General features: G+C 34.0%; 54 protein-coding genes and 4 pseudogenes (2 of these 58 running past the window's edge). 10 read left to right on the top strand and 48 right to left on the bottom strand.

Annotation, left to right across the window (positions count from 1 at the left end):
* The 25 genes and pseudogenes from BM211_RS06735 to BM211_RS06615 form a co-directional block, all read right to left on the bottom strand.
* Positions 1-168, bottom strand: partial view of a hypothetical protein gene (locus BM211_RS06735; protein WP_035430109.1) — the 5' portion only. The gene continues 33 nt to the left of window position 1, outside the view; 168 of the gene's 201 nt are visible here — the first part of the coding sequence; the start codon lies at positions 166-168; its stop codon lies beyond the left edge, outside the window.
* Positions 169-220: 52 nt separating this feature from the next.
* Positions 221-853, bottom strand: a complete 633-nt coding sequence (locus BM211_RS06730) for a hypothetical protein (protein WP_035430415.1) — start codon at positions 851-853, stop codon at positions 221-223.
* Between the two features lie 355 nt (positions 854-1,208).
* On the bottom strand, positions 1,209-2,477 hold the full coding sequence (locus BM211_RS06725; RefSeq protein ID WP_090995953.1) for a helix-turn-helix domain-containing protein: 1,269 nt from the start codon (positions 2,475-2,477) through the stop codon (positions 1,209-1,211).
* 227 nt (positions 2,478-2,704) lie between these two features.
* Positions 2,705-3,985, bottom strand: a complete 1,281-nt coding sequence (locus BM211_RS06720) for a helix-turn-helix domain-containing protein (RefSeq protein ID WP_090995951.1) — start codon at positions 3,983-3,985, stop codon at positions 2,705-2,707.
* 683 nt (positions 3,986-4,668) lie between these two features.
* Positions 4,669-4,848 carry a small acid-soluble spore protein H gene (locus BM211_RS06710; protein ID WP_035430116.1) on the bottom strand — a complete coding sequence of 60 codons (180 nt, stop codon included), beginning with the start codon at positions 4,846-4,848 and terminating at the stop codon, positions 4,669-4,671.
* A gap of 181 nt (positions 4,849-5,029) precedes the next feature.
* A pseudogene (locus tag BM211_RS27475) lies at positions 5,030-7,582 on the bottom strand (ABC transporter permease).
* Complete coding sequence (locus tag BM211_RS06700; RefSeq protein WP_035430120.1) at positions 7,573-8,313, bottom strand: ABC transporter ATP-binding protein; 741 nt, start codon at positions 8,311-8,313, stop codon at positions 7,573-7,575. Before BM211_RS06700 ends, BM211_RS27475 begins: the two are co-directional and overlap by 10 nt.
* A 281-nt stretch (positions 8,314-8,594) precedes the next feature.
* On the bottom strand, positions 8,595-10,538 hold the full coding sequence (locus tag BM211_RS06695; protein ID WP_035430121.1) for an AMP-binding protein: 1,944 nt from the start codon (positions 10,536-10,538) through the stop codon (positions 8,595-8,597).
* A gap of 233 nt (positions 10,539-10,771) precedes the next feature.
* Positions 10,772-12,313 (bottom strand): acyl-CoA carboxylase subunit beta, encoded by a 1,542-nt coding sequence (locus BM211_RS06690; RefSeq protein WP_090995948.1) that lies wholly within the window; start codon positions 12,311-12,313, stop codon positions 10,772-10,774.
* A 2-nt stretch (positions 12,314-12,315) separates the two neighbouring features.
* On the bottom strand, positions 12,316-13,104 hold the full coding sequence (locus BM211_RS06685; RefSeq protein ID WP_090995946.1) for an enoyl-CoA hydratase: 789 nt from the start codon (positions 13,102-13,104) through the stop codon (positions 12,316-12,318).
* A gap of 4 nt (positions 13,105-13,108) precedes the next feature.
* Positions 13,109-14,020: a hydroxymethylglutaryl-CoA lyase gene (locus tag BM211_RS06680; RefSeq protein ID WP_090995943.1), complete on the bottom strand. Its 912-nt coding sequence runs from the start codon at positions 14,018-14,020 to the stop codon at positions 13,109-13,111.
* A 21-nt stretch (positions 14,021-14,041) separates the two neighbouring features.
* Entirely contained in the window at positions 14,042-14,257 is a 216-nt protein-coding gene (locus BM211_RS06675; RefSeq protein ID WP_090995940.1) for an acetyl-CoA carboxylase biotin carboxyl carrier protein subunit, read from the bottom strand.
* Positions 14,258-14,285: 28 nt separating this feature from the next.
* Entirely contained in the window at positions 14,286-15,623 is a 1,338-nt protein-coding gene (locus BM211_RS06670) for an acetyl-CoA carboxylase biotin carboxylase subunit (RefSeq protein ID WP_090995938.1), read from the bottom strand.
* A 14-nt stretch (positions 15,624-15,637) separates the two neighbouring features.
* A complete protein-coding gene (locus BM211_RS06665) occupies positions 15,638-16,783 on the bottom strand; it encodes an acyl-CoA dehydrogenase (RefSeq protein ID WP_035430131.1) in 1,146 nt (381 codons plus the stop codon).
* A 213-nt stretch (positions 16,784-16,996) separates the two neighbouring features.
* Positions 16,997-17,965: a YbgA family protein gene (locus BM211_RS06660; protein WP_090995935.1), complete on the bottom strand. Its 969-nt coding sequence runs from the start codon at positions 17,963-17,965 to the stop codon at positions 16,997-16,999.
* A gap of 4 nt (positions 17,966-17,969) precedes the next feature.
* The gene (locus BM211_RS06655; protein WP_090995932.1) at positions 17,970-18,623 is read right to left on the bottom strand and encodes a TetR/AcrR family transcriptional regulator; all 654 of its coding nucleotides are present in this window, start codon (positions 18,621-18,623) and stop codon (positions 17,970-17,972) included.
* A 25-nt stretch (positions 18,624-18,648) separates the two neighbouring features.
* Positions 18,649-19,668: an ABC transporter permease gene (locus BM211_RS06650; RefSeq protein ID WP_090996069.1), complete on the bottom strand. Its 1,020-nt coding sequence runs from the start codon at positions 19,666-19,668 to the stop codon at positions 18,649-18,651.
* Positions 19,668-20,396, bottom strand: coding sequence for an ABC transporter ATP-binding protein (locus BM211_RS06645; RefSeq protein ID WP_035430136.1), 729 nt, complete (start codon positions 20,394-20,396; stop codon positions 19,668-19,670). The genes BM211_RS06650 and BM211_RS06645 overlap by 1 nt, the downstream gene beginning before the upstream one ends.
* A 375-nt stretch (positions 20,397-20,771) precedes the next feature.
* On the bottom strand, positions 20,772-21,053 hold the full coding sequence (locus tag BM211_RS06640) for a hypothetical protein (protein ID WP_090995929.1): 282 nt from the start codon (positions 21,051-21,053) through the stop codon (positions 20,772-20,774).
* Between the two features lie 157 nt (positions 21,054-21,210).
* Positions 21,211-21,420: a hypothetical protein gene (locus tag BM211_RS06635; RefSeq protein ID WP_035430139.1), complete on the bottom strand. Its 210-nt coding sequence runs from the start codon at positions 21,418-21,420 to the stop codon at positions 21,211-21,213.
* A gap of 20 nt (positions 21,421-21,440) precedes the next feature.
* Positions 21,441-21,632, bottom strand: a complete 192-nt coding sequence (locus BM211_RS06630) for a hypothetical protein (RefSeq protein WP_035430140.1) — start codon at positions 21,630-21,632, stop codon at positions 21,441-21,443.
* Positions 21,633-21,814: 182 nt separating this feature from the next.
* Positions 21,815-21,991, bottom strand: coding sequence for a hypothetical protein (locus tag BM211_RS26690; RefSeq protein ID WP_218160787.1), 177 nt, complete (start codon positions 21,989-21,991; stop codon positions 21,815-21,817).
* 23 nt (positions 21,992-22,014) lie between these two features.
* Positions 22,015-22,464: a DUF6376 family protein gene (locus BM211_RS06625; protein ID WP_141771598.1), complete on the bottom strand. Its 450-nt coding sequence runs from the start codon at positions 22,462-22,464 to the stop codon at positions 22,015-22,017.
* Between the two features lie 232 nt (positions 22,465-22,696).
* The gene (locus BM211_RS06620; RefSeq protein ID WP_035430145.1) at positions 22,697-23,089 is read right to left on the bottom strand and encodes a GtrA family protein; all 393 of its coding nucleotides are present in this window, start codon (positions 23,087-23,089) and stop codon (positions 22,697-22,699) included.
* Positions 23,090-23,270: 181 nt separating this feature from the next.
* The gene (locus BM211_RS06615) at positions 23,271-24,119 is read right to left on the bottom strand and encodes a DUF2785 domain-containing protein (RefSeq protein WP_090995927.1); all 849 of its coding nucleotides are present in this window, start codon (positions 24,117-24,119) and stop codon (positions 23,271-23,273) included.
* 505 nt (positions 24,120-24,624) lie between these two features.
* Between BM211_RS06615 and BM211_RS06610 the strand changes: the two are divergent.
* Positions 24,625-24,831 (top strand): annotated as a pseudogene (locus tag BM211_RS06610) (YolD-like family protein); the annotation flags it as partial.
* A gap of 145 nt (positions 24,832-24,976) precedes the next feature.
* Here the strand turns inward: BM211_RS06610 and BM211_RS06605 are convergent.
* Complete coding sequence (locus BM211_RS06605) at positions 24,977-25,966, bottom strand: hypothetical protein (RefSeq protein ID WP_090995924.1); 990 nt, start codon at positions 25,964-25,966, stop codon at positions 24,977-24,979.
* Between the two features lie 265 nt (positions 25,967-26,231).
* Between BM211_RS06605 and BM211_RS06600 the strand changes: the two genes are divergently transcribed.
* Positions 26,232-26,426, top strand: coding sequence for a hypothetical protein (locus tag BM211_RS06600; protein ID WP_218160786.1), 195 nt, complete (start codon positions 26,232-26,234; stop codon positions 26,424-26,426).
* A gap of 130 nt (positions 26,427-26,556) precedes the next feature.
* Here BM211_RS06600 and BM211_RS06595 read toward each other — a convergent pair whose 3' ends face one another.
* Positions 26,557-27,126 (bottom strand): dihydrofolate reductase family protein, encoded by a 570-nt coding sequence (locus BM211_RS06595; protein ID WP_090995920.1) that lies wholly within the window; start codon positions 27,124-27,126, stop codon positions 26,557-26,559.
* Positions 27,127-27,475: 349 nt separating this feature from the next.
* Positions 27,476-27,697 (bottom strand): annotated as a pseudogene (locus BM211_RS06590) (SDR family oxidoreductase); the annotation flags it as partial.
* A 113-nt stretch (positions 27,698-27,810) separates the two neighbouring features.
* On the opposite strand from BM211_RS06590, the gene BM211_RS06585 reads away from it, so the two are divergent.
* From BM211_RS06585 to BM211_RS26375, 4 genes and pseudogenes are all read left to right on the top strand, one after another.
* Positions 27,811-28,704, top strand: coding sequence for a hypothetical protein (locus BM211_RS06585; RefSeq protein WP_090995915.1), 894 nt, complete (start codon positions 27,811-27,813; stop codon positions 28,702-28,704).
* 33 nt (positions 28,705-28,737) lie between these two features.
* Complete coding sequence (locus tag BM211_RS06580; protein WP_090995912.1) at positions 28,738-29,175, top strand: ABA4-like family protein; 438 nt, start codon at positions 28,738-28,740, stop codon at positions 29,173-29,175.
* A gap of 158 nt (positions 29,176-29,333) precedes the next feature.
* Positions 29,334-29,447: pseudogene (locus BM211_RS26975) on the top strand (damage-inducible protein DinB); the annotation flags it as partial.
* Between the two features lie 119 nt (positions 29,448-29,566).
* The gene (locus tag BM211_RS26375; RefSeq protein WP_020061318.1) at positions 29,567-29,731 is read left to right on the top strand and encodes a hypothetical protein; all 165 of its coding nucleotides are present in this window, start codon (positions 29,567-29,569) and stop codon (positions 29,729-29,731) included.
* A gap of 132 nt (positions 29,732-29,863) precedes the next feature.
* On the opposite strand, the gene BM211_RS06570 is transcribed toward BM211_RS26375, so the two are convergent.
* The 4 genes from BM211_RS06570 to BM211_RS06555 form a co-directional block, all read right to left on the bottom strand.
* Positions 29,864-30,181 carry a (2Fe-2S)-binding protein gene (locus tag BM211_RS06570; protein WP_141771597.1) on the bottom strand — a complete coding sequence of 106 codons (318 nt, stop codon included), beginning with the start codon at positions 30,179-30,181 and terminating at the stop codon, positions 29,864-29,866.
* A 129-nt stretch (positions 30,182-30,310) separates the two neighbouring features.
* The gene (locus BM211_RS06565; protein ID WP_090995906.1) at positions 30,311-32,386 is read right to left on the bottom strand and encodes a M56 family metallopeptidase; all 2,076 of its coding nucleotides are present in this window, start codon (positions 32,384-32,386) and stop codon (positions 30,311-30,313) included.
* 88 nt (positions 32,387-32,474) lie between these two features.
* On the bottom strand, positions 32,475-32,879 hold the full coding sequence (locus BM211_RS06560; RefSeq protein WP_256216974.1) for a BlaI/MecI/CopY family transcriptional regulator: 405 nt from the start codon (positions 32,877-32,879) through the stop codon (positions 32,475-32,477).
* A 169-nt stretch (positions 32,880-33,048) separates the two neighbouring features.
* Positions 33,049-33,183, bottom strand: a complete 135-nt coding sequence (locus BM211_RS06555; protein WP_090995901.1) for a YuzL family protein — start codon at positions 33,181-33,183, stop codon at positions 33,049-33,051.
* A gap of 190 nt (positions 33,184-33,373) precedes the next feature.
* Here BM211_RS06555 and BM211_RS06550 point away from each other — a divergent pair, with 190 nt between their 5' ends.
* On the top strand, positions 33,374-33,898 hold the full coding sequence (locus BM211_RS06550; RefSeq protein ID WP_090995898.1) for a DinB family protein: 525 nt from the start codon (positions 33,374-33,376) through the stop codon (positions 33,896-33,898).
* 167 nt (positions 33,899-34,065) lie between these two features.
* On the opposite strand, the gene BM211_RS06545 is transcribed toward BM211_RS06550, so the two are convergent.
* The 7 genes from BM211_RS06545 to BM211_RS06515 form a co-directional block, all read right to left on the bottom strand.
* The gene (locus tag BM211_RS06545) at positions 34,066-34,773 is read right to left on the bottom strand and encodes an SDR family oxidoreductase (protein ID WP_090995895.1); all 708 of its coding nucleotides are present in this window, start codon (positions 34,771-34,773) and stop codon (positions 34,066-34,068) included.
* 446 nt (positions 34,774-35,219) lie between these two features.
* On the bottom strand, positions 35,220-35,444 hold the full coding sequence (locus BM211_RS26970) for a hypothetical protein (protein WP_035430164.1): 225 nt from the start codon (positions 35,442-35,444) through the stop codon (positions 35,220-35,222).
* 34 nt (positions 35,445-35,478) lie between these two features.
* Entirely contained in the window at positions 35,479-35,793 is a 315-nt protein-coding gene (locus BM211_RS06535; protein ID WP_371261859.1) for a DUF2085 domain-containing protein, read from the bottom strand.
* A gap of 90 nt (positions 35,794-35,883) precedes the next feature.
* Positions 35,884-36,498 (bottom strand): response regulator transcription factor, encoded by a 615-nt coding sequence (locus BM211_RS06530; RefSeq protein ID WP_090995889.1) that lies wholly within the window; start codon positions 36,496-36,498, stop codon positions 35,884-35,886.
* Positions 36,467-38,056 carry an ATP-binding protein gene (locus BM211_RS06525; RefSeq protein ID WP_090995886.1) on the bottom strand — a complete coding sequence of 530 codons (1,590 nt, stop codon included), beginning with the start codon at positions 38,054-38,056 and terminating at the stop codon, positions 36,467-36,469. Before BM211_RS06525 ends, BM211_RS06530 begins: the two co-directional genes overlap by 32 nt.
* A 265-nt stretch (positions 38,057-38,321) precedes the next feature.
* Positions 38,322-40,292 (bottom strand): FtsX-like permease family protein, encoded by a 1,971-nt coding sequence (locus BM211_RS06520; protein ID WP_090995882.1) that lies wholly within the window; start codon positions 40,290-40,292, stop codon positions 38,322-38,324.
* A 23-nt stretch (positions 40,293-40,315) separates the two neighbouring features.
* Positions 40,316-41,071: an ABC transporter ATP-binding protein gene (locus tag BM211_RS06515; RefSeq protein WP_090995879.1), complete on the bottom strand. Its 756-nt coding sequence runs from the start codon at positions 41,069-41,071 to the stop codon at positions 40,316-40,318.
* 827 nt (positions 41,072-41,898) lie between these two features.
* On the opposite strand from BM211_RS06515, the gene BM211_RS06510 reads away from it, so the two are divergent.
* On the top strand, positions 41,899-43,299 hold the full coding sequence (locus tag BM211_RS06510; protein WP_090995875.1) for a protoporphyrinogen oxidase: 1,401 nt from the start codon (positions 41,899-41,901) through the stop codon (positions 43,297-43,299).
* A gap of 898 nt (positions 43,300-44,197) precedes the next feature.
* Here the strand turns inward: BM211_RS06510 and BM211_RS06500 are convergent.
* Both BM211_RS06500 and BM211_RS06495 read right to left on the bottom strand, forming a co-directional pair.
* A complete protein-coding gene (locus BM211_RS06500; RefSeq protein WP_035430182.1) occupies positions 44,198-45,664 on the bottom strand; it encodes an aminoacyl-histidine dipeptidase in 1,467 nt (488 codons plus the stop codon).
* 300 nt (positions 45,665-45,964) lie between these two features.
* Positions 45,965-46,951 (bottom strand): HD domain-containing protein, encoded by a 987-nt coding sequence (locus BM211_RS06495; protein ID WP_081904774.1) that lies wholly within the window; start codon positions 46,949-46,951, stop codon positions 45,965-45,967.
* Positions 46,952-47,846: 895 nt separating this feature from the next.
* Here BM211_RS06495 and BM211_RS06490 point away from each other — a divergent pair.
* A complete protein-coding gene (locus tag BM211_RS06490) occupies positions 47,847-48,311 on the top strand; it encodes a hypothetical protein (RefSeq protein ID WP_035430185.1) in 465 nt (154 codons plus the stop codon).
* 166 nt (positions 48,312-48,477) lie between these two features.
* Here BM211_RS06490 and gpmA read toward each other — a convergent pair whose 3' ends face one another.
* The 5 genes from gpmA to BM211_RS06465 form a co-directional block, all read right to left on the bottom strand.
* Positions 48,478-49,215 carry a 2,3-diphosphoglycerate-dependent phosphoglycerate mutase gene (gene gpmA, locus BM211_RS06485; protein ID WP_035430186.1) on the bottom strand — a complete coding sequence of 246 codons (738 nt, stop codon included), beginning with the start codon at positions 49,213-49,215 and terminating at the stop codon, positions 48,478-48,480.
* Positions 49,216-49,266: 51 nt separating this feature from the next.
* The gene (locus BM211_RS06480; RefSeq protein ID WP_035430187.1) at positions 49,267-49,959 is read right to left on the bottom strand and encodes a DUF3888 domain-containing protein; all 693 of its coding nucleotides are present in this window, start codon (positions 49,957-49,959) and stop codon (positions 49,267-49,269) included.
* A 99-nt stretch (positions 49,960-50,058) separates the two neighbouring features.
* Positions 50,059-51,387: a DEAD/DEAH box helicase gene (locus BM211_RS06475; RefSeq protein WP_035430188.1), complete on the bottom strand. Its 1,329-nt coding sequence runs from the start codon at positions 51,385-51,387 to the stop codon at positions 50,059-50,061.
* Positions 51,388-51,542: 155 nt separating this feature from the next.
* Positions 51,543-53,447 carry an endonuclease MutS2 gene (locus tag BM211_RS06470; RefSeq protein WP_035430189.1) on the bottom strand — a complete coding sequence of 635 codons (1,905 nt, stop codon included), beginning with the start codon at positions 53,445-53,447 and terminating at the stop codon, positions 51,543-51,545.
* Between the two features lie 540 nt (positions 53,448-53,987).
* Positions 53,988-54,701: a class I SAM-dependent methyltransferase gene (locus tag BM211_RS06465; protein WP_035430190.1), complete on the bottom strand. Its 714-nt coding sequence runs from the start codon at positions 54,699-54,701 to the stop codon at positions 53,988-53,990.
* Between the two features lie 491 nt (positions 54,702-55,192).
* On the opposite strand from BM211_RS06465, the gene BM211_RS06460 reads away from it, so the two are divergent.
* Complete coding sequence (locus BM211_RS06460; protein ID WP_090995869.1) at positions 55,193-55,420, top strand: hypothetical protein; 228 nt, start codon at positions 55,193-55,195, stop codon at positions 55,418-55,420.
* Between the two features lie 231 nt (positions 55,421-55,651).
* Here the strand turns inward: BM211_RS06460 and BM211_RS06455 are convergent, their stop codons facing one another.
* Positions 55,652-56,518, bottom strand: a complete 867-nt coding sequence (locus BM211_RS06455; RefSeq protein ID WP_035430192.1) for an MBL fold metallo-hydrolase — start codon at positions 56,516-56,518, stop codon at positions 55,652-55,654.
* Positions 56,519-56,873: 355 nt separating this feature from the next.
* Positions 56,874-57,671, bottom strand: partial view of a DUF3974 domain-containing protein gene (locus tag BM211_RS06450; RefSeq protein WP_090995866.1) — the 3' portion only. The gene runs 33 nt beyond the window's last position; 798 of the gene's 831 nt are visible here — the last part of the coding sequence; its start codon lies beyond the right edge, outside the window — the gene reads right to left on this strand; its stop codon occupies positions 56,874-56,876.

Here is a 57,671-nt window from a genome sequence, read left to right as displayed (position 1 = left end):
ACTAGAAAGGAAAATTGCAACAATTAATGCAAGACTCAAGTTTTCAGTATTATCAATCACTAAACCGTTTTTCCATTGATATATAAAGGATATCAATATTATAAGTATAGCGATTCCAGCCGTATATCTTACTACTTTTTGCTTAGTTCTCGTTTCTTTTGTGTTCATATGTATCCCTCTTTCTTATTTATTAGGTAAAGTTTGCAGCATTGTTATTCCTTTAATGGAATGCTGTCTGTTTAATCCATTGTAAGACTATTAAAGGCATTACGATTTTTTTGAAATCAAATGACAACTGAACTTGTTCTTCTAATTCTCCGTGTATATGCAAATTCTTTTGTAAAGCTAACATACACTCTGTAGTTTGCTCTTTTAACCTTTGATACATAAATTCTTTTGAATGCTGGATACTTTCGTTTTGGTTTATCATATATCCGATAGCTATTGGTCCTTTTTGTTTACCTATTTTCGCTCTCAATTCTTGAATATTTATATCCTTTAAATGAACAAAATAATCATTATAAAAATCAATTGAATAAGCACCTGATGTCGATATACCAGTTACAATATTCGGTTGAAAAACTAATAGAATAGGTACTAAAGCTGTAAATGTTTGATTGTGAAATGATTCATATAGAATTTGAGCTAACGTATTCATATGAATCAATGGTTTAACTAGACTAACTATTTCTTTTTGTGATGCTTGTTTATTCAATGGGTGTTTATAAACATGATATGGCAATACTTCACATTCATTTGAACAGATTTTTAAATATTGATTATTTTCCTTACGCTGATTCAAATGATAGTTTATATTGTCCATCATATTTGCAGAACGTTTTGTCTCTAGTATCAGAATAACCACACCTCCTTGCTGTTTGACTTTCTGTACTTAAAATATACTTGTTAATTTATGTTAATAACAATTAGTAAAATTCCATTAAAATTTAGGCGAATAATCACTCGTTTTAAACTTGTTATTTTACTTATTTTAAAATAGTAGGAATCAATTAATTTCTAATCTATATAAATACAAATTAAAAAATCAACATAGAACCTTCTTTATTTTGAGTCGGGCGAGAGCATCTGGCTATGTATAGAAGTGGTTAGGGGCCTTGTCTGCCACATGCAAAGTTTAAAATAAAGGAGAATGCAAGGAAGCGGTTTTGCGTAGACGAATACATAAAAAATCCCACTTAAAGCGTGGCTTAAGTGGGAGAGAGTTGACTCAATATTTTAAGGTATTTTGCTGACATTTTATATGCACGATTATCATAAAAATAGTTTCCTAGTTCAGTAGCGAGTTCGCGAACTAAAGGATATTGTTTCTTTTCTAGGCCCATTTCAATTGCTTTTTGCATATTTTTCTCGTATCCATAATAATCTCCTCTTAGTTTAGATACTTTTCCTCTAAGTCCAAGGATATTAACATACGCGTGTGGCATATCAGCAATTGATAAAATTTCTAATGCATCATCCATCAGTTTATTAACAGTTTTCCAGTCTTTAGATTCTATATAAATCTCTATTAGGCTCCTTAATGCATATATTTTTTGAGCTTGATCTGGATAGAGGTTGCTAGTCTGTAAACTTTTTTCATAATATTTAATGGAGTTAGTATAATCTTTTAATCCTTGATAAATTTTTCCGTAATTATATGCAATCAAAGGTAAATACATAGGGCTATTGCTAGCCTCTGCTTTAGTTTCCGCTTGTTTTAAGGATTCAAGAGCTTTCTCGGATAGATTATCTTTTTGATATTGTAGTGCAATGATTATGAGAATGTTTATTAGTTGATTTTCTATATTTAATTTTTCATACAATCTGTACGCTTTTTTAGCATACAAGCGACTAATGCTTTGATCCTTATAAAGACTTTGGCTTGATAGACTTAGGTTATAATATATATCAGCGTGCTGCTTAGTTTCTTCTAGACCAAGTAAGCTCTCTGTCTTCATAGTAATTTCATGTGCAGCCATATAGTCTTGTTTATTATAAAAATAATGACTTCGAGCCATTAAATAATATATAAAATCTTCGGTATATTGAGGATTCACTTGATTTGGAATGACTTGTGAAGCCTCATTTACAATTGGTGCTACATGTAATAAGTTATTATTTCGAGAATGATAGTATATTAAAACACCATAAGCCTTTAATAATAAAAGAAGAGGGTCTATATCACGCACATACAGTTCTAAGAAAGATAAGTCTTTCTCGCTTATCACCTTATCGTTTTTATACCTATTACATATTTCAAGAATCTTAGGTTCCATATCGTCATTATTTCCATCGACAAGAAAATTGTATTCAACATCTAGCTTTTCAGCAATCTTTTCTAAAAAAGAAGTTGAAGGCTTAATCTGTCCATTTTCAATTCTACTTAAATAAGTTATAGAGCAGATCCCGGATACTAGTTCTCCTTGCGTAAATTCTTTATGTATACGTATTTGTCGAATACGTTCACCAATGTTCATATCTCCATCCCCTCCTTTGAATGGCCTGCTTTGATTATTTTAGGAGCAATATTATAAAATATTTTGTGTAAATGATTAAAGACGCAAAAAAGGAAGCCCTTTGCTTAATAGAACTGGGTTATATACAAAATCCACAGAAAAGAGGCCCTCCTATGAAGCCGCTTACATCAAAAATCATCGAAGCACTAGTCTAAAAACAAGATATTACAAAGGGTTCGTATATTTGACTATAGAGCTATTGAATCTACCGAATTTTCAATGGCTATTTTCAAATATTTTGCTGACATTTTATAAGCACGATTATCATAAAAATAGTTTCCTAGTTCAGTAGCGAGTTCATGAACTAAAGGATATTGTTTTTTTTCTAAGCCCATTTCAATTGCTTTTTGCATATTTTTCTCGTATCCATAATAATCTCCTCTAAATTTGGATATCTTCCCCTTAAATCCGTATAGTTGAACATGAGCGAAAGGTACATCAGAAATTGTTAAAAAATGAAATGCCTCATCCATAAATGTATTAACAGTTTTCCAATTTTTAAGTTCTATATGAATCTCTATTAAGCCTCGTAACATGTATATCTTTTGGTTTTTTTGAAAGAGAAACTCACTCAGTTGCAAACTTTCTTCATAGTATTTAATAGCATTAGTATAGTCTTTCAAGCCTTGATAAATTTTTCCGTAGTTATATGAAATTATAGGTAAATACATAGAATTATAATTATTTTTCACTCCAAGTTCTGCCTGCTGTAAGGTTTCGAGAGCTTTGTCATATAATTCATCTAACTGATACAGTATTACAAGCATTAAAAGAGTATCTATTACTTTATGCTCTATATTAAATTTTTTGTACAATCTGTATGCTTTTTTAGCATACAATCGGCCAATACTTTTATCTTTATAAAGCCCTTTATTTACGTGACATAGATTATAATATATATCAGCGTGCTGCTCAGTTTCTTCTTGGCCAAGTAGGCTCTCTACCTTCACATAAATTTCATGTGCAGCCATATTGTCTTGTTTATTATAAAAATAATGACCTCTAGCCCTTAAATAATATATATACTCTTCAGTATACTTAGGGTCTACTTGATTTGGAATGACTTGCGAAGCCTGATTTATAATTGGTGCTACGTGTAATAAGTTATCATTTCGAGAATGATAGTATATTAAAACACCATAAGCCTTTAATAATAAAAGTATAGAGTCTATATCACGCACATACAGTTCTAAGAAAGATAAGTCTTTCTCGCTTATCACCTTATCGTTTTTATACCTATTACATATTTCAATAATCTTAGGTTCCATATCGTCATTATTTCCATCGACAAGAAAATTGTAATCAACATCTAGCCTTTTTGCGATCTTTTCTAAAAAGGAAGCTGAAGGTTTAATTTGTCCATTTTCAATTCTACTTAAATAAGTTATAGAGCAGATCCCGGATACTAGTTCTCCTTGCGTAAATTCTTTATGTATACGTATTTGTCGAATACGTTCACCAATGTTCATATCTTCATCCCTTTCTTTGAAATTATTTTAGGGCGATATTATAAAAATAAAACCAACATTATCTATCATAATATTTGTATTGTTTTATATGTGGGCAATAAAAAACATTGTATATTTCCTTATATATATCAATACAACACAACTGTAACTAATTACTTTAATTATTAATAATTTATTTGGATGCATATGGAATTTGTATGCCTGATTTACTAAATCCGTTATCCTCTCTCTGCTACTTACATTACTATATTATACCAATTATCTGATGCTCACGCCTAACATAATTCACTTTTCGATATGATTCAGTTCAGCGGATCAACTACTTGCATGTCGAATATCATCGAAAGATATTTATAGCGTGTCGAATCGCCGATATATTGCAAAGAACGGTCGATAACGGAAATAAAAAGAGTGAAATCCTGCATAATCTCAATACTGGATTTCGCTCAATCTTTTCTATATATAATCAGAATGGATTCTAAAGCTATTGAAATTTTTCCTACAGCTGTTTTTATCCCGCATGAACGTGCAGTAAGACCCACCTCATGATGAAAAGAGAAGCGAGGAAGATACGTGGAGGATAACTGCTCATAAAAGCCAGATTGGGCTGGCATTCCATCAGTGAGGAATGCAATTAACTCCACTGATGGAAGTTTCACTTTAATAAGAAAACATGTAAGCAATTAATACTCCACTAAGCTGGATACAGGAACTTCTTGTTCATTATTTGGTTCATTAAGAGGGTAAATTCTAGCTGTTTCGTTCGTTTCATCTACATTTTGAATATAGATTTGCATTCCGTTGTAAGTTACATTCGCCATAACCGGTGAAGCGGCAATCTCTTGTGCACGTTGTTTATTCATGATGATAAACCTCCCTTTTCGTTTAACAATAATAATATGGGCTGCCGCTCCCTTAAATATTCTGGTGAATTCACATTAAGTAAACAAGAAGAGAACTTGAAAAGTATAGTTGCTTAATGAACAGAAAAAACGTAGTTTGATTTTTTTCATCAAACTACGTTTTTTCATTCGATTTATAGGTCTATTTACTTTGTAATAGATGAATTGGTTTAGCTGATAACGATTGTTTTGCTGCGATCCAAACAACAATTGCTGTTGTGATTACAGATAACAAGATGCCCAAAATAGACCAAGTTATATTAATTTTCATTGGCATTTGGAATAAGAATCGTAAAACAACACCAGAAAAAGCTAAAGCAACTCCAGCCCCAACGAATCCAGCTGACAAGGAAACAATCGTATTTTCTAATAAAATGGACTTCATTAAATTACCCGAAGACATACCAACTGTCTTCATAATCGCTACATCCCGAGTTTGTTGTAGTAAGCGAATGACCACTTGATTTCCAATTGTCAAAACAGCGGTTAAAAATGCAAATGACGCTACGATCGAAAAGAACGTACTTTGCATTTTAATGATATATTGTAGACTATCGATTGCTGTAGCGGAAATAGAGTAAGCCATTGCTGAATTAGGAAGTTTATTGTTTAACTCTGCTAGAATCGTATTCGTTTGTTTTGGATCACTATCTAATGAATAGGTAATGCGATTTGGCTTTCCATATGTAGCTAATGTTTTTGTTGGAATACGAATACCTACCGTTTTTACAATACCGGATTTAAAGAAACCGACAATTTCACAATTCACTAATTCGTTTCCTATTTGAATATCAACTGTATCACCTGTTTTTACCCCCAGCTTTTTATAACTATCCAACAGGATTGCTTTTTTCCCTCCTGCATCAGCCGATGTTAAATCGCGCCCTTCAGATATGGTATATGCTTTGGAAGTATGATCTGTATCTATGCCTTCTACTGAAATTTTAGTTGAACTAAAAAATTTATCTTCTTTTACTTTTTGAGAAAATTTAGTTACGGCTTCTTCACCGTTAATATTTTGAAATCTTCCATCTAGTTGGTAACCTTTTTTCCATACCTTAATTTCCTTCATCGATTGAATTTGTTTTTCTACTTTTTCTTCATCATTAACTGAACTTGTAATAAGGAGATTTCCCATTGCCTCTTTTTCTAATTGCCCTTGAACAGATTCAATTAAATTATCAGCAAATATGTGGCTAGAAACTACAGAAACGACGCCTATCGTTAAAGTAACTGCTAATAATCCATTTCTTTTATTGGTAGTAGCTATATTGTGTAAGGCAAGAAAAAGACTTTGTGGCACCTAGTTTTTCATAGCTCCAATCATTCGGAATAATAAAGTGTATATAAACCCAATCAAACGAACGAAAGCAACAATACATAACAAAGCTCCTGTTGTAAGCAGAAAAGCAAGGAGCCACTTAAACATCACACTACCATTTGTATTGGCTGTAAATGCTATTTTGTGAACATAAACTGAAAGAATACTACAAACTAATATAAATAGTTGAAGTTTTTTTCTAAAAGGTAACGAATAATTTACACTCGTATTCTCTGTATCTCGTAACATTTGAAGAGGTGACACGCGCATTCCACTTTTTACTGGTATCCATGATGCTAAAAGCGTCACGAGAAATCCTACGATGATTGCAGTACCAACAACAGACCATGACATTCCCCATGTAAGAGGTAGTGAAAGTACACTTGATAAATAAGAAGTGAGCCAAACACTAGCTAATAACCCAATTGCAATACCACCAATTGTACCTAGGATTGCAAGCCAGAATGCTTCTAGCAAGAAATATCGTACGATAGATCGCGTTTTCATTCCTACCGATTTCATGACAGTGATATCATGGGTGCGCGAGGCAATGATTACTTTCATTGTATTTGAAGTTGTGATTGCTGCGATTCCAAGGGCTAATATGCTAAATAATTGAAGAAATGGCAGTAACATATGCAAATCTTTTTGTTTTTCTAATTCTTTATCACGAATATCGATTACATTGCTTTGCGGTAATTGTTCTTGTACTTTACTTTTAATTGCAGATACGTTACCTTTATCATTCAATATAATTAAAGCTTCATTAATTGTATTTTCCGGTACATTTAAGAGCTTTTGTGCTTGATTTAAATGTAAATAAGCAGTTCCGAAGATAGAAGCATCGCCGTAAGATTCTTGAACACCTTCAACGAAACCAAGAATCTTATAAGAAGACATTTCTCCAGTAGAACGATTCGGAATCTCTACTTTATCTCCGATTTTCACTTGTAAACGATCTGCAGTACTCTTTGATAAAAGCACTTCATTTTCTTGTAAATTACGAACATTAGGAAACTGTGTTTCTCCATACAATGGGTATTGCTTTGGTTCTATTCCCTTTATTATTAAGCTTGTTGTTTTTTTATCAGACTTTACCATACTCTGCCCTAATAAAGAGGTTGTAAGTGCTTTTTGCTCTTCTTTAGGAACAGAAGAGATTAATGTATCACGGTTAACAGGGTTTAAATAGGATTGAATCGCTACGTCTCCTCCTAAAAGAATTTTAGAGGATTCGTGAATAGAACGAGGAACTAATTCTACTAACATTGACATTGAGAAAAAGCTAGCTACTCCAATTACAATACTGAACACTGTAAAGAGAGTTCTCAAACGATTTCGTATTAAACTACGTAATGCTGATTTTAGTAACATGATGTTGTTTCACCTTCTTTTGGAGTCGTATGCTTACTAACGTTATCTTGAATTAATAGTCCATCTTCTATTTGTAAAATCCGATCTGAAAGTTTTGCAACATAAGAATCATGTGTAGCAATAATAAAAGTCATGTTGAATTGATCACGTAGTTGAAAGATTAAATCCAATATTGTTTGTCCCGTTTTCGTATCTAAATTACCAGTAGGTTCATCTGCAATAACAATAGCAGGGTTGTTTACTAATGCTCTGGCAATTGCAACGCGCTGCTGCTGACCTCCTGATAGCTGACTCGGTAAATGATGATAACGTTCTTTCATCCCAACAAGATCAAGCATCTCTCTTGCCTTTTGTATCATTTCCTTTCGATCCTTTATCCCAGCGCACATAAGTGCCATCATTACATTTTCCTCGGCTGTCATTGTTGTTACTAAATTATAGGATTGAAAAACAAAACCAATTTTTTTCGCACGAAAATCTGCTAAATTTTCTTCAGACATGGCCGTAATATCTTCTTTTTCAATCAATATATGCCCTTCGCTAGCACTATCTAAAGAACCTAGTAAACCAAGCAATGTAGATTTTCCACTTCCACTAGGCCCTATAATACTAACCACTTCTCCGCGATAAATTTGTGTATCAATTCCTTTTAAAATAGGAATGATTCCTGCTTCTGTTTCATAATGTTTCTTTAGTCCCTGTGCTTGAAGAATAGGTTGTTTGGCTACCATACTTTTTTCCTCCATACTTTTTTTATTTCAACAAAAAGACAAATATATTTCTAATGAAAATAATTTTCTAACATTATCTTCTCAAGCTTACATCCAGCATAAAAACGCTGTTAAAATTCCATTTACCCCCTTCTTTAACAATATTTATAACCGATATTAATCTTGTCATAAATCGACTATTTTTTCTATATTAAGGAAATTATAATTTGTGAATTTTTTTATTACTTACAAACACAAACTAAAAAGCAAACTCCTTCATATTAGGAGTTTGCTTTTTAAACTTACGATTGTTTCTGAGACTGTATTCCTTGAATATATGGCACAACCTCAGGATTTACAAGTGAAGATAAATCTCCAAGTTCTCTTCCTAGAAACGCTGCTTTGATAACGCGACGCATTACTTTTGAATTACGTGTTTTTGGTAAATCTTCGACAACATGAATATCTTTCGGGCACAATGCTTTCCCAATATGAGAGTTTACTAGACTTAGCAACTCTTTTTTTAGTTCTGGTGTAAACGCAGTGCCTTCACGTAACACAACAAAGCAATGGCACACCTCGCCTTTCAATTCATCGGGAACCCCAATTGCTCCGGCTTCGACGACATCACAGTGCTTTACAAGAATAGACTCGTACTCCGCAGGTCCAATACGCTTTCCGGCAATATTTAACGTGTCATCAGAACGCCCTGTAATGATATATTGTTCCCCATCATATAATACCCAGTCACCATGCACCCATTTGTTTTCAAAACGAGACCAGTATGTGCTGACATAACGATCGTCTTCTTCCCAGAAGCTTTTTGTCATACCAACCCACGGCTTTTCTAGACATAATTCTCCGACTTCATTTTGAACTGGTGAACCATTTTCATCTAATACAACAGCGGCCATTCCTGGCAGCGATGCGTTAAAACTAATTGGGGCAATTGGTTTAATAAGGACGTTTCCAAATATACCACCAGAAATCTCAGTACCACCAGAGTAGTTGCAAATTGGTACTCTTTTTTTGCAAACTGTTTCAAAGAGCCACATCCATGGATCTGGATTCCACGGCTCACCTGTTGAACCGATTACTTCTAAACTTTGCAAAGAATGTTTCTCCAGCCATGAATCGCCTTTTGCCATTAATGAACGAATTAACGTTGGTGAAATGCCAAGATGCGTTACTTCATAACGATCAACCATTTCCCATAAACGATCTGGTTCTGGAAAATCAGGAACACCTTCATATATTACCATCGTCGCACCATTAAGAAGCGAACCAAATAGTAAAAACGGCCCCATCATCCAGCCCATATCCGTAATCCATAACACACGGTCTCCTTGTTTCACATTCATACCAAAACCAGCATCAAATGCTGCTTTTAACGGGAATCCTGCGTGCGTATGCACCGTTCCTTTCGGCTTCCCAGTTGTGCCAGATGTATAAATAAGCATAAGTGGATCATCGCTTTTCATTTCTTCTGCGTGCGTAAAAGGTTTATCTTTTTCAAGAACACTCCATGAAATATCATAATCATGCGGTGTATAATCATTCCCTGCATGACGAACAATTACGACCTTTTCAACACTTGGGCAATGCTCACATGCTTTATCTACTTCGTCTTTTAATGAAACTGTTTTACCGCGGCGAGCAAATCCATCTGCGGTAATAATCATTTTAGCTCCTGCTGCTTGTACGCGCGTCATCACTGCATCTGAAGCAAACCCTGAGAAAATAGGAGAAATGATTGCACCAATTTTCATAACAGCTAGCATAGCAACTACTGTTTCTGGAATCATTGGCATGTAAATGGTTACACGATCTCCTTTTTCAATTCCTAAATGCTTTAAACCATTTGCAACGCGGCTTACCAAAGTGTCTAACTCTTCATATGTAAACGATTTTGATGTACCATTTTCACCTTCCCAAATAAGAGCCTGCTTTGTTTTCGTATCATCTTCCGCAATCCAACGTGATAGCGCAGATTCTACAACATTACAAGTTCCATCTAAATACCATTTGGCAAACGGAATACCGTTTGCTAAATCTAATACCTCTGTATATGGACGCATCCATTGATAACCTACCGCACGCTCTGCTTCTTCCCAAAGCCACGCTGGATCTTCAATAGACTTTTCATAAAATGTTTCATAATCTTCATACCCAAGCGATTGCATCCATTGAAATAAGCGCGTATTTGCTTTATATTCCTCGTCCGGAAACCAAACTGCTTGCTTCACGATTTGTCCCTCCTTATTTTTTCGAAAAAGAAAGCCCTTTGGCAGGGCAATCTCATTCATGTATAAATCTATTTCGATGTTTCAACATATAAGTCACTGCTATATAAAGCACAAATGACCTGCACTCGTTTTCTATCTTTGTTTTCATATCTCACGTAGCAGAAAAAGGATCTGACCGCTTCTATGCACGGCCAGACGCTCTCACCCATCTAAAAAAAAGGTTTTTATGATTTTTATACCGGATAAACTGGATGTTTACGATCTGTAAATACTTGATATTTACTCATATACATTTCAAAACGTTGCTTCAACTCAGTGCGTAATTGGTTTGGATGAACAATACCATCAATAACCATTTCTGATGCAAGACGATAAATATCAATATCCTGCTTATACTCTTCACGTTTTTGCGCGATAAAGCTTGGTCTTTCTTCTTCTGGTAGTGCTGCAATTTTATTTGCATACACTGCGTTTACCGCTGCTTCTGGTCCCATTACCGCAATTGATGCCGTTGGAAGAGCAAGGCAGCAATCAGGTTCAAATGCAGGACCTGCCATCGCATATAAACCTGCACCGTATGCTTTTCGGACAACGATTGAAATTTTCGGCACAGTTGCTTCACTCATAGCGGAAATCATTTTCGCACCGTGACGAATAATACCAGCTCGCTCTACCTTCGTACCAATCATAAAACCTGGTACATCAGCTAAGAATAAAAGCGGAATATGATAAGCATCGCAAAGTGTAATAAATTTCGCTGCTTTATCAGCAGAGTCATGGAATAGTACGCCGCCTTTCATACGAGGCTGATTCGCAATAATTCCAATTGGCATACCATTCATACGTGCAAATCCAGTAATAAGCTCTTGTGCAAATAGCTTTTTCACTTCAAAGAAAGAGTCCTCATCAATTACACGTTTAATTAAATCGTGCATATTAAACGGTGCATTTTGATTTTCCGGGATAACTTGTTCTAACGTTTTTTCGAATGCTTTCGGTTCTTGAGGTTCTGTCATTGGAGCTTTTTCTAAGTAGTTGCTTGGGAAGTAAGAAATATATTGACGTGCTTTTGAAATGGCATCTTCCTCTGTTTTGCAAAGTACATCTCCGCAACCAGATACAGAGCAATGCATACGTGCTCCGCCCATTTCTTCTAATGTCACTTTTTCACCGATAACCATCTCAGCCATACGAGGCGAACCAAGATACATAGAGGCATTTCCTTCAACCATCATTACAACGTCGCAGAAAGCAGGAATATATGCACCGCCTGCAGCAGATGGGCCAAATAGTAAACAAATTTGCGGTACTTTTCCGGATAATTTCACTTGGTTATAAAAAATACGCCCTGCCCCGCGTCTACCTGGGAACATTTCAACTTGATCAGTAATACGTGCACCAGCAGAATCGACAAGATAAAAGAGTGGTACACGTAATTTTTCAGCTGTTTCTTGAATACGTAAAATTTTTTCTACTGTACGAGCCCCCCATGATCCTGCCTTTACAGTAGAATCATTTGCCATTACACAAACAGTGCGCCCATTTACTTTACCAGTTGCGGTAACTACTCCATCCGCAGGCAATCCATCTTGTTCACAGTTTGCAAATAATGCATCTTCGACGTACTCACCGTTATCAAACAAAAGCGCTAAACGCTCACGAACAAATAGTTTTCCTTTCGCTGCATTTTGCTCATGATATTTCGGTGCACCGCCTTGTTTTATTGTTTCTACACGCTCTTCTAATGTACGAGATTGTTGTTTTTGATCTAGCATATTCATTCCCCCTTATAAATCGGCTTCCGTTTTTCGCGAAATGCTTGTAGTCCTTCTAAACGGTCTTTCGTATGAATAACACCTTCATACGCCTGCTTTTCCATTTGTAAACCTGTCTGCAAGTCTACTTGCATCCCATTTGTAATCGCTTCTTTTGCACGGCGAACTGCAATTGGACCGTTCGCTGCAATTTTTTTAGCAATTTCAACTGCTTTTTTTTCTAATTGTTCAGCAGGAGTAACATATTCAACAAGTCCGTATTCCTTTGCTTCTTCAGCCGAAATACGTCTTGCCGTATAAATTAATTCTTTTGCACGCCCCATTCCAATTAAACGCGGAAGACGTTGCGTCCCACCTGCTCCTGGAATAATCGCAAGGGATGTTTCTGTTAAACCGAGACTTGCTGTTTCTGAAGCAATGCGAATATCACAAGCAAGACTTAATTCCGTTCCGCCGCCAAGCGCAATTCCATTGATAACTGCAAGAACAGGTTGTGATAATTGTTCTACCATATCCATCGTAGAGCGAATCATTCCAACCGCATCGCGCACTTGTTCTTCGTTCATATTGGCACGTTCTTTTAAATCTGCACCTGCACAAAATGCTTTTGTTCCAGCCCCTGTAATCATTACGACACGAATATCGTTTTCTTCATTAATGCGACTTAGTGTATCTTGTAGTTCTTCTAAAAGAGCAAGTGATAAAGCATTTGCTTTACCTTCACGATGTAATGTGATTTTCACAATATGAGGCGTTACATAATCAACTGAAATATTTTGCAGCTGTAACATCTGATCACCTACTCACTGTTTTATGTTGCAAAGCGCGGTATACGTGACTTGGAATCTGCATATCGAGCTTGCTTTCGATAAATTTTGTTGCTTGTAATAACTTTTCTTCGTTTATGTTCGTTTGTACACCCATTTTATGAAGCATATGAACTAAGTCATTTGTTGCGACATTTCCAGACGCACCCGGTGCATACGGACATCCACCAAGACCACCGCATGAACTATCAAAAGTTGTAATGCCGCATTCTAATGACTTTACAACATTAGCAAGTGCCATTCCGTACGTGTTATGAAAATGCATCGCAAACTTAAAAGAATCATATTTTCGGAGTAGGTGCTCTAGTACACGTTCTACTTGCACTGGATTTGCCACTCCGATTGTATCCCCAAGTGATACTTCATAAATGCCATATGAAAACAATTTGTTACAAAGTTCATCAACTTTATGAACGTCCACTTCTCCCTCATATGGGCAACCAAATACAGTCGATACATATCCGCGAACCATTTTTCCAGCAAATAATGATCGCTTTGTTACCTCTTCTATAACAGAAAGTGCTTCATCAATGGATTTATTTATATTTTTTTTATTATGTGTTTCACTAGCAGATAAAAAGACGTTCACCTCATCTACATTTTGCAGAAGCGCCCGTTCCAAACCATTTTGATTTGGAACGAGAGCTGCATATGTAACCTGTGGATTCCGCTCAAGCATAGCAAACACATCTTGTGCATCAGCTAAAGCAGGAATCCATTTAGGGTGAACGAAAGATGACACTTCAATATAAGAAAGACCTGCGTCTGCTAGCATATGAATCCATTTCACTTTATCTTTTGTACCAACAATTTTCTTTTCATTTTGCAAACCATCACGCGGTCCGACTTCTTTAATAGAAGCAAAAGAAGGTAATTTCAATCGATTGCACCCCATTTCTCACTATTCGATTTCTATTAATACATCTCCCTCATTCACAAAATCGCCTTCTTGCACAAGAATTTTCATAACAGTGCCACCTTCTTCTGCAGCGATTGGAATTTCCATTTTCATAGATTCTAAAATGACGACATCTTGATCTTCCTCTACTGTATCTCCTACACCTACTACAATTTTCCAAACGTTTCCTGCCATCGATGCGTATACTTTTGTCATCATTTATTTCCCCCTTTAAATTTCGTAAACTTTATTTTTTCACAAGTTGCTTCGTTACAAAGCTAGTTGTGTAAATACCGCTTTGGAATACTTCATCTTCTAAAACTTGCAGAAGCATTGGCGTATTTGTTTTAATCCCCTCTACTTTTAGTTCCTCTAGTGCTACTTGTAGCTTTTGAATTGCTTCTTCTCGCGTTTCTCCATGTGCAATTACTTTCGCAATCATCGGATCATAAAACGGAGTAATCGCTACACCATCTTCTAAGAAATGATCAATGCGCACTGATGTTGGAAGAGACAGAGAGGTAATTTTCCCTGGTGATGGGAAGAATGTTTTTGGATCTTCCGCATAAATGCGCGCTTCAATGGCATGACCACTACGCTTTACTTCATCCTGTGTAAACGAAAGGCTTTTGCCTGATGCAATTCGCAGTTGCTGCTCGACTAAATCAAGACCAGTTATCTCTTCTGTAACTGGATGTTCTACTTGTAATCTCGTATTCATTTCTAGGAAATAGAAATTCTTCTCATCATCAACTAGAAATTCAATCGTTCCTGCATTCGTATAACCGAGTGCTTTCGCAGCTTTCACTGCAACCTCTCCCATTTCTTTACGCGTTGCTTCATCTAAAAATGGAGACGGAGCTTCTTCAATCACCTTTTGATTACGGCGCTGCACCGAACATTCACGTTCCCACAAATACACCGTATTCCCTTGTTGATCAGCAAGCACTTGAATTTCAATATGGTGCGCATTTGTAATTAATTTTTCCATGTACATTTCTCCGTTGCCGAAGAAATTCTTGGCACGTGTTTGATTACTCTCAAACGCTTTAGTGAGCGCTTGTTCAGTTTCAATGACTTGCATACCGATGCCCCCGCCGCCAGCGGATGCTTTTAACATAAGTGGATAACCGATTTGACTTGCAATTTCTTTCGCTTCTAAAGCAGTTGGAATGCTAGATGAAATACCAGGCACTATAGGAACTTCAGCCGCTAGCATTGCCTTACGAGACTCAATTTTGCTTCCCATCTTTGCAATGACATCTTTGGAAGGTCCAATAAAGACAATGCCTTCTTCTTCACAACGAGCTGCAAATGTTGTGTTTTCTGACAACAAACCGTAACCTGGATGAATTGCCTCTGCTTTTGTTTCTTTTGCAATCCCAATAATCTTTTCAAGATTCAGATAACTATCTTGAACACGAGGCCCACCGACAAGATGCGCTTCGCTTGCCATCTTAACATGAAGAGCAGATTCATCAGCTTCTGAATAAATTGCTACAGTTTGAATACCAAGTTTTTCACACGTTTTTATAATACGAACAGCAATTTCACCGCGGTTGGCAATTAATATTTTTCGAAACATAGTGAACCCTCCCCTTAGCGACATCCTAAATGTCTTGAAATTACGAGACGTTGAATTTCAGAAGTACCTTCACCAATTTCTAATAGCTTTGCATCACGAATATGACGCTCTACTTCATACTCACGCATATATCCGTAACCACCATGAATTTGCACCGCTTGGTTAGATACACGGCTTGCTGTTTCAGATGCAAAAAGTTTTGCCATCGCAGCTTCTTTTCCAAATGGTTTATCATTGTCTTTTAACCAAGCAGCCTTATGTACCATATTGCGCGCCAATTCAATTTCTGTTGCCATATCTGCTAATTTAAATTGAATTGCTTGAAAGTTTGATAGAGAACGGCCAAATTGCTTGCGTTCTTTTGCATATTGCAGTGCGCGCTCAAATGCAGATTGAGCAATCCCTACTGCTAATGCAGCAATCGAAATACGACCACCATCTAACGTATATAAAAATTGTTTAAATCCTTTATTTACATCCCCAAGAATATTTTCCTTCGGTACACGAACGCCATCTAAAACAATTTCACATGTATTAGAAGCACGAACACCCATTTTGTCGTATGGACTAGAAATTGTTAATCCTTCGCTATTTGTTGGAACGATAAAAGCAGAAATACGTTTTTTGCCGTTTTCTTCAACACCGTTGATAGCGGTTACAATAATCGTATTTGCATACTCAGCATTTGTAATCCAGCACTTCTCGCCATTAATTACATATTCATCGCCATCCAATACTGCTTTCGTTTGTGTGCCGCCTGCATCAGACCCAGCATTTGGCTCCGTTAATCCAAATGCACCAAGTGTCTTACCCGATGCCATTGGAACTAAATATTTTTGTTTTTGTTCTTCTGTACCAAAATAATAAATTGGAGAAGCACCCAGTGAGATTGTTGCCGCATAACTTAATCCTGTGCCACCACAAGCACGGCCAATTTCTTCAACTGCTAGTGCATACGATAACGTATCGCCGCCAGAACCACCGTATTCTTCAGGGAATGGGATTCCTAACAAACCAAGTTCGCCCATTTTTTGAAACGTTTCGTATGGGAATTCTGCCGTTTTGTCGTAATACACAGCCTTCGGAGCGATTTCCTTTTCAGCAAAGTCGCGCACCATTTCTTTAATCATTTGTTTTTCTCTAGTAAGAGTAAATTCCATTTGTCACACCCCTTATCGAATTCGTTATTTCGACAGCGTGCGTGTATATAGTACAAACATTACTCTAGGAAAAGAACGAATAGTAGTAAGATAATTGCTACAATTCTGTCACAATTTAATTGTAAAACAGAATCTATACTGATGCACAAAAAAATTCCTACATTGTTCTACAACAACATAGGAATAAAAAAGACGAATTTTGTATTATTTTGTTTAATAATCTCGACCCTTTCCAGAATCTGTGATTTCCACTAACATTTCTGGATACGGTTCAAAATATGTTTGTCTCAATAAATATGTGTCTTCAAAACGTATTGCCCACGATTTTAAAATGGTAAGTAAACTGCTTAAAGGTATTTTCTTTTCTGCATACTTACTAAGTAAAGAAAGAAAATGATCCTTTTCTTCTTTCTTTAACTTATTTTTAAAATACCCAAAAATATGCTGACATACGTTAATATTTGATGTATACCGCGGTGTACGATTTAACAATACATACAATATTTCCTCATATTTCGCAAACACTTCATCAATCGATTGTTTTTCCTTATTCGCAATGACGCGACCTAATTCTTTTTGCTTCGTTTGATTGTACGCCATGAATAAGTACTTATGATCAGACTGAAATTCAACTAATGCTTTCATACTTTTATTTTTCTTCAATGTTTTAAAATGTGAAATTGTAAATAGCTGTGTCAAAAAATGTTCGCGGATGATAAAGTTCGACAATCTTCCTTCTTCCTCAATCGCTAAATGTGAAAATTTCGCTAAAACTGCACTACCAAATAACCCGGCGCCTTTGCCTTTTGTGGGTGCCTTTCCTAATCCAGCATATATTTTCACATCACGCGTTCCGCAGCTCGGTGACCTATTTTTCAAAATGAAACCATCCACATCTGGTAAAGAAGCTAAAAAGACATTTGAAAATTGTTGCATTTTCTCCGTTAAATCAGCACTTGTTGATGGCTGCACTAATTTTTTCATACCATCTTGTTCGACAATGCGAATTGTTTCTCTTGGAATTCCAAGTCCAATCTCCACTTCTGGACAAACTGGAATAAATTCTACATAAGGCTGTAGATTACGTACTGTTGCATCGGACAGCTTATCACCGTTATAACGGCATGCTTCAAATTCTAAACATTTACTTACGACAACTGTTGGTTTTACAAATTGCCTCATCTGCTTACCTCCGAGGTGTTAGCCCGTATAAAATGAATTGAACAGTAGATTCGATTTCTACCTCATCATCCCATTGTTCTTCTGGTAGTAATAAAAAACGAGTTAAGATTAAGCCAATAACAGCTGATAAGGTGAATCGTAGTACAGCTGGTGTTGGGAGTTCAATAATTTGTCCTTGTTTCTGAAAATGGTCAACAATGTTTTCAAAACGAGAGTAAATTTCCTTTGCAAGTAATTGCTGAATTTCATCTTTCAGTTCTGGTTGAAACGGTACTTCTTGCATTAAAATTTTCAGCATTGGAAAATGTTTTCTCGCAAACTCATAGCGATTTCGAATAACCGTGCGTAGGAAATTTTCATATGATTCATACGTATTTTTAAATATTTCTTTCGCAAAAGTTTGCACAAAAAACGGAGCAGCAAACTTCGTTAACGTTGGCATTACAACCGCAAACAACAAATCTTTTTTCGTTTTATAGTAACGGAAAATCGTTCCCTCTGCTACACCGGCACGCTTCGCTATTTCACTCGTTGAAGTTGCCGAATATCCTTTTTCACTAAACATGTCTACTGCCGCTTCTAAAATGCGCATTTGCCGTTCATTGCGCTTATCTGTCCCCGTGGCGGCAATTAATTCTTCTAGCCAATCCTCTTTCATTGACATACTCCTTTTTTTCTTTCCATTATATTCTTCTATGCTTCTTCAAAGCAAACACGTTACCGAATGTAAACACAATCGCAAATATTAATAAAACCCCGAGATCACCAGCAATTTCGCTAAACCCTTGATTTCGAATCATAACTTGCCGCATCGCATCTGCACCGTATGTTAATGGAAATAACTTTCCTAATAGCTGTAACCACCTATTCATAGACTCAATCGGAAATAAACCAGAAAAGAAAATTTGCGGTACAATAACCAATGGGATAAACTGTATCATTTGAAACTCGTTGTTTGCATATGCCGATAAAAACGTTCCCAGAGTTAACGCTGTTAATGAAAGCATACATGTAATCAATAACGTGAGCCAAGGTGAACCTGCAACATATAAATCTAAGACATACACAGAAAAACTAACAATGAGTACGGATTGAAAAAACGCAAAAATCCCAAATCCAATTATATAACCTACAACAATTTCCCAGCGCCGAATTGGAGTCGATAATAATCGTTCCAACGTACCGCTTAAACGCTCCCTAACAAATGAAACGCCTGATAAAATAAAGACGAAGAAGAATGTAAAGAAACCAATTAATACCGGGCCTAATCCATCAAACATCGTAAAATCAGCTGATCCATGTAAAAAAGAAACTTCAGGCTTCATAGTTGTCGTTTCTTTTTTCTCCATACCTTTTTGCAAAACTTGCATGACAGCACGATTTTTCGATGAATCACTGCCTTCTAACGTTACTTTCATCTTTCCATGATCTATAGTAATTATTGCATCAATTGCTTGATCTTCTAATTTCTTATGTGCCTTGTCTTTATCGTACTCATAAATAGAAGCATCTTGTTTTTTCATTGCATCTACAATTGGTGCCGGTACATCAACTAAAGCAATATGAGGCTTGTAGTCTTTTTGTGTAAATACAAGTGAAAGAAGCCAAAGCAGTAGCATCGGTGCTCCGAACATAAGTGCAAGCGACCGTTTATCTCGGAAAAATTGGCGAATAATACGGCTTACAACTCCAAATACTCTCATCATTCCATCGCTCCTTCCAATAAAAAGACATCCTCAATACGCCCAGATGTTGTTCGCTCTTTTAATTCTATCGGAGAACCAGTTGCGATTAACTTCCCTTCACGAATTAAGCCCAGACGTTCACAAAACTCTGCCTCATCCATAATGTGCGTTGTCACTATAATTGTTGTTCCTTGTTTTTTCAGTTCATAAAACTTATCCCAAATTGATTTTCGAAGAACAGGATCAATTCCAACTGTCGGTTCATCTAAAATCAGAAGCTTTGGTTCATGCAAAAGTGACATAGCAAGTGATAAGCGCTTCTTCATTCCACCAGAAAAATGCTGCACTTGCTTTTTGGCATCATCAGATAGCTGCACAAGCTCAAATACTTCATATATACGTTCTCTCTTTTGTTTTCCCTTTAACCCATACATTGTCGCAATAAAATCAGCATTTTCATAAGCAGATAACTCCTCATACAATGCATCTGCTTGCGCCATATATCCAATATGTTTCATGCCATTCAAATTCGGCATAACTGTTTGCAGTGCCGTTACATCCCCTGATGTTGCTTCGCTAATACCAGCAATCATTTTAATAAGTGTCGTCTTCCCCGAACCAGAAGGACCGACTAAACCAAAAATTTCAGCTTCACGAACAGAAAATGAAATATCTTGAATTACTTGTTTCTTGCCAAAGTACTTGGAAACTCCTTTAACCAATACTGCCTCATTAGTTGGAGACATAAATTTTCCTCCTCTTCATTTTTATGAGTGAGTACTCACTTTTATTTTAAACTGATACTATTATATGTCAATTGTTTCTTTTGGTTGTTAGTTACATACATGTTTTTATCTTTATTACTCATTAGTGACATGTTCAGAGATATGTATCTGTATAAAGAAACACATCATCCCTTTTTATCGTTTTAGCAAAAGAATAACTTAGTTTTTAAAAGATCAAATTCATACACGCTTTTTTCAAGCCCCCACTTCAAAACGTGTTAGCGTTCACAAGTGGTGGGAGTTGACTCTAGTAACTGCAATATTCACAAAAATCTCTAAAAGAAAAGACCCTTTAATTAAAATAAAAGGCCTTTACTGTAACTATATATTTATCACCTAAGATTTATATTTTTTTACTGTAAGAGGAATCGTTAAAATGTATAAATCTACAGCATAAGTTGTAACCCATATTCCTTTCCCTTCATCTGCCAATTGTTCATTTAATTGAGATAAGTGTTCTGAAACTTTTCTTCTCCCCCAGCTTTTAGGAAGCCATTGAAACACCTTAGGAACATTATATTTCTTGTTATACCATACATTTAATCTCCAAAAAATAAAAAAGAATGAAAAAATAATTATGAAAAGAAAGATGTCAAAATACGAAATTCCTAAAATCATATTATATATTCTACCTTCCCGTTAAAATTGTATTAGCCCAGCTTAATTTTCATTCGTTAATCATTTTAAAATTATAAAAATCACAAAATAAGTACTGATTTTCTTCAGTTTCTCTTTTAAATAGCTTTTGAAATTCTAATTCTACAGTTTCCTCTTATTATTTTTCTCCTCTTACAATCACTTTTTTTAAAATGAAATAAGTAATAGAAAATAGTAAACAAGTAGCTATTGTACCAAAAGTTGCAATCGAAATTTTACCCGCCATTGTTTCGTTTGGATCTAATGCATTTGGTAAAATTGTACCAAAAATAGCAAGACAAGCCATTATAATCATAATGTATTTTAATATTTTTATTTTACGATTCATATTGATTCACCCCTATATCCTTAAATAGCAATTTCTAAATATTCTCCTAATATCCAAAAAGATGCCGATCTCAAACCTTGTGATTTTTTACAAATAAATAGAAGAGGAATTTTTATAGCGTTATCATATTTAACTAGAGTTTCCTCTGCTCCTATATGTGGTGCCCTACCTACATAAGCACCTAAACTTCCCTTTCTTTTTATAATAATCAAATAATTCCTCGCAAACGCCTCTATCATTTATTCTTGAAATGTAACCAAAATAAATAATATCTACTGTGATTTTTTGGTATTATATTTTAAGAATAACATATTTACAGCAAGAAGATATACTGCATATGTTAAAGACTTTTCAAATGCAAGTGATGAGTTTTTCTTTTTTAATAGCATATTTTTCATAAATTCATACGAACTTCTCTACTTACTTTACATACAAACCTCATTAATTTTCTGTAAACTAATGGAAACAACTTAAAAATTATGTCCATCGTTCTTCGCATCGGCATTGGACAAATAACTGGCTTATTTTTATGAATATCATTGATGGCAATTGAAAAAATTCCGTTATACATAACGGAATTTTTTTAGACTATATTTACTGACCTAAATTTTGAATCTTATCTTTTAAGTCTTGAACTTGTTGAATTGTCTGCATAAGCTCCGAATTTTTGAATTGTTCTACATCCATTTTTCCTTCTTCTATCTTCTTCAAAGTTGTATCAATTAATTCATTTAACTTTTCATTATATCCAACAATTTGCTGATGCATATCCTTTGCTACATCAGGAGGTGTCAATTCATTAAAAGCTGGAATATCCTTTTGGATTTCTCTGAGTCTAGTTTCTAATTCTTTGCGGGCGGCACTATCGTTGATTGCTTTTTCTACTAATCCCGGCGCTTCATTTGCAAACGCACTCACTTCATTAACATAGTCTATTGCCTTTTGAGCATAGTCAATTGAATTCTTACCTTCTTCAATCATAGAGCAGCCTGTTAAACCAATTACCAGCATAAACAAAAATAACAAAGCTTTTTTTATCAACATTTCTTCATCTCTCCTAAATTCGTACAAATCCACCTATTTATTGTTTACATTTAGAAAGTAAACGTCAAGTAACTCCCAAAAGTATAAATGACAGTTTTAAAAGTTACCTCGTTCTATTATATTTTTTCTAGGTGTGTATTTCTTATGCTTTCATTATCACATCGAAATAGTATATGAACTATCTAATAACCTTACATCAATATGACAGCTTTGTAAGGTTTTATAATATGTTTTATACCATAGCTTCTTTTTTGGGGACTAATATTTTTTTAGAAATTGCAAATGTAAAAGGAATTGCAATTACAGATGAAATCAGAGGTGCTATATCCTTATTTAAATTTAATACATCCACTAAAACATAAATACTAACTGTCGTAATTATAAAGTTTACAATATACGTTAACGGAAATTGTAAAAATTTCTTTAATGTTACTTTTGTTTTATACGTAAAGTATGTATTCATAAAAAAAGAACCGATCATACTCACTATAAAAGCTATACTATGTGCGGTTAAATGATGAAAATGGAAAACATGAGAAAATAATAAATAAAGGAGCCAGTAGTTTAATGTATTCATACATCCTACAAAAACAAATCTAATTATTTGTTTGTAATTATTGCTCATTGCCACCCTCCGATAACATAAACTTAACCATATTTGGTTTATTAAAGTTTCAGTTTTCAACTTATACCTAAATGTTCGATGCTAAGAATGTGATTAAGAAAAGCTATCCTAAGTCGGATAGCCAAAATCTACGCATCTGCTTTCATTTACGTCCCTGCTAGTTGAACAAGTAATAAAGCCTTTAAATTTCTGATAAGCAAGTTTCAATATTTTTTTGCAGTGATAACAAATTAGAATGTGAAGCAATTTCTACATAAAAACTTTTTAAAAATGACTTACAGTTTGCTTTTAGGAACAAATAATGTTCATCATCAAGCTCTTCTTTTTGAGATTTCATTTCCATTGGTATACCTTTGATTAAAGCCCCTACTTTCTCTATCTCTAATCCTCGATTTAACATTGTTAGAATTGGTGTTATAATTCTCCCATCTTCATTATGGATATAAACACCTTTTGTGCAAAATATTTTTTTCCAAAGCGTTTCTAATATTTCTGAGTAATACTTTTGTTCTATTTTTTCGTTTTTTACAAGTTCCTCACAAGCGTCAGCCACATGTGCTACACTATGAGCCCATCCTTTTTCAGGGACATATCCTCTTAGATCTTGTTCCAAATTAATATAATGAATTAACTCATCTTTTACTTTATAAACAATGGATTGAGGTATAAAATGATCCTCATTATCTTTGTATAAAATGACTGCTATTAAAAGTGAGGTAAATGACCTTGTAAACACAGTGTCTGTCCCATTTTCTCCAATCCCTTTAAATAACAAGTCACTTAAACAAAAATCCAATATTTCCGCTAAAAACTCATGCGCAAGTTTATTATCTAATATCAATTGATTAAAAGAACTGTAGATCCATTCTCTAAGTTCACTATCCGTTGAACCGATATGGTTAATCATCGCTTTAACAATATCAATCTTGTTCTCTTCATCCCACGTTTTTTGCCCGCTTTGAATTTCCTTTAAGACTTTTTCCAGTTCATTTTCCTTTATTTGCACTGAGTTGGACAGTAAGTTCATCATTTAATTTTCTTCCTCCTAGTTTATAGCAAGAACAATGCTGCTAGGATAAGGAGTCCATAAACCTAGGTAAGTACATGAATAATCATTTACCAATAAGCAAATTAAAAAGATTATCTATTTACGATAATCTCACACAAGTTCATTTCAGATCATTATTGCTTAAGGTTTAACGTACCTATTATAAGTAGGCTTAATGCTGGACATCGTAATTGTTCTTGTATGAAATTTAAAAGTATACAAGATTATTCCTCCTTCCACAAATATATTTCCTAACATATTCCATTATACAATAATGTCCAACTTTAACAATTAACATTTATGAATCTTTAGAATATTTTATTTTATAATATGAAAGTAACACTTCTATCAGTGGAGGTATTTTCATCTCTCACTGAACCAATCGAGCTTTTACGGGCAGTTCAAGTTAATAAGTATAACTCCATTGGCTTTTTTTACATAGTAGACTCATGAGAAATAATAATTAACTACGTTTTTAAATGAATTATATGAAAAACAAAATCATGTTCCAATGCCAATTTTAGATGAACAGCAATTAGAAGCTATAAATGAGATTTTATGTGAGGCGATGGCTAAAAATCTTGAAGTAAGCGTTTCGTATCATAAACAGGAAAGAATATATTTGGAAACGAGCTATATTGACTATTATGATACATTTAGAAATGAATTAAGAATTATTAAAAACGCTTCCTAAGCTAGTATTCTATGGTAAATAAAAAGAATCCACTTTGAAAAAAGTTTGATCAAAATGAATTCCATGACATTCATTTTATTCTCGATAAAAGCTATGTAATACTTTCTCGCTTAGCAAATACTTGGAGTAAATAAACAATATGTAATTATTTTTCACGAAAATATTCTTTCATATAATCTTCAACACTATTACTTTTTTCCATATCTTCTGACGACATCCTCCCTTCCCACTTCGTACCTCCTTTGTAGGTCAAATTAATATTGAATTGTTTGTTATGTAGTTCTTCTTTAATCCAAGTGGCTACTTTGGTTAAATCCTCGATTAAACTTGGGTTGTTTTTATATTGCAACATACCATCATTAAAATCTAAGGTTACATTATACGCTGGACATTCCCCATTTTTGGTATATGAACAAGTAATTTCTTTGAATATAAATCTTTCATTTTGAATTTCTTTTATTTTGTCATGGACTTGTGTTTGAATTAAATATGTCCAGTAATCTGGTGATGCGTTTTTCATTGCTAATAGCAGTTCCTCTTTCGTTGGATTTTTTTGTATGTTTGTATAATAAAATCTAGTATACTCACCTGTATTGTCTTTTATATTAAGCTCTGCTATTTTTTTATTATTCCTTTGAATGAGTTGTAATAAAGCAAAGAAGCGATCTAATTCTGTCGATTCAAATTGACTGTAATCGATTTTATTATTCATTTTTAAAGTTAGTAGCAAATTATTGTTTAGGTATTCTTCAATATGATCAGTTATATATTGAATAGTATTTTCATCTTCAGGTTCCGAGAATCCTAACTTTTCGATTTCTTTCAGAATTGGTTTGAATTTTTCATATGCTTCATATGCATTTTTACCATCTTTGTATTCATCACCTATTATTGTAGAATAAAATAAACCATCTACTTCCACTCGAAATTGAATGTGTTTATTATCTTTTACTTGAACAGTATGATATACATGTCCCATATTCCCTGAATGTATTTCTTCCCAATCTGTTACAATAACATCAATCCCATATTTTTCTTTAAAGTATGTTTTCACCTCTTTTTCATTTTCATAGTTACAACCACTCAAAAATAAGAAACATACAGCTAACAATATTACGTTTTTAATTACTTTCAATATAAACGCCTCTTTATTATGAAGTTTTTCTTTATTAGATGTTAAGCTATAGCTACTATAGAGATGATTTCATTGATAAATAGAACCTCCTTCACTATTAAAATACATATTCAAATTATACCATAGTAAAATTATTCTATATTTTCGTGTTATTTTTCTAACCCTCTTAGAATTCTTTAATCAAAAAGAAGCAAAACTGTACAATTTTTTTATAAACATCACGACTTTATTTCAAAACCACAATAAAATATATGTAAATGGACAATTGGAGATGGTAAATGTGAAATATTTTGTGTTTGAAGACGATGAATTAATGGGCGGATGGGAAGAGACATTATATGTTTTTGAACATACCAAAAGAAAAGATGAATACGCCAGTATCAAAACCCTGAAGGAGTTTGCAGTACAATGTCAATTCATTGAAGGGAGAAATATAAATTCCCATATATTCCGCAATTGAAAGTTGCATTTGTGGAATATATGGGAATAAGTTTTAAAGAACTATGGAATGCAGTTTCAGAAAAAACGTTTATCCACACTACATACGGTGCATTAATATTTCATGTTTATCTTTGGAATGTGCAATATTATTAATTCCCATTCAAATGATAGATTAGTTGCACAACGCCAGAGGAGAACGTTCTTGTATTAACCATTTTTAAATTCAACCTCTGTTTTATATCAATAAACAACGGTTTTCCTTCTCCCAAAATAACAGGGTGAACAGATAATCTAAATTCATCAACAAGCCCTAAATTGATAAAAGTTGTAATAAGACTCGCTCCGCCATAAAGCCAGATGTCTTTACCAGGCTTATTCTTTAATTTATTTACTTCTCCAAAAATATTATCATTTATGAATATTGCTTTATTATCAGTTCCTTTTTGTGTTCTGGAAAACACATATTTTTCTTTACTATGAACTAATCCCCAAATTTCTTTTTCAGTATCAGTATCTTCAATTTCTGGAGTAAATTGTCCCCATAAATCGTAGCTCTTTCTTCCATATAAAATAGTATCAATTTGATTTAAGAAATGAATAAACCCCATCTCAGAGTCCATGATGCACCAATCAACTTCCCCATTTTCCCCTTCAATAAAACCATCTAAAGTAACTGCTAAATCTAAAATGATTCTTCTTGCTCTTACGTTATGGGACATAATTCTTCCTTCCTTTCATCATTTAGATATTGTTTCTCCCGCCAAGTTTTTTATATTTTCATTATTTACAGCATTTATTTCTGAATAAAGTTACTAATGTTATTAAACTAACCTGCCCTTTAACAAAACAACTTATTGTCACTTAAAATCAGCTGTTCTTTTCCTTTTCACTATAAAAACATCCCTTTAGATTACCATATCCAAAGGGATAGAGCATCGCATCTTTTTTATAAACATCGTAACCTTATTTCAAATCCACATGTAATAAAATTCTGTTCAGTAAGAAAATAAATAAAGAGCCGATATCTCAAAATGGAAAGATAGCTACTCTTTATTTATAAATGTATGACTAGGTTTTATAGCTAATCCCTTCCTTTACTTGTTTTACCTTGTATTGGAAGATTTTCGTAGAGGAAACACCGTCTACAACAAGGTTACTACCTGTAACAAAATCATTTTCTTTAACTGTTAAATAAAGACATGCTTGTGCAATATCATTTGGTTTTCCTACACGCTTTGATAGATGCTGTTCATGATCAATTGCACTTAATTTTACATAGTCCTCTGTTTCAGCCAAGTAGTAACAGTGCTGCCTTTTTTATTCATATTTTATTTATTTGTTAATAAATAAAATATGAAAGTCATTTCCATTAAAAGAAATCATGAGAAAGGAATGATTAATTAATGAAGGCAGACAATCAAAAAATCGACAAAATGCCGGGGATAAAGCTCTTTGATGGAGAAAAGTTGCTCGTAATTATTAGCATGCTTGGCTTTGGGCTTGCAGTTGGTATTGCGGTATATATTGGACTATACGGGGCAATCATTTTTCCAGAAGGCGACTTGGGGCGAGCGTTTTCTTTCAATGCCGCGATCGCATTGTTTATTTTGTCCATAGCAGCCATTTTACCGATAGCAGGGCTGAGTACCCGCAAACGGGCAGCTATTCGTTGGACTTTCACACTGACAACTCTATATGCCTATGCGGTCGAAACAATCCAGCATTTTCGCGGGATTAATCCACGGTTTACGCGTGCCGGCTCTGCTATCGATTCGATTGCCGGCACTTTGTTCGGGCTTGATTCGCTATTGATCATCATCGTGACTGTACTGCTTGCCATCCCGTTTTATCGTAAAAGACAGACGAATGAACGTCCGCTTTTAGTATTGGGCATCCGCTATGCACTTTTCTCAACCATTATTGCCTTTGCCTCAGGAATATGGATGATCGCGCTGCAAGGCCGATATACGGGCGAGGCAGGAAACTTAATTGTCCTTCATGGGCTCAGCTTTCATGCTTTGCAGGCACTAACGTTGCTAGGATGGTTATCGGAGCGGGCATATACGTGTAGGAGGCATGCCCTGCGGCGGATTCATTTTGGGGGATTCGCCTGGACGCTTTCCATCGTGCTGATTGGTTTACAAACCGCCCTCGGATGCTCCGTTTTTGAACTGACAGTGCTGCCACTCCTTTCCGGCGCCATGTTGCTTATTTGGCTTGTCATATTCGTTGCCGTTGCATTTAAACTGCTGAGACCGAAGCCGGTGTCTGCCAATCCATCATCGCATAGAAATTAAAACAACATTTTCCTGAAGGGGGGAATTGTAACGATGTATGAAAAGCTGTTTTCTCTTGCGGGCATAGCTATACTGCTCTGGCTTCTTTTGATACTGTTGCCGACGTGGAGAGTCACAAGGTTTCTCGCGGGCATAGCCATTTTCCCTATGTATCTCGCTGCACTTTATACTATTGGGATCATCATCGTTATCGTAGGCTCAGGTTTGGGATTCGTTCAAGATTTCGGGTCGGCGGAGGGTGTCATCCGACTGTTGTCCAAATCGGACTTTGCCTTACTCGTCTGGCTTCATTTACTTTGTTTCGATCAGGCGATCGGCCATTACGTTTATAGGGATAACATGGAACATCGGTATGTATCTATACCGTTGCAGTCTATACTCTTATTCCTTATCCTGATGTTCGGCCCGCTTGGATTGTTATGTTATCTTGTGCTACGGCAGGTAAGGAAATGGAACAAGATAACTTTATAAAACTAAGTAAGCTATCGAAAGTATAACGTTTTTTCGTTTTTGGGTATTGGTTTACCTTAACTTGATAGGAATGTGGGGAGACCCCAAAATGTTGTAAATACTTCACAAGATGTATTGAAAGACCATAGGAGAATTTTTTAACATCTAAAAAAGCCATTGAAATTATTCAACATGTTGTGAATCATGGAACATACCATCGTCAGCTAGGTTATACAGGAACTTCGACTGATTATATTTTTTATTTGTATGCAATAAGTGGATCAAAAAAATAATGTTCTTTTTGAGCTTTTCATAAGTAGAAATATTATAAGAGGATATTTTTAACAAATATATCTAAAACATCAAAAGAAATAGTCCCTAAAAAATTCACATAATGTAAGGAGGAATAAAAATGGACTCTAAACAGAAAGACTATAATGTTGAATATCAATGTCCTAAAGGAGTTGTATATTACAAAAAAGTACAAGCGAGTGATGTTAAAGAAGCAAAACAACAAATATTAGCTCAACAACCTGACATGAAAATTAGGGCTGTTAACCTTATTGATTCTGAATAAACGAAAATAGCTAGAGTTGAAATATATAACTACTACGAGCTCTAGCTATTTTTTGCTTCATTCACATAACTATTGTTAGCGGAAATTAATCATACTATTTTTCAACTTGCTTTATAAACGCAGATACGTTTCCTAGACAACACAAGATCCTTGAGGATTATTTGCTTCGCATCCACAACGATTTTCTTTAATATGCATCGATCTCTCTTGTACCGCTTGGCTCTTACCAATTTGCTTTATTTCTTCACGAATACGTGCTCGTGTCCAATTAAAGCAGTAACAAGCAGACACATCTTCTTCTATATCTTTTTGAAAAACAGGAACTTTAAGATCGTTTTTGATAAATACTTGCTGTTCTTCATTAAAGTACACTACATTACATTCTTGCTCTGCACAAAAATAATATGTTTTATCTGACTCTAATCGAGTCATAAATGTATCATTTATCATTTTGATGTAAAATAGTTGTTTCATCCCAGAAGAATCACGCAAATAAAAATAGACTCTGTTTACACAAAGTCTATTATGGATAATTATTTTTTTGAAAATCATCTTGAAAATAGCTTTATATTCTCTTAGCTACTGATATATTTTAAAGTTATTTGCAATAATTTGAGCGTTAGAAGGCTTAAAGCCTCCTTGCAGCTGCAACTCAAATATCGTATTACCATGTTCACCCTTTAAGAAATATTGCCCAGTGTATTTTTTATAAAATCCCCAATTGGTTTCATTTTTCACGAAAGATTCAATCAATTGCGGAGCAGGTTGTTCCCCAACTTTCTCCATTTTAATAGTCCCATCGCTCAATCTCCTAGGTTCTAAAACAGGTTCTGTCCGAAACCAAGATTGCTCTAATTTCTTCGACTTATCATACTGATATGCCATAATAAAACCTTGTAGCTCATTCCCTTTTTCATCTGTCGTATCTTTAGAAGGAACCCGATAATACAACACTACACCTGGCCCTAAATCTTTAGCATATGATATCTGAGTTAACGTTGTCGTTCCTGTGTTATCTCGGTATTCATACATAGATGGTAATAGCTTCCTCACATTTTGAAATGCAATTTCCACTTCTGTTTCATCATTTTTTGCACTTAAAATGGATCCTTCCTTCATTTCGTTTGCAACAGGATCTTTCTTTTCAAATACGAGATAGGCTGCCTTAGTTTCCCCATTTTCATATACAGTACCTTTTGCTGCAACGAATTGTTCTTCGTTCTTATTTTTTATAGAGAATATAGGACCTGGTGGCACCTCGTTTGAATCGCCTGTTTTCTTAATTTCCCAATCTCCAATGCGTTCTACTTTAGCAACTTGTTGTCCAAGTTGGGCTTTCGGAATAGTTTCTCCTGTTTTCATATAATAAAATCCGTTTAAGACAATGTATCCATACCTAATCCCCTTTTGTTTGTCACGATCAGTGTATTGTGTACCTACACCTTCTTTATACGTTACTTCTTTTTTATCCGACTCTTTATTATTAGGCTCTTTTGGTCTTTCTGCACTTTTATTGATTTTCAAATCCTTCCCCTTACTGACAGTCTCATCAGCATTCACTAATGAAACTGCGGACAGGGCTATTACAGCAGCAATCCCAAGTACAGACCAGCCATATGATTTCTTTTGGAAATTCTTAACCATAAAAATCCTCCTCTTTAAAATTTTCTTATTTCTACTTAAATTCGCTAAACTGGGCACTGGATAATGGGGTGAAAAATGTTCTAAAAGACTAATAATAGTATGACCATATGCGATTTGTTCCCCTTCATCTAGAAATTTAAGAGCAAGTGCATCACAAGCGAGTTCTTGATCTTCTCGCATACAGAAGTAGGTATACCAAAGAATCGGATTAAACCAATTTAAAATTAGTAAACTATACATAAGCCAGTTGAAACCGACGTCTCTTCGTTTGATGTGAGCTAATTCATGATGGAAAATATGGCGTAGTTGTTGCTCATGGAGTTGATTGATATGTACATTTGACAGTAAAATTCTAGGCTTGAAAAATCCTAAAACAGTTGGACTTTCGATTTTCCCAGCTAAGAATAGTGGTATGTTACGCTGAACAGACATACATTTCTTACAGTTCTCAAAAATCTTAACAACCCTCTCATCTGTAAGAATAGGCTGTTGCTGTATGTAGTGATGTAATCCTCTATTTATAAAATAAGTCGTGAAACCTAATACGATAACGCCTGCTAACCAAATATATAAAGCGATCGTATAAAAAGAGATTGGGTTATTCTTTTTCGGCTCATTCCGAATAGGTTCTTCCTTACTTTCCTTAGTTGTTTGTGATGTATGAAAAACATCTTCTTCTTTTGGGACTCCTTTTGATCCAGACATATTCATTGTTTCTTGCGTACGTTTATTTTCAAAAGAAACAATGGGATGACTTTGAACAGAAAACGTTGCTTTATAACCGAATGAAAGGATCGTATAAATACTATAAGAACTATCTGGTGACCATGGTAAAAGTAGCCTTACAATTAGCACTATCCATAGTAGATAGCTCCATCTTGGCGTTAGCTTGTTTCTTAGTAAAACCTTGACACATAAGATAACTACCACTAGTACACTTGCCATCATCGACGTTTCTATTACCCAGTCAAAAAGGCGCGGTAGGTAGATGTTTATAAACATATCTATCATTTTTACCTATCCTTCCTCTAATTCTCTTATCCAAGATACATTTATCCAATTAAAAATCTACATAAAATGATTTTTTATACCCCTATACTCATCGTTCTTTTCTTCGCTCAGCCTCACTTTTATCATCAAGAATACGTTTAAGTTCATTAATTTCTTCTTGAGAAAGCTTTTCTTCCTTTAAGAAGTTTACAAGTAGTGGTTTTAATGCTGCACCATAAAAACGTTTAAGAAAAGACTTCGTTTCTACTTGCAAATAATGATTTTGAGAAACTAAAGGAGTATATGTATACATTTTTCCGGTTTCTTGATGAGCTGATATCGCTTCTTTTTGCACTAATCTGTTAATTAACGTTCGAATTGTTTTTGGACTCCAATCCATTTTCCCTTCAAGGTCTTTAATAATTTCGTTTGCTGTTTGAGGCGCCTTTGACCAAAGAACTTTCATTATTTCCAGCTCAGCTTCAGATATTTTAGGAATTTTTTTCGTATTTATGCTTTCTCCCTTCCGATATTACAAATGTAGTCTAATGAATATATTACATTTGTAGTCTGTTATTGTCAACCATATTTTGGGCATGAAAACAAGTGCAATTTTCATCTTAAAATTGCACTTGTTTAACATAAATAAGCTTTCTCAACAACTAAAAAATAACAAATTATAATTAACTACGTTTTTGCTTCTTATTTGATGAAGGAACTTTAACGGAACCTGTTTCATGCATAGTCGTTCCTTGCCCTTCGACTTGCGATGAACCAAGACCTGCTCTTGAAGGATCCTGTTTAATTTTTCGACCCACTTTGCTCACCTCCAACGTTACTTTTTGCTTAGATGCGTGAAACTATGCAGAACAAGGTAATAGACTCTCTTTCCTTTTCATAAACTGCTTTTTCATAGTTTCTAACAGGAAAGTAATAAACGTTGGTTGTATATATAAAGTAAGCTATTTCTTTATAATTTGAATTCAACTGAAACTGGAGGGATTTTCAATGAAACATCCTGTCTTACAAGTATATGATTATCACGTTTGGGCAAACAAAAGGCTACTTGAACACTTAACAACATTACCAGCAGACGTTTGGTCTACAGAAATACAAAGTGTATTCCCTTCTATTTCACAAACGTTTATACATATATATATTGCTGATACAATCTGGCTAGGTACTTTATTAGGAAAACCTTTTACTGAAGTAAAAACATCAGCAATTCATCTTTCAGAAAAAATAAAAGATACAACTATTCAGGAAATGGAACAGCTATTTTTAACTTTATCTGAAGAATATCAAACATTTTTCATCCGTGAAGAGAACTTAGAGAGAGCCATTTCACCTGAACACCCTCACTTTGGACGATTAGACACGAATGTCTTTGAATTGATTCAACATGTTGTGAATCATGGGACATATCATCGCGGAAATATAACGGCAATGTTAAGACAGTTAGGTTATACAGGAACTTCGACTGATTATATTTTTTACTTGTATGCAATGAGTGGAGCGAACAAGAAATTTTGATACTACGCTATTTTAATGAAAATCTGTTTTCTAAATACAGACAAAATAAAGCAGATAACCATTCATCTACGATGGATCATTATCTGCTTTCTCTGTTAAAGTAAAATTTTTCGGCATTCTTTACACCTTCTTATTCATTAACACCAATCATTATTCAACCAGTGAATTTAGCAAACCTTTGGGCAAGTAAGGGATTTTCCATTATCATTTGATGTAATACTAAGCATATACGGAACAGCAACATGTGACCAAGCCTCAGCTGTTGGAGAACTCGATATATACTCTGGTGCACATGATTGTAACATCGAAGTATGAATGCCTCCACCTGGGTCTAGTGCAACTACTGCCAGTTCTTTCGGTAATTCTAGTGCCATTGATTGGGTCAAACCCTCTATAGCAAACTTGGACGCACAATACGGTGCAAGTTCTGCCTCACCGGAACGTCCCCAACTTGAACTAATATTGATTACGATGCCTCGTTTATTATGAATCATAGCTGGTATAAATGACCGGATGACATTGACTACACCATTCACATTGATATTCATAACATTTGCAAATTCTTCCGAAGAAATAGTCCAAAGCGTCGCATTTTTATTTACAATAGAAGCATTATTAATTAGTAAATCTGGTGCACCGTATTGCTGAAGAATATATTCTCCCCAAGCTTTAACAGCCTTATCGTCCGAAACATCAATGGATTGAAAATCATGTTTGTTGTCAAAATGTCTCTTGATTTGTTCTATCTTACTTTTGGAACGACCACATCCAACAATCAACCAACCTAGTTCAGAAAAACGGTCAATTAATGACCGACCTAATCCTTGTGTTACCCCAGTGATTACTACAAGTTTTTTATTATTTTCTCTATCCAATTGGTTTCTCTCTCCCTTCCAACATTTTGATTCTTAAATTTATTTTACATTTTTTCAATTAATGATACTTGCTACATATTGACTAGATTTTTTACAACTTTAGTAGTAGAATAAATATTTCCATAAACCGGAAAATATTTATTGAAAGTCGCTACCCTTAAGACGGAACAATAAAAACTATCTCAAAAGTCCCTATCATTATCTTCTTTATTTATTTGAAACACTCCCCAATATCGATTTAAACAATAAAGAAGAAATTGATAAAGTCTTGCTGTGGTCAATGGATTTATCATCTAATTGCAGAGTACCGGAAAAAGTTAAGCAAACAAAAAATAACTCCAAAATTAACTTTTGTCGTATATTTTGGAGTTACTTGACGTTTACGGTTCGCTAAGGTGCGAACCTTTTTTTACATATAAATTATAAAAATCTAATTGAGAAAAAGATCAATCATTACAATCGCAGTCTAAGTCTGAGCATTCGCCACAGTCTAAAGGGCCATCGCCTGAATGTCTTTTTTGAGTCTTTCTTCTGAGATAAATACGTAATAATACAATGAGTATAAAACAAACAATAAAAGCTATTATAGCTTCTACATATTTTTCATGAATGATAAAACCGATGCCGCTGCCACCGGATATGACAATGAGAAGGGAATAGATCCAAAATATATAAAACACCTCCCACTATTTAAATAAAACGATTCTAAGAGATTATCCAACTAATACTTGATGATATTAGTAACGCCATACCATTTCCACTTAGAAATCCAGTTGAAACTCTTAGTACGTTTGTGCTACTTCTCCATCCCCATTTTTGGGTGAACCCATCAATTAACAATGGAACTTGCGCAAAAAAAGATAAAGCTAATACGAGAATAAAAGTATGTGAGATCAAAAAATAAATCGGAAACAAAAGAAAACCTAAAAGTATACCAGTACAACGTGCACATAAAGGTATATATTTTTGTAGTGAATGATAACTCCTTTCAAGCTTTCTGTGACAAGGAATTTGTGAAATATAACTATGTAACAATAGTGAACACCCTTTCTCCTTATTTTACCTTTAGTATATAAGAAATACTTACTTTGTAAGGGGACAAAACTATTTTTAATAATTAGGCTGAATATACCCTAATTTTATTCCCTTCGTTACAGCTTCTAACGAAGATGTGACATTCAACTTATCAAATAAGTGTTGAATATGATTTGAAACAGTGCGTTCACTTACAAATAAAATAGAAGAAATTTCTTTACGCTTATATCCATCACATAATAATTGTAAAATTTGTTTTTCACTATTAGTTAATTCCTCAACATAGTCCGTAGACATTGGAAAGTAGGAAATACCATTATTAATCTCAATTAAAATCTGCAACAACTTATCTGGCATAATGTTTTTATTTATAAAACCTCTTACACCAATTTTTTGAGCTTCATACCGGTAAACAGGCAAATCATAGCCTGTTAATATAACTATTTTCGTGTCACATTTGCTTTCTAAAATATGTTTTGCTACACCTAAACCATCTTCATTACTGATGTTACTTAAATTAATATCTATTAATGTGATGTTTGGCTTAAACTCATTAATGAATGCAATAACCTGTTCAATATTTTGTAATGAGTAAAAATGATCTATTTCAGAATAATCTTCCAAGGCTATCTCTAAACTTTTTGCAAATAAAGCGTGATCATCTATTAATAAAATATTCATAGGAATCATCTCCTTTCATAGGAATAAGAATAGCAACACATAAACCAGAAGGATTACATTCTGAAATTGTCATTTTACCGTTTACTAAAAACAACTGTTCCTTAATAGAATTCAATCCTCTATGGTCATTAGAAATCTGCTTTTCATTAACCATTAAGCCTATGCCATTATCTTTTACTATAAGCTCTATTTCGTCATTTTCTTGTTTCAAACTCACAACTAGCTTTGAACATTTAGAATGCTTGAATGCATTTGTTACCAATTCTTTTAAAATTCTGTATGTAACAAGCTGATAGGGTTCAACTAAAAATAAATTTTCACTACAATGAAAAGTGATATCAATATTTTTCATTCTATTTTTATGCTGCACCATTTCAAGTAAATTACTATAATTTTCTTTTAATGTTAGTGTCTTTAATAGTGTTGGATAGTACTCTTCCATTTGTACTCGTATAGACAAATTTAAGTGATCCAACGTTTTTACTATGATTTCATGAATCTCCTCTTTGTTAGATTTATTCATCATATTTTTTACAGCTAATATATCTTGCAAAATTTCATCATGCAAATAATTAGAAAAATCACGTTTCAACTTTTCCTCTTTCGCTATCTGTACAAGATTATGAGCATAAAAGCTTTCTGACATGATTTTTGGTTCTTCTGTTTCTGAATTTAAGATACTTTTTTTTATGTCTTTATATAATAGCGTGAAATGAAACAGAACAAACGAAAAAATCGTATGTATAATGATGAAATAGGCAATCATATTCAACCTAAATAATAGTCCAAGTGAAATTATACAAACAAGAAGAAAGAAAAGGATCAGTCCCCTTTTACCTCCCTTTAAAAGAAAATATCGCTTCATAAATATATGGTTTTTAAAAGCAATCGCATGAATACTAAATAAAGGGAAAAGGATCATGATATACCACCCTAGATTACTTAAATATTCAGGGTTGTCTGCAAAAAATATGGCGTATCCAATAAAGAAAAAAATTAGAACCGCAAAAGATTTAAGCAAATGATTTTTTTCGCTTTTTAAGATAAACATGATTCGTCCTCGATGTTTCAAAAGTAAGAAAAAAATACAAATAAAACTTAAAACAAATTGAGATAAAAATAGAATGGCGAACATTTTATCGTTTATCAATTTCGCAACCAATGTCAATAAACAGGTAATCTGTAAAATCCAGTCTTTTTCTTTTTTATACATATAAGTAGAATCTTGAAAAAAGAAATAGAGAAAAAACTGTGCTGTCTGATATAGAATCACTACGCTAAATAGCGTACTTAACGTATAAAAAATTTGTGTTTCACTAAGTGTGAATAAAAACTGCCATGAAGTAAGGATTAGCAAATTAGAAAACTTCCATAGGGTACTATTTTCTTTCATGTTTACAAATCCAATGCAAGCTCCGTAAATAACCAAAATCGTTATAAGTGTCAATGGAAGCAACTTTGCTGTTCCTACAATATTATTTTGCGAAAATTCATAGCATAAAAAAATAATCATACACAGTTGGTTAATTAAGATGAGAAATTGCTTTTGCTCATAATACTTTTTCATAAACTCACTTACCTTTACTAGTACTAGCTTAAATACATATAAAGCTAATGCTTGTTTACTATCATTAGCCTTATATATATCAATTTTAATTTTTCGACATATAAGTTGCCGCTATGCAGAATACAACATACCCGCTACTTGCATGCTCCTTTTGTTTTTAAACCGTGCATGTGGCAGAAAAAGGCCTTGACCGCTTCTATGCATGGCCAGATGCTCTTGCCCATCTAAAATGTCGGTTTTTAAATTTGTATTTATATAGGAATTTTTACTTTTTATTGTCAAAGATAATTTTATAACATGCTCGCTTTGTTAACAAATAATAAATGATATATACCAAAGTGAAAATAATTACTGCAAAAAGAATAGGCAGTATAAAGGCACTGTTTTTTCCTAATAAGTCATCCATTAAAGCCGCTTTGTAAGCTATCAGTGCAAAAATACTATGTGCTAACCCTAATACGTAGGGGATGCTAAATAACGTAAGAACTTCTTTACTTATTATTCTTTTTATCTTTTTCTTGTTATATCCCATTCTTTTTAAAATGATAAATTCATTTTTGTTTGACATCATGCTCGAAAGGTTATGGAAGTAGAGAATACTACCCGTTGCAATAAAAAAGATGATCGTAACAAAACTAATGAGCAAGAATGTTGAACTATTCTGCTGAATAATGTAATCATTTTTTTGATAACTACTTGTAAAATAAATATTATTTTTAAATAGTGGAGCTACATTTTCATAAACTTTCTTATTATCCCTCATATCTGTTCCATTAAAGCTCATCATCGTTGTTTCTTTATGCTCTAAAGTTTTTATCTCTTTATATAGTTGATCTGAAATGACAAGAGTTCCTACACTATTTGCAAATCCGATTGAATTGAGTAAAGTAGTGTCTTTTACTTTTATATCCACGGTATTTTCATTTGTTAAGTTTAAAGTATATATATTCCCTTTATCTAGCTTTTCTTTGTCAGGTCGATATTTTACTAAAATACTTTCACTTTTAGCTAAATTCTCAAAGTCTACATTTTTACCCTGAATATGTATTAATTCTTTATAATCCGACTCGGAAATAAGATCAAATCCATGTTCTTTCTTTGCACTATATTCTTTAGGTAAATGGTCAGAAGAGGATGTTACATGAATCATAGTTGTTTCTTTATATTTCATATTTTCTTTACCAACAGTATCTTGTACAATTTTAATTGCTTGAGAGGCCAATTGTTTATCTTCCACTGGAAACTCGATAGCTGACGGTATGATTCGTTCCGTAGCAGCAACAGGATAGTAGAGAGTTAGTAAAGTAGAGCCGAATATAGCCAGCGTTCCTGCAACTAATAAAGTTAACAAAATTAACGTTTTTGCCTTCGAACGGATTTTAAATATAAAGTTTGGAATGAGAATAATATTTGCTTCCTTATAAAACCAGCTTTTCTTTTTCTTCAATTTTTCAATAGCATATGGTAAAAAAGAGTGAATAAAGAAAATGGTCCCTAGTATTACACTTAACATTGTTAAAAGTGCAATTGGTGAAAATCCTATTGTTTTCCAGAATGATTTCATCCCTCTTGTAATATCAATAGCAAAGAAGTAACCAATTAGTATCAAGAATAATCCAAGGAATGAGAAAGCTGTATTGATTCTCATCTGCTTTTCTTCCTTTTTTTCCATCCGTACCAAAGTCAGTAAGGAACTTTTCCGAAGAATGATCCAGTTCGATAAAAATAAAGCAGTCAAAACGACAAATATAAAAACAAACGTGAATAGTACTGCCCCGGAATGCATAAGTGGCACTTCAGAAGTATCAATTTGTAATTTTAGTGCTCTGACTATCACTTCGACAATCCCTTTATGAGCAATCGCGCCAAAAGCGATTCCTACAATTAGAGCAGCAAAACAAATTATAATATTTTCAAAAGTTAATAGTTTTAGCATTGTTGATTTTCGATATCCCAAGAGTGAATAAATACCAAGTTCTTTCATTCTTTTTTTCATAAAAAAAGTATTGGAGTATGACATATAGAATAGTACAAATGCCATAACAAAGATTCCTACCGTTCTTGACATGATTTCAACCCTACCATCAGACGAAATCTTTTCCATGATTATATTGTTCATGGAAAAAGAAATAAAGGCGAAAAACACCATCAGCACAAAAGCTACTGAAACGAAATAAAACGAATAGAAGGAAAAATTATTCTTCAGATTCTTTTTTGCTATTGTTAATAATCCCACAGTCATGCCTTCCTTTCATACTCTTAGTTATATCGATTTTCATCCATTTTAGTGATTTCCTTTACTATCTCTTCAAAAAAATCTTTTCTCCCTTTTCCATTTCTTCTCAATTCCTTTATGATATTTCCATCTTTAAATATTAGTATTCTACTTGAAAAACTTGCTGCATAAGCATCATGGGTTACCATTAAAATCGTTGTATGAAGTTCCTCATTTACCTCTCTTAATTTCTGAAGTAGCTCAGTTGCAGAGTTTGAATCTAATGCGCCTGTCGGTTCATCTGCAAATAAAATACTTGGCTGTTTCGCAATCGCTCTTGCTGCTGCAACCCTTTGTTTTTGTCCCCCTGAAAGTTGACTAGGATACTTAGATAATTGTTCAAATATTCCAAACCTCTTTGCTAAACTATGTATAGATGATTCAATTTCTTCTGGGGATTTATGTAATAAAGTAAGTGGTACAGCAATATTTTCCTTTACTGTTAAACTATCGAGTAAGAAATACTCTTGAAAAATAAAACCTAAATGATCTTTCCGAAAATCTGCAGATTTATTATCATTAAGTTTTTTAATATCGATGCCCTTTATCAAAACATCTCCATCTGTAGGCGTATCGATAGTTGATAGGATATTTAATAAAGTTGTCTTTCCAGATCCAGAGGCTCCCATAATACCAACAAATTCCCCCGACTCAATATCAAAAGATACTTTATTAAGTCCGGGTAATTGATTTTCATTGTAAATCTTTGTCACATTTTTCACAGATAATAGTGCATTCATTATATTTGCTCCTTTCAATTTTTATTTACATGTTAAGTTTATTCTTCAATATACAAAAAAACATGAGTAAAAAACGCAATTTTCTATTATAAAATGAAAAACTGCAGTTGAATTTTTACTCATAAAAAAGGCTGTCCACAAGCCAATTACACTGACTTATGAGACAACCCTTTTCCCATCTCAAACCTATTTAAATCAACGACTTTGTTTCCCAGTTATTCACAACGGAAAGAATGCTTACATGCTTATCTAGGTGTGAACATGAAACATATCTGGTCCGAGTGAAATCGCATCTAGTTCTGGAATTTTCTCCATTATCATGTTTTAGAATGTTACCGCACTTTCCAATTCTTCTAAACACCTTTTGAAATACTGTAACATACTGCGGATTTCTCTTACTTTATAATAATTCATACAAGCTATTTGAATCCAATTTCGCTCTTATAAATAAGCAGATTCATAATGCAAAACATAGCCTTGCAGCGCTAACATATCTCCTAGTTGTTGCGAAGAAATGCAATCGTAACATTCAACATTAGAAAAACTTTGTTTGCCAATGAGGAACTTTGTTAGTTTATTATTAAATTTATATCATAAGCCGGTTTTAAGAAACTTGTTCATTTATTAAGTTAAAACAAGTGTAGCTTTGAAATCAATAAAGATGTTAAAAAAGAAAGTCTTTTAATTTACAAGAGAAATTAAAAGTGTTCGTATATATTGTCTAATTTTTTACAGACTGTGTAAGCTGCTAGTCGAGAAAGCTAACTTTTGGGTATAATAATAAGGAAATTTATCAATTTATAGTATCGGTTAGGAGCTCAGTAGATATGAAAACAGTTGTTGTCGTAGGTGGAGGTATTACGGGACTCTCTACTATGTTTTATTTAGAAAGATTAAAAAAGGATTACAATATAGATTTAAAATTAATCCTTGTAGAAAAAGAGGAATATTTAGGCGGGAAAATTCACAGTGTAAAAGAAAATGATTTCATTATGGAAACAGGAGCAGATTCAATTGTTGCTCGAAATGAAAATGTGATGCCCTTTGTAAAAGAACTGAATCTAGAAGATGATATGGTATATAACGAAACTGGTATTTCTTACATTTATTCAGAGAATACGTTACATCCTATTCCCGCTGATACAGTGTTTGGAATCCCTACAAGTGTAGAGTCGTTGTTTAACAGTACGTTAGTCTCAACGAAAGGGAAAATTATTGCATTGAAAGATTTTATTACTAAAAACAAAGGCTTTACGAAAGATACGTCACTTGCTTTATTTTTAGAAAGCTTTTTAGGAAAAGAGTTAGTTGAGAAGCAAATTTCTCCTGTCCTTTCAGGGGTATATTCTGGTAAATTAAATGAACTTACAATGGCATCTACATTACCATATTTACTTGACTATAAAAATAAATACGGCAGTATTATTAAAGGGTTTGAAGTGAACAAAAAACAATTCCAGGCAACTGGAAATAAAAAGTTTATATCGTTCAAAGGAGGACTCTCTACGATCGTTAATCGGTTAGAAGAGGTGTTGACTGAGACGGAAATACGAAAAGGAGTAACAACGACGAATGTAAGTAGAGTCGGTAATGGATATGAAATTTCTTTTTCGAATCAAGAGAAACTAAAAGCGGATTACATTGTTTTAGCTGCTCCTCACGATATTGCACAAGCAGTATTAAATTCTGCCGAATTAAACAGTGATTTCAATAAATTCAAAAATTCATCTCTTATTAGTATTTATTTAGGATTTGAAATACCTGATAATCAATTACCGGCAGATGGGACAGGCTTTATTGTTTCAGAAAATGGTAATTTATATTGTGATGCTTGTACATGGACAAGTAGGAAATGGAAGCATACATCAAAAAAACAAAACTTATTAGTAAGAATGTTTTATAAAAGTTCAAATCCAGCGTATGAAAAGATTAAAAATAATAGTAAAGAAGAATTCATTCAAGTTGCTTTATCTGATATTAAAAAAAGTCTTGGAATTCAGGGTGAGCCGCAGATTGTTGAAGTTACAAACTGGAAAGACTTAATGCCAAATTATCATTTAGAACATAATCAGGCAGTTCAATCTTTGAATGAGAAATTGTCAGCTGCTTTTCCAAATGTTTACTTAGCTGGTGCTTCATATTATGGTGTAGGTATTGGAGCTTGCATAGGGAATGGAAAGAATACGGCAGATAAGATTATGAAAGCATTACATAATTGTTCGGAGTAATGCTACATTTATCCCGCTATTCGCGGGCAGTAATACTCCCACCTCAAAATTCGGCGAAAACATTGTCCAGCTCTAGCGGCTAGAATCGCAGGTCGTTCCCCCCTCGGACGAGGCAGAAAGCGCCTCTCTGCCCTAGGCTCCAACGTCCTGCGATTCTGAGCAAGCCGCTTCCGCTTTTCTTAAGAAGTTAGGCGGGAGATAAACTGCCCGTAAAAGCCCAATTGGTGAGGGTTGATAATCAGTAGGGGATGAAGAACCCCCACTGATTAAAGTTTCACTTTATATTTTTGATGAAATCCTCCTCTAGTATAAGAGGAGGATTTCGTACGTTATTGTACCTATATAAATCCATTTTAATTTTTCGACATCTAAATCCCTGCTATGCAGAATAAAAAGTGACCTACACTTATTTGCTCTTTCTGTTTTTACTTCGCATGTGGCAGAAAAAGGCCCCTAATCGCTTCTATGCATGGCCAAATGCTCTCTCCCACCTAAAAAGAGGGGTTTTATGTCGGTTTTTTAATTGATGTATATATCTTACTATTTAACTTTGATTAAGGTTTCTACATGTGTAGTTTTATTTTCTTTAATTGTTAAAGTAACACTTCCAGCTTCTTTAAATGAGTAAGGAGAAATTCGATACACTTCTTTTATTTTATATTTCTTATCGATTTCTTTTGTTGATGTATTTGTTATTAAGGATATATGTAAACGTCAAGTAACTCCAAAATATACGACAAAAGTTGATTTTGGAGTACTCTTTTATATTTCTTTTTTTATTATTTTATGTAATTTTTAATACGGTATGTGAAATTAAAAAGAGATTTTGTGTAATTACTGCAGCAAACAAAAGAGATGCTTTCAATGAATAAGCATCTCTTTTCCCTCTTAAATATGTTTAAACTAACGACTTCGTTTCACGTAATACTTCAATAAAATACTCCCAATTGTTCACTACAGAAGGAATGCTCACATGCTCATCTGGTGTATGAACATGGAACATATCTGGTCCAAGTGAAATCGCATCTAGTCCTGGAATTTTCTCCATAAATACACCGCACTCAATTCCAGCATGAACTGCAAAAATCTCTACATCTGTGCCATATTTTTCTTTATGCACCTTTTCAAACAAGTTGCGAATTGAAGAATTTGGATTGTATGGCCATTCTGGATACTCAGATTCTTTTTCAAACTGCGCTCCGACTACTTCTGCGATATGCTTAATTTCATTTACAATTTGTTGTTTTAAGCTTTTCACAGAACTTCTTACTTCGTTTCTTAATTTAATTTCATTATGTAACATCTCAACAACGCCTAAGTTTGTTGAACTTTCCACTAATTCTTTTATTTCCATACTCATACTTTGAATACCGTTAGGGATTAAGAATAATGAAGAAATAAGTTGTTTTTGCGTTTCTTTAGCAAAAACATTTTCAACTTTTTCTTCTAATTTCGTAAGTAAAACATGTACATCTGGATCTACAGCGCGTAGTTCTTCTTGTAAAATGCTTGTCCACTCTTTCACTTTCTCTTCTACTTTTTGTACATCACTTTCAGAAAGTAAAATTGTTGCTGCACTTTCACGCGGGATTGCATTCATTTTTAATCCGCCATGAACGTCACTCATAGAAAATGCAATTTCATTGGATAAATCATAAAGGACTCTACCTAAAATCTTATTGGCATTTCCTCTTTGCTTATCAATTTCCAAACCAGAATGTCCACCTTTTAATCCACCAACAAAAAGACGATACGGGAATACGTTAGCTGGCGTTTCTTCCCAAACAATAGATATTGTTTCAACTGCTTTCGCGCCGCCCGCACTACTTACTAATAATTTATGATCTTCCTCTGAATCAATATTAATAAAGATTTTACCGCTAAAATGGCTAGGGTCAACAGCAAAAGCGCCGCCCATCGTTGTCTCTTCTTCTGTCGTAATCACGACTTCAAGAGCAGGATGTGGAATATCGGTTGCATCTAATAAAGATAATGCATAGGCAACCGCAATCCCATTATCTGCACCTAATGTTGTTTGATTTGCATACAGCATATCCCCGTCAATGCGTAATTGAATTGGATCTTTCTCAAAGTCATGAACCGTTGCTTGGTTCTTTTCACATACCATATCCATATGCCCTTGAATAATAATCGTTGGCACATTCTCATATCCAGCTGTTGCTGGCTTTTTCATAATGACATTTAGTGCGTGATCTTGTACAACTTCTAAATTTCTCTCTTGCGCAAATTTAACTAAATAATCACTAATTTCTTTCTCATTTCCCGATCCTCTTGGAATCTTTGAAATTTCTGCAAAATGATGAAATACAGGGTGCTTAATTAATTCCTCTAAATTGTTATACATCTGCTTCTCCTCTTTTCAGTTATGATAAAATAACAACTTTATATAAGTATTGTACCATTTCCAATCGATATATAAGCTATTTTCTTATCGTTTTATAGCGAAAAGTGAAAATAAGACCTAAACTGAAAAGCGGACTACAAAAGGAGTTTAGCGGAAGGTTATGATAAAGTTTATGATGTCATAACAGTAGTGCCTTTTTTTGTCCCTTAAAAATTTTCAAGTAATAAAAATAAACCCTTCACTGTTAAATCTAGAAACAGGGAAGGGTTTATTTAAGTGATCAGCTAGCATTTGATTCACTCATAGCTGAGAGCAAACTTTTATATATATACCTTTTTCTATTGTTTGCTTTGCTTGTTCCGTCAACGTCTTGGTACTAGCCGACAAGTTGGATACAGGAACAAGCTGTCCCGAAACGATAACAGGTGGGTCAATCAGACGCGGTTTTGTTGTTTGATGGACATCATAACAAGACGAGTTCCCTTTCTCTACTTTGCTGTTAAAAAGCGTATGCAGCATAGCTGTAATGCTGCCATCACCAGATTCCTTTAACAAGCGAATTACATCCTCATCTTCTTTCAGAAAATCTTCTAAAGATAACACATCTTTTTGCAAAGCAAGCCTTAATGTTTTTGCAAGCTGATCATTCCCAAACATATTAAGCGGATTCATAAATAGCCCAATAACCTCTTTATAATACGTGCTCACAAACCATTCCGCCGCTGATTGTTCGCTACAAACTATTTGTCCATCAAAAACCACAAGCTGGGCCAAAAAACAATGTGCCTCTTGTAGTGTTATATAGCCGTAGGCGTATAGGTCACGCAATGTATAATCGACACGATCCGCACATAATTGTGGGGCTGGCTGTTCCAGCAAAGTCCACTGGCTCTCATCAAGCAATATGCCTTCCCAGTCCAATCCAACCTTCGCCAAAATATCAGGAATTGATGATCGAGCAACTATCTGTTCATAAATCGTTTCATGATAATTCTCTTCTTTATGCCCAAGGACATAATCAATAACATGGGAAAATGTCGTATGCGAAACATCATGTAATAAAGCGGCCACTTGCTCTTCCAATGAGCCTCCGAGTTTGTTTACAAGCATCATTGTGCCGACTGAATGGTCGTACCGTGTATTGTTCCAATTTGAATTTACAAGATAGCTAGCACCACCTTGATAAATTCCTTTTAATCGTTGTACTGGTTTGCTACGAATAAGTTCTAACAAGACACCATCTATCTCAAAATCACCGTAGAGGGCATCGCTAAGCTTCAAAGTCATTGTCTTTCTCCTTTCACCATACCTATCATGTTTTTAAGCCAAAACCGGTTGGCCAACTTCTTATCCTACGTTAGTTTTACAAAGTCTCTAAATGTAAACGTCATTTCTTGCTTGTATAATTATTGAGGCATTAAATACAGCCAATGTTAATCAGTACAAGAACAAAAACGCTCTTGTGCTCATTAACATCCACTGGAGAACAACATACTCTATACCCCAATGCCTGCAGTATTTATCATGGACAGCGCCTCATAATAAGATTATACCGCTTTTGATTTTGAATCCACTTTTTGTTTTTTGTTCCGCATGGAAGCAAGGCCTACAAATAAAGCTACTAACGATAATATGCCACTTGCTACATGTCTGTTCATTTAACACCTCTCTTTGATAAAATGAAACTTTAATCAGTGGGGGGTTCTTCATCTCCCACTAATTATCAGCCCTCACCAATCGGGCTTTGATGGGCAGTTTCTCTCCCACCTAACTTCTTAAGAAAAGCGGAAACGGCTCGTTCAGAATCGTAGGACGCCCACGAATAGCGGGATAAATTGAAAAAATGTGTTCCAGTATAGAAGGATAACATTATATTACATGAGGAACAAGTGGGACTTATTCAGTAAGATAATCAATGTGAAAGGATAGTATGCAAAAGAGAAGATTTAACGCTTTAAGTGGTCCCGCCTATACGTGCTTGTATGTGATTATATTTATTGGTATATGTTTTTCTTTGTTTATTTTTGAATTGTAGTATAGTATTCGCCTTGTTTCTATAATTAAATTTACACAACAGATAGAGTACATGAAATTTTATAATATTAAGAGAATTAATATTTTTTGGTTAAAATTGTATATTCAGTTTCATAATGGTATATTAAAAGAAAAAGGAGATAGAAAAATGAAACGATCACTCTATTATTTCTTTGCAATTATCCTAATTTTCTGTTTAAATGGCTGTTCTTTGATTACTTCGAAAACATCTGAAACAAATGACACAACAAAATTGATGATATTGAAAGATACCAAAATAGAAAATATAAAATTATTAAAATCACAAACTAATAAAGAAGATTTCATAATCACCACACATCAAACTTCAGATGATTCCTTAATCAAAGAGATTGTCCGAACAATAAAAGATAGTTCACCAGTTAAATTGCAGTTAAGTGAAAAGGAAAAAAAATCCTTAAACACAGAAATGGAAGTGAACTTTAAAAACGGTTCAACAGAAACTCTTTTCATTTTAATTAATGATAAAAAAGAGATTTCTGTAATAAAGGAATCCGGTGAAGGCTATAAACTTAAAGAGGATGCTCCTAAGTTAGTAGTTGATTTCTTCTTTAAAAAAGAAGCAAATTTATAATCATTCAAAATACATATAAAAAAGGTACCGATTTTGTGAGAACACTAAAAAAGTCCTTTACAAAAGAAGATAACTTCCTACTACATATAGGAAATTATCTTCTTTTTGATTTTTGTTTCATTCATAAAAATTCTATTATTTACTCAAAGTAGACACATTTTCAGCATTAGAGTTGTATATGCTTCGGAATTTCTCCTTCTGGTACTTCTCCATCCATGCTCAAATAATAATGCCGAATTGGTTTTAAGTTATCATCTAATTCATATACAAGCGGAATGCTTGTAGGAATATTTAATGTAACAACGCCATCATCAGATAAATGATCTAAATATTTTACAAGCGAACGAATTGTATTCCCATGCGATGAAATAATAACTTTCTCACCCTTTTGTAATACCGGCGCAATTTCTTCATGCCAATATGCAAGAACCCGTTTCTCTGTATCTTCTAGACACTCGGTAAGCGGAAATTCCCCTTCTTTTAAATATTTGTATCTAGGGTCTGAAATTTCATAGCGCGGATCATCTTTCGTAAGTGCTGGCGGTCTAACATTTGTACTTCTGCGCCATATATGTACTTGTTCTTCGCCGTACTTTTTAATTGTTTCATCTTTATTTAAACCTTGCAGTGCACCGTAATGCCGTTCATTTAAATGCCATGATTTATAGACAGGCACCCAGGCGAGATCCATTTCATGAAGTATAATCCATAATGTTCGAATTGCTCGTTTTAATACAGAAGTGTATGCTATATCAAATGTATAGCCATTCACCTTTAAAATTTGTCCCGCTTCTCTTGCTTCCTGTAACCCGTTTTGAGACATATCAACATCGGTCCATCCAGTAAACCTATTTTCCACATTCCAAACACTTTGACCGTGCCGAAGAAGCACAAGCTTTATCATAACAATACCTCCTCCATGCAATAAATTGTTTTACATCTATAATGCGCTTTCTTATATTCTTCTTAGTTTCAATTTAGATAATTCAGTATCAATAATGTCGCGATGTTTAAAGTCCAAAAGTTGAACCTCACCTCCACCTTTTACTCGAAATCTCATCGTCTCTTCTCCATATGGTGGATTATGGGCACCTTTAAACGTAATAACTTGAATAATAACATAAAATTCAAAATTTACTTTATCTTTTTCAATACTTAATATCCTTTCGCTTCCTCTGTACCATAGCCTCCCCTCACCATAATAATCTTTTACAGCACCACCGATATACTCTACAAGTCGTTCAATAAGAACTTCCTTTAACAGTTCTTTTGGAACAGGTATTCTATTTATAGTCTTCTTTTCTTCTCGTAAAATCGTCCAATTCTCATGTATCTTTTTTATATGATAAAGAACATTCACACCATTTTGTTTTACAATATGAACATATCCCAAATTCTCTTTTATATACACTCTCGGCTCTAATACCCATTGTTGTTCTCTCCGTAAAATTTCAAAAAATATTTTTGTTAAGGAAGTAACTTTTCCCTCATTTATAAGTTCGGTAAAATCGTCTAGAGCGTACAAACGAGCTCCACTTATATTCACATCAAAATAATCTTGTATGTTTTTCTTTTCTTCACCATGTACGAAGCTAGTTAATGAAAACATAAATAAAGTGAAAACAACGATTGTAACAAGTTTCTTCATCAAATCACCTCGCCTGTTAGTATGCCCTAAAGTTTTTACACATAAAAAAACATGAGACCTCTTTTCAAAAGGTACTCATGTTCAATCATTACTATATTTCTATCGTCCACGCTTTTTCTGTCCCGGCTTTGCACTGCGCTTTTTTTTGCTTGGGTGATCAAAACGAGATTTCTCTGTTTTTGATCCTTCTTTTCTATCACGGCGTCCGGATCCGGACTGACCAAATTGTTTCTTTTCTTTAAATGGTTTCTTGTCTCTTGATTTTTGCGGGCTTTGTTCTTTTTTCTCAGATTCTTGTTTGTTAGGTAGTTCTACTACTTGTCGTTGCAATGATGCGTTAATGCCTTTTTCAATTTGCTGTAAATACATTTTATCTTTTGGCGCAACTAATGTAATCGCTAGTCCGCTTCCGCCAGCACGGCCTGTTCGCCCGATGCGGTGAATATAACTTTCAACATCTTCTGGGATGTCGTAATTAAATACATGCGTAACACCTTCTACATCAAGTCCTCTTGCTGCTACGTCTGTTGCAATTAAATATTGACTTTCAGCATCTCGAAAACGCTTCATAACACGCTCGCGTTTTGCTTGTGATAAATCACCGTGAAGTTCATCACAGTTATAGCCATATCCTCTCAGCGCTTCATACAAATTTGTAGCTCTGCGTTTCGTGCGGCAGAAAATAACCGCTAAAAATGGTTGATCTCGTTCCATAAGTTGACGCAGCGTATCTTGTTTTGCTCTGTCAGTCGTTTCGACGACGCGCTGTGTAATATTATTTACTGTAACCTCTGCACTTTGAATTTTTATAATCTCAGGTTTGTTCATATAACGCTTTGCAAGCGATTGAATTTGCTTAGCCATCGTAGCAGAAAATAACATCGTTTGTCTTTCAACAGGTGTTTGTTCAATAATTTCTTCTACCTCTGGTAAAAAACCGAAATGCAGCATTTGATCCGCTTCATCTAAAACGAGCATAGATACATGTGATAATTCAATTGTCCCGCGGCGTAAATGATCTAATAATCGACCAGGTGTCGCGACAACAATATGTGTATTTCCTTGTAATTTTTTCATTTGCTGCGAAACATCTTGCCCACCATAAACCGCAAGCACATGAATATCTTTTACATGCACAGTCATTTTTTCAATTTCGTTTGTGATTTGCAGTGCTAATTCTCGCGTTGGCGCTACAATTAACGCCTGTACATGATTAGACTGCGGATTTATTTTTTCTATTATCGGTAAAATAAATGCTAATGTTTTTCCTGTTCCAGTCTTCGCTTGTCCAATAATATCTTTTCCCGCTAGAACTACCGGAATCGCTTTTTCTTGAATCGGCGTCGATTCTGCAATGCCATTTCCTCTTAATGTATCATTTAACGTAGTGCTAATTCCTAATTCTAAAAAACCTTTCAAATCGATCACTTCTTTTCACTATTTTTCATTTCAAATATTGATTGTACCATTTATTTTGCTAAATATGAAAAAGAAGATAACAATTATTCTGTTTTCCATATTTAAAATAACCCCTCACTTCATACGTACTTACGTTTAAGTGAGGGGTTACCGGCAATTGAATCCTATTTTTGTTTATTTTTTCTCATTTCTTTTTCTATTTGTTTTAATGCTTTTTTAGAGCCTCGATCTATATCATGTTGCAGCTTTCTTTCTTTATAACTTACAAACAAAGTATTTAAATCATAGCCTTCTGGGTACAACTCGGCTGCTTTCAATTCCAAAATAACACGCTTATAATACACTTCAATAAACTCTTCATTGTATAGTACGACAATATTATTGAAGCTATCTTTTTTCTTGTATACAATAGCCGAATCATTGTGATCTAATAACTTCACTTTGTCTCCAACTTCATAATCATAAGTGTCTTTCGTTTTCAGTTCACTTACTTCAGGCTTCTTTATTTTATTTTCTTTTACTAGCTCTAAGCTATAATCTTTATTTTCCATATAAGACTGCGCGCGCTCCAAAACACGTTCCCGTAAATTCATCTTTCTTGAGATCCAAAGTGCATTACTATCTCCAGATTCCCCAATCATTAACTGATACATTGGCTCTAATGTTTCATTATGAAATTGCATAGCCGCATTCATGAAGTCACTGTGAATTTCTGAGAAACGTTTAATTTCACCATAATGAGTCGTCGCAACTGTTATACAGCCCATATGATAAAATTCTTCTAAAATGGCAATCGCAAGTGCAGCACCTTCATTTGGCTCTGTTCCACTACCAATTTCATCAAATAACAGCAGTGTATTATTGGTAGATATTCTCATAATTTCTGAAATGTTTTTCATATGTGAAGAAAAAGTACTTAAAGCATTTTCGATACTTTGATTATCACCTATATCTACAAAAATAGAATCGAAAAGGGCAATTTCAGTCTCTTCATTACCATGAATATGAAACCCTGACATCGTTGCTAAAGTTAGTAATCCAATTGTTTTCAAGACAATTGTTTTCCCTCCAGCATTTGGTCCCGTAATGACTAAACTACGATATTCCTTTCCTATCTCAAAATTTAATGGAACAATCTTACCTTTTAAAAGAGGATGTTTACATTCAACAAGTTTTATATATCCATGACTATTTAATTTCGGTGCTATACCACCTATATTCTTACTAAATTTAGCTTTCGCGAAAATCAAATCGTATTGACTTATAAGCTCAATATTAATTTTGATATCACAAACATTCTCAAAAATCATTCCTGATAAAGTCGCTAATATTTGATACTCTTCTATCGCCTCTTCCGCTTTTAAACTCGCTAACTCCCCGCTTAATTTTGAAATAGCAGCCGGTTCCATAAATACTGTTGAACCTTTAGAAGAAACTTCTACAATTGTTCCAGCAACTTGATTTTTATAAGAAGCCTTAATAGGAATTGTATATCGATCATCTTTTTTACTAATAAAGAATTCTTGAATATACTCCTTATTTGCACTACTTTTTAAAAATTTATTTAAGCGATCTCCAATCTTTTCTTCTGTTGCTTCGATTTGATTTCGAGTTCGCTTGAGCTCCTTACTCGCCGCAGAATCAACTCGATTCCCTTTAATCGAAAAATGAATCTCTTCCTCAATATTTTTGAACTCTGCCATAGAATATGCGTAAGAACTTAACACAGGCGCAAAAAATGCTTTACTTAACATAAATCCCTTAATTTTTCTACATCCTCTTAAAAAATCTGATACACTCACTAATTCAGTTGGTTCCAAAATCATCCCTTTTTCAAGCTTTCCAATTATACTTTCTATATTAGAAATCCCAACTAATGGAACATGACTTTCAGTATTTAATATCGCTTTCGCTTCAGTTGTTTCATTTAAGCGATTCTTAACTACTTTTATATTGGAACTTGGTTGTAATTTATCTAGTAACTGTTTTCCTAATCCACTTACACAATATGATTTTACGACTTCCTTTAATTCGTTATACTGCAACTTTTCAAAAGTCATTGTATTCATTTTTGTTCTCCTCACTATGATTTAATAATTGAATCATGTATGAAGATACCTAATAATAAGATTTCAATAAGCTTATATAAAGAAAACTTCTCTTAGAGAGAATCGCTTCCCATTTATACGGAAGAACTCTTCCTATCCAAAAGTCGTGAAAAAAATAAAAAAGCTGCGGGGATACCACAGCTTTACATACATTTACAAGACATGTGTAGAAACTAATATTTATTATGAAACAAACCTTTTTGAAATAAAGGTCTGGATCTTTAATAATAAACACCGCTACATGCTTTATAAAGTGTTGTAGGTATCTTCATAGGTAACTTAAATAAATCCATGACCAAATACAGGGTATATTTTGATATAAAAATACCCTTCGTCATTAGATTTATTTCATTAAATTTTTCCTATTTAGAAACTACTCCACTCACAAAAAGCACCTCGTCTAATTTATTTTTTATTCTCATTGAAATCTAAATTATGGAATTATTATACTATATGTACAAAATTAAGTAAAGGTACATGAAATTGTTCTTTGCATCATAACTACAAGCTCTTTCTAAATAAAGCTGTCCAAAGAAATGCTTCTCCAAACACTTCATTCGGCTGCTTAATTTCTTTCATTTTACGCAGTTCAATAACCTCAAAATCTTGAAAAACATTGCGTAGTTTTTTTTCTGAATACGCAATTCCTCCCTGTAAACTCCAGCCTCGATATACATCCCAATCTGATATTTCCGAACCATTTTTTTCATCTAATTCTCCCGCAGCAAAACAAGTTAAGCCGAAATACCCGTTTGGCTTTAATGCTTGTTTGACTAACTCCACATAATGGAATCTTCGGTGAGGCGGTATATGATGTAAACAACCCGAATCATATACGAAATCATATTGGTTATGGGCTTGTAAATCGAAAATAGACTTACAGATAAAATGAACAGACACATCTTGCTCAGCTGCTCTTTCTTCCGCCCATTTTATCCCTTCTTCTGATAAATCGACTGCATCTACCTTACATCCTGTTTTTGCTAAATACAAAGCATTTCGACCAGGCCCACAACCTAGCTCCAATACTTTTCCTTTCTGAATCATATTTCTATCAAAATAAGAAACTAAATTTTCATCCGGTACATTAGCAAAGAAAGGGACTTCTTTATCGCGGTCAGAATAGAATTGATTCCAAAATGGTTCTGGCGACCTTAATAGAGAGTCTAACATTGTAATCACATCATCCATACTATGTAAAGTTTCATTTTTCATGAGTGAATTTCCCCTCCTATAAATTATGGATACCATAACATAACATTATACCAAATATTAACTGTATTTTACCCGAGTGTTTTAAATCATTCGAATACTTAAACTATATTTAAGTATCCAATTCCATAATGATAATAGATACAAATAAAGTGAAACTTTAATCAGTGGGGGTTTTCTTCATCCCCCACTGATTATTAGTTGAACCAATCGGGCTTTTACGGGCAGTTTATCTCCCGCCTAACTTCTTTGCTTTCGCTGAATTTTGAGGTGGGAGTATTACTGCCCGTTAATGCGGGATAAATTGTTTAGAAATATAAATCATTCTGAATTTTCATCCCAATGATCCAACTAATCCTCTTTGTTTTAGAGAATCGTACAAGCCCCTTCTATTCCCTTACATAATCTATCATAGGAATCTATTTTCACAACCTACTCCCTTTATTAATGAAATATATAAATAAACAAATTATGAAAGGCAGGTGAAACTGTAAGTGATTCGTTTTTTGATTAGTGCTGAATTTTGGGTAACAACAGCCATAATTGTTATTCTTTCTTTTTGCTTAGATAAAGGTAGTTTTATGGATGGATTTAACGAGTTAGCAAATATAAAACAAAATTTAGACTGGTATGTTTGGGCATATGTGATTTATAGATTACATCATCATCACAATCTCTTAGAAGTATTAAAAAAAGATAGTGATAAAAAAGATACAAGTTAGTTCTTCTCTGCATACTGTTTTGAGAAATTTCATTGTATCTATTAAGGTAGTACAGTTTATTGGTAATAACTAAGCAAATGTAAGATGAATAGTTTTGTAGTAAACGTCAAGCAACTCTAAAAGCAATCCCTATAGTTTGTTTTGGAGTTCTTGACGTTTACGAAGATGATACCTTACCATCAGCGTAGATTTCTCAGCCGCGCCCTATTTTTGTGTATTTAATATCTGATGTTACAAGTTAACCATTTCATAACCATTTACAAAGTACTCTATTGTTTCTAACTCATTTTCGTTTAATTCTCTATCAAGTTCTTGTTTATACGCTGTTTTTATTTTTTCGGCATCGCCTTTATGTGTTTCCGTGTAGGTAGCTACTGTTTGTAGCAAACGAATCTCTTGCAAAAACTCATTTCTATCAATTGCTTTCCCGTGTGAAAGAATATAGGTCTCAGCATCAAATTTCTCTAACTCTTGTATTAATTCAAACGTTCGTTTCGTTGTATAATTCCACTTCGAAGAAAAAATATCTGCATAGAGACAATCTCCTAAAAACAATATCTTTTCTTCTTTAATATAAATGACAACGGAGTCATGTGAATGGTCACCTCCCACATGCTTTAATACACATGTCACATCACCAAGGTCTAATTCAAGTTGTTTCTGAAACGTTAATGACGGTAAGACAATTTGAATATTTCTAGGTTGTTCACTGAATTCTTTTTTTATACAAGTAGCACAAAATTCAATTTCTGTACCTTCTTTTACGCGTGTATCTAGGGCCTCATCTGTCCATTCATAAGAAACGAGTGTATTCATCTCTTTTTTTGTTTCACTATATGCGATTGACAAAGCATTTTTTAAGACAGGTAATCCAAAAATATGATCCCAATGCCAGTGTGTTAATGCAACGAAATCAGGATTTGAAATGTCCTGTTCCTTTAGCATTTCTAAAAACAAATGTGCATGTGCTTCTGAATTACCTGCATCTATCATCAAAGTCTTTTCTTTTCCAACTACCATTCCTAATATAGGTCTATCTGTTTCAGAAACAGGTGTCATATACCAAAATGAATGTCCTATTTTTTTAATTTGCTGCATAACTATCGCCCCCATTTATGACTGTGTAAGAATTACCATCCAAAAAATTTCGTAGCTTAGTATTTTGATTACTAGAAACTAATATTTAAATCTTTTTTGCGGTACGAACTCACCTTTCAATTATATTGATTATATTATAATTCATATAATTGATGTACATTTAACTATTTCTTTTAGAAACTGTCCTTTCCGTTGAACAACGTTTGTTATTCATTTGTAATCATACAAAAAGTGGTTTATTATAATTTTTTTAAGTTGTTAAAGTTATATTTATTATCATTACGGTAAATGAAATTTTTATTATTTTCACTCCTAAACTAAAGAAGCGAGCATTGATATTTCAATGCTCGCTTCTTTAGTTCTTAAATTTCTCTTTAGCCGCACGCATCTTCACTTGTAAATCGTGATCGACAGCGTTACGAATGTTTCGTTCTACTGCTTCCATCTCTTTTTGAAATCCTTTTAGATAGGTCGTAAGTTCTTCTTCTTTCTCTGAACGCTGCGCTGGTGGAATTTGCGCGATGAGTGACAACATATCTACTAAATCTTTCATTAAGAAAGCCTCAAGTTTATGTTGCTGTTCAAACATACGATTTTCTTGATAGTACGGAATAGCTTGCAATGCAGAGATCGTCACATCATCAATACATCTTTGCAATGTTGGATTTACGGAACGTTTGTACATTTCAATATGTTTTAATGCTTCAGGATAACGGTCATAAAAGTATAACTTGTAAAACGAGAAGTCTTGTGGCTTTGATGGCTGTTGTACTTCTCGCTTCAAGAATTCTTTTACTTTCATCGTTGTCATTTCTATATCTTCACTTGTAACTTGCTTTGTTGTTTTTACGGTGTAATGAAGTTTTTTCTTTTTTTCCTTCGGCAACATTGAAAAAACATGTTCTTTTGTACCCTCGTTAGCTGTGCAAAATAGAACAGTAAACGCTTTTTGACTACTGCTTCCCTCTGTGCGAATCCAACGGTAAAACAGCGGATGCTGTGTGAATTCTTGTAAGAATGGTACAGTGCTATGTGATAAACGCTCCATTGAGTCTGTCGCTCGTTTATACGGTTTTGTCCACGATAAATAAAATTTCCGGCCAAAATAGGCAAGTAAAATTACTGCTGTAAGTCCTAACAAAAGAACTATACC

The sequence above is a fragment of the Bacillus sp. 491mf genome (assembly GCF_900112415.1).
Lineage (GTDB): Bacteria > Bacillota > Bacilli > Bacillales > Bacillaceae_G > Bacillus_A.
Note: the sequence above shows the minus strand (reverse complement) of the source record. Positions and strands in the feature narration are given on the sequence as shown.

Excerpts from the sequence above, each read along its gene's own strand:
- BM211_RS06725 (WP_090995953.1), bottom strand. The coding sequence starts at position 2,477 with ATGAACATTGGTGAACGTATTCGACAAATACGTATACATAAAGAATTT.
- BM211_RS06720 (WP_090995951.1), bottom strand. The coding sequence starts at position 3,985 with ATGAACATTGGTGAACGTATTCGACAAATACGTATACATAAAGAATTT.
- BM211_RS06710 (WP_035430116.1), bottom strand. The coding sequence starts at position 4,848 with ATGAATAAACAACGTGCACAAGAGATTGCCGCTTCACCGGTTATGGCG.
- BM211_RS06700 (WP_035430120.1), bottom strand. The coding sequence starts at position 8,313 with ATGGTAGCCAAACAACCTATTCTTCAAGCACAGGGACTAAAGAAACAT.
- BM211_RS06690 (WP_090995948.1), bottom strand. The coding sequence starts at position 12,313 with ATGCTAGATCAAAAACAACAATCTCGTACATTAGAAGAGCGTGTAGAA.
- BM211_RS06685 (WP_090995946.1), bottom strand. The coding sequence starts at position 13,104 with ATGTTACAGCTGCAAAATATTTCAGTTGATTATGTAACGCCTCATATT.
- BM211_RS06675 (WP_090995940.1), bottom strand. The coding sequence starts at position 14,257 with ATGATGACAAAAGTATACGCATCGATGGCAGGAAACGTTTGGAAAATT.
- BM211_RS06670 (WP_090995938.1), bottom strand. The coding sequence starts at position 15,623 with ATGTTTCGAAAAATATTAATTGCCAACCGCGGTGAAATTGCTGTTCGT.
- BM211_RS06665 (WP_035430131.1), bottom strand. The coding sequence starts at position 16,783 with ATGGAATTTACTCTTACTAGAGAAAAACAAATGATTAAAGAAATGGTG.
- BM211_RS06660 (WP_090995935.1), bottom strand. The coding sequence starts at position 17,965 with ATGAGGCAATTTGTAAAACCAACAGTTGTCGTAAGTAAATGTTTAGAA.
- BM211_RS06655 (WP_090995932.1), bottom strand. The coding sequence starts at position 18,623 with ATGAAAGAGGATTGGCTAGAAGAATTAATTGCCGCCACGGGGACAGAT.
- BM211_RS06650 (WP_090996069.1), bottom strand. The coding sequence starts at position 19,668 with ATGAGAGTATTTGGAGTTGTAAGCCGTATTATTCGCCAATTTTTCCGA.
- BM211_RS06645 (WP_035430136.1), bottom strand. The coding sequence starts at position 20,396 with ATGTCTCCAACTAATGAGGCAGTATTGGTTAAAGGAGTTTCCAAGTAC.
- BM211_RS06640 (WP_090995929.1), bottom strand. The coding sequence starts at position 21,053 with ATGATTTTAGGAATTTCGTATTTTGACATCTTTCTTTTCATAATTATT.
- BM211_RS06635 (WP_035430139.1), bottom strand. The coding sequence starts at position 21,420 with ATGAATCGTAAAATAAAAATATTAAAATACATTATGATTATAATGGCT.
- BM211_RS26690 (WP_218160787.1), bottom strand. The coding sequence starts at position 21,991 with ATGTATAACGGAATTTTTTCAATTGCCATCAATGATATTCATAAAAAT.
- BM211_RS06625 (WP_141771598.1), bottom strand. The coding sequence starts at position 22,464 with ATGTTGATAAAAAAAGCTTTGTTATTTTTGTTTATGCTGGTAATTGGT.
- BM211_RS06620 (WP_035430145.1), bottom strand. The coding sequence starts at position 23,089 with ATGAGCAATAATTACAAACAAATAATTAGATTTGTTTTTGTAGGATGT.
- BM211_RS06615 (WP_090995927.1), bottom strand. The coding sequence starts at position 24,119 with ATGATGAACTTACTGTCCAACTCAGTGCAAATAAAGGAAAATGAACTG.
- BM211_RS06595 (WP_090995920.1), bottom strand. The coding sequence starts at position 27,126 with ATGTCCCATAACGTAAGAGCAAGAAGAATCATTTTAGATTTAGCAGTT.
- BM211_RS06585 (WP_090995915.1), top strand. The coding sequence starts at position 27,811 with ATGAAGGCAGACAATCAAAAAATCGACAAAATGCCGGGGATAAAGCTC.
- BM211_RS06580 (WP_090995912.1), top strand. The coding sequence starts at position 28,738 with ATGTATGAAAAGCTGTTTTCTCTTGCGGGCATAGCTATACTGCTCTGG.
- BM211_RS26375 (WP_020061318.1), top strand. The coding sequence starts at position 29,567 with ATGGACTCTAAACAGAAAGACTATAATGTTGAATATCAATGTCCTAAA.
- BM211_RS06570 (WP_141771597.1), bottom strand. The coding sequence starts at position 30,181 with ATGATAAATGATACATTTATGACTCGATTAGAGTCAGATAAAACATAT.
- BM211_RS06565 (WP_090995906.1), bottom strand. The coding sequence starts at position 32,386 with ATGATAGATATGTTTATAAACATCTACCTACCGCGCCTTTTTGACTGG.
- BM211_RS06550 (WP_090995898.1), top strand. The coding sequence starts at position 33,374 with ATGAAACATCCTGTCTTACAAGTATATGATTATCACGTTTGGGCAAAC.
- BM211_RS06530 (WP_090995889.1), bottom strand. The coding sequence starts at position 36,498 with ATGATTCCTATGAATATTTTATTAATAGATGATCACGCTTTATTTGCA.
- BM211_RS06525 (WP_090995886.1), bottom strand. The coding sequence starts at position 38,056 with ATGAAAAAGTATTATGAGCAAAAGCAATTTCTCATCTTAATTAACCAA.
- BM211_RS06515 (WP_090995879.1), bottom strand. The coding sequence starts at position 41,071 with ATGAATGCACTATTATCTGTGAAAAATGTGACAAAGATTTACAATGAA.
- BM211_RS06510 (WP_090995875.1), top strand. The coding sequence starts at position 41,899 with ATGAAAACAGTTGTTGTCGTAGGTGGAGGTATTACGGGACTCTCTACT.
- BM211_RS06500 (WP_035430182.1), bottom strand. The coding sequence starts at position 45,664 with ATGTATAACAATTTAGAGGAATTAATTAAGCACCCTGTATTTCATCAT.
- BM211_RS06495 (WP_081904774.1), bottom strand. The coding sequence starts at position 46,951 with ATGACTTTGAAGCTTAGCGATGCCCTCTACGGTGATTTTGAGATAGAT.
- BM211_RS06490 (WP_035430185.1), top strand. The coding sequence starts at position 47,847 with ATGAAACGATCACTCTATTATTTCTTTGCAATTATCCTAATTTTCTGT.
- gpmA (WP_035430186.1), bottom strand. The coding sequence starts at position 49,215 with ATGATAAAGCTTGTGCTTCTTCGGCACGGTCAAAGTGTTTGGAATGTG.
- BM211_RS06480 (WP_035430187.1), bottom strand. The coding sequence starts at position 49,959 with ATGAAGAAACTTGTTACAATCGTTGTTTTCACTTTATTTATGTTTTCA.
- BM211_RS06470 (WP_035430189.1), bottom strand. The coding sequence starts at position 53,447 with ATGAATACAATGACTTTTGAAAAGTTGCAGTATAACGAATTAAAGGAA.
- BM211_RS06465 (WP_035430190.1), bottom strand. The coding sequence starts at position 54,701 with ATGAAAAATGAAACTTTACATAGTATGGATGATGTGATTACAATGTTA.
- BM211_RS06455 (WP_035430192.1), bottom strand. The coding sequence starts at position 56,518 with ATGCAGCAAATTAAAAAAATAGGACATTCATTTTGGTATATGACACCT.